This is a genomic window from Halanaerobaculum tunisiense, from assembly GCF_054657635.1.
Genome location: NZ_BAAHYI010000006.1, coordinates 1 through 57671, shown reverse-complemented (window position 1 = coordinate 57671; position 57671 = coordinate 1). Strand labels below are relative to the sequence as shown.

General features: G+C 36.8%; 61 protein-coding genes (1 of these 61 running past the window's edge). 6 read left to right on the top strand and 55 right to left on the bottom strand.

The window, feature by feature from the left end; all coding sequences use genetic code 11:
- From flgN to ACYQ3D_RS06820, 19 genes are all read right to left on the bottom strand, one after another.
- A protein-coding gene (gene flgN, locus ACYQ3D_RS06910; protein ID WP_459837351.1) for a flagellar export chaperone FlgN crosses the window boundary here: on the bottom strand, positions 1–338 show its 5' portion. The gene continues 130 nt to the left of window position 1, outside the view; 338 of the gene's 468 nt are visible here — the first part of the coding sequence; the start codon lies at positions 336–338; the stop codon falls past the left edge of the window.
- Positions 328–789 (bottom strand): flagellar export chaperone FliS, encoded by a 462-nt coding sequence (fliS, locus tag ACYQ3D_RS06905; protein WP_459837349.1) that lies wholly within the window; start codon positions 787–789, stop codon positions 328–330. The genes flgN and fliS overlap by 11 nt, the downstream gene beginning before the upstream one ends.
- A 19-nt stretch (positions 790–808) precedes the next feature.
- Positions 809–2260: a flagellar filament capping protein FliD gene (gene fliD, locus ACYQ3D_RS06900; protein WP_459837348.1), complete on the bottom strand. Its 1452-nt coding sequence runs from the start codon at positions 2258–2260 to the stop codon at positions 809–811.
- A 137-nt stretch (positions 2261–2397) separates the two neighbouring features.
- Positions 2398–3855, bottom strand: coding sequence for a flagellin N-terminal helical domain-containing protein (locus ACYQ3D_RS06895; RefSeq protein ID WP_459837346.1), 1458 nt, complete (start codon positions 3853–3855; stop codon positions 2398–2400).
- Between the two features lie 475 nt (positions 3856–4330).
- On the bottom strand, positions 4331–4564 hold the full coding sequence (gene csrA, locus ACYQ3D_RS06890; RefSeq protein ID WP_459837344.1) for a carbon storage regulator CsrA: 234 nt from the start codon (positions 4562–4564) through the stop codon (positions 4331–4333).
- Between the two features lie 267 nt (positions 4565–4831).
- Positions 4832–5182 carry a four helix bundle protein gene (locus ACYQ3D_RS06885; RefSeq protein WP_459837342.1) on the bottom strand — a complete coding sequence of 117 codons (351 nt, stop codon included), beginning with the start codon at positions 5180–5182 and terminating at the stop codon, positions 4832–4834.
- Between the two features lie 86 nt (positions 5183–5268).
- Entirely contained in the window at positions 5269–5745 is a 477-nt protein-coding gene (gene fliW, locus ACYQ3D_RS06880) for a flagellar assembly protein FliW (RefSeq protein WP_459837341.1), read from the bottom strand.
- A 101-nt stretch (positions 5746–5846) separates the two neighbouring features.
- Complete coding sequence (locus ACYQ3D_RS06875) at positions 5847–6401, bottom strand: DUF6470 family protein (protein ID WP_459837339.1); 555 nt, start codon at positions 6399–6401, stop codon at positions 5847–5849.
- A gap of 131 nt (positions 6402–6532) precedes the next feature.
- Positions 6533–7402 carry a flagellar hook-associated protein FlgL gene (gene flgL / locus ACYQ3D_RS06870; RefSeq protein ID WP_459837337.1) on the bottom strand — a complete coding sequence of 290 codons (870 nt, stop codon included), beginning with the start codon at positions 7400–7402 and terminating at the stop codon, positions 6533–6535.
- Between the two features lie 19 nt (positions 7403–7421).
- Positions 7422–9155, bottom strand: coding sequence for a flagellar hook-associated protein FlgK (gene flgK / locus ACYQ3D_RS06865; protein WP_459837335.1), 1734 nt, complete (start codon positions 9153–9155; stop codon positions 7422–7424).
- Positions 9156–9393: 238 nt separating this feature from the next.
- Complete coding sequence (locus ACYQ3D_RS06860; RefSeq protein ID WP_459837334.1) at positions 9394–9858, bottom strand: flagellar protein FlgN; 465 nt, start codon at positions 9856–9858, stop codon at positions 9394–9396.
- A gap of 12 nt (positions 9859–9870) precedes the next feature.
- Positions 9871–10155, bottom strand: coding sequence for a flagellar biosynthesis anti-sigma factor FlgM (gene flgM, locus ACYQ3D_RS06855; RefSeq protein ID WP_459837332.1), 285 nt, complete (start codon positions 10153–10155; stop codon positions 9871–9873).
- A gap of 176 nt (positions 10156–10331) precedes the next feature.
- Positions 10332–10715: a flagellar protein gene (locus tag ACYQ3D_RS06850; protein ID WP_459837331.1), complete on the bottom strand. Its 384-nt coding sequence runs from the start codon at positions 10713–10715 to the stop codon at positions 10332–10334.
- A gap of 171 nt (positions 10716–10886) precedes the next feature.
- The gene (locus ACYQ3D_RS06845) at positions 10887–11639 is read right to left on the bottom strand and encodes a ComFC family protein (protein ID WP_459837329.1); all 753 of its coding nucleotides are present in this window, start codon (positions 11637–11639) and stop codon (positions 10887–10889) included.
- A gap of 105 nt (positions 11640–11744) precedes the next feature.
- On the bottom strand, positions 11745–13580 hold the full coding sequence (locus tag ACYQ3D_RS06840; RefSeq protein ID WP_459837328.1) for an ATP-dependent helicase ComFA: 1836 nt from the start codon (positions 13578–13580) through the stop codon (positions 11745–11747).
- Positions 13581–13979: 399 nt separating this feature from the next.
- Complete coding sequence (sigH, locus tag ACYQ3D_RS06835; protein WP_459837327.1) at positions 13980–14672, bottom strand: RNA polymerase sporulation sigma factor SigH; 693 nt, start codon at positions 14670–14672, stop codon at positions 13980–13982.
- A gap of 108 nt (positions 14673–14780) precedes the next feature.
- Positions 14781–15926 (bottom strand): DUF362 domain-containing protein, encoded by a 1146-nt coding sequence (locus ACYQ3D_RS06830; RefSeq protein WP_459837325.1) that lies wholly within the window; start codon positions 15924–15926, stop codon positions 14781–14783.
- Positions 15927–15940: 14 nt separating this feature from the next.
- Complete coding sequence (locus ACYQ3D_RS06825; RefSeq protein WP_459837324.1) at positions 15941–16066, bottom strand: hypothetical protein; 126 nt, start codon at positions 16064–16066, stop codon at positions 15941–15943.
- Between the two features lie 250 nt (positions 16067–16316).
- Positions 16317–17954: an FMN-binding glutamate synthase family protein gene (locus ACYQ3D_RS06820; RefSeq protein ID WP_459837323.1), complete on the bottom strand. Its 1638-nt coding sequence runs from the start codon at positions 17952–17954 to the stop codon at positions 16317–16319.
- 216 nt (positions 17955–18170) lie between these two features.
- Between ACYQ3D_RS06820 and ACYQ3D_RS06815 the strand changes: the two genes are divergently transcribed.
- Positions 18171–18605, top strand: a complete 435-nt coding sequence (locus ACYQ3D_RS06815; protein WP_459837322.1) for a hypothetical protein — start codon at positions 18171–18173, stop codon at positions 18603–18605.
- 138 nt (positions 18606–18743) lie between these two features.
- Here ACYQ3D_RS06815 and ACYQ3D_RS06810 read toward each other — a convergent pair whose 3' ends face one another.
- The 13 genes from ACYQ3D_RS06810 to rlmD all read right to left on the bottom strand — a co-directional run bounded on the left by ACYQ3D_RS06810 (position 18744) and on the right by rlmD (position 30042).
- Positions 18744–20471: an NADH-dependent [FeFe] hydrogenase, group A6 gene (locus tag ACYQ3D_RS06810; protein WP_459837321.1), complete on the bottom strand. Its 1728-nt coding sequence runs from the start codon at positions 20469–20471 to the stop codon at positions 18744–18746.
- A 23-nt stretch (positions 20472–20494) separates the two neighbouring features.
- A complete protein-coding gene (gene nuoF / locus ACYQ3D_RS06805; RefSeq protein WP_459837319.1) occupies positions 20495–22297 on the bottom strand; it encodes an NADH-quinone oxidoreductase subunit NuoF in 1803 nt (600 codons plus the stop codon).
- Positions 22298–22322: 25 nt separating this feature from the next.
- Complete coding sequence (locus tag ACYQ3D_RS06800) at positions 22323–22688, bottom strand: (2Fe-2S) ferredoxin domain-containing protein (RefSeq protein WP_459837318.1); 366 nt, start codon at positions 22686–22688, stop codon at positions 22323–22325.
- 4 nt (positions 22689–22692) lie between these two features.
- Positions 22693–23232, bottom strand: a complete 540-nt coding sequence (locus tag ACYQ3D_RS06795; protein ID WP_459837316.1) for an ATP-binding protein — start codon at positions 23230–23232, stop codon at positions 22693–22695.
- Positions 23232–23723, bottom strand: coding sequence for an NADH-quinone oxidoreductase subunit NuoE (gene nuoE, locus ACYQ3D_RS06790; protein WP_459837315.1), 492 nt, complete (start codon positions 23721–23723; stop codon positions 23232–23234). The genes ACYQ3D_RS06795 and nuoE overlap by 1 nt, the downstream gene beginning before the upstream one ends.
- Before the next feature lie 377 nt (positions 23724–24100).
- On the bottom strand, positions 24101–24583 hold the full coding sequence (rfaE2, locus tag ACYQ3D_RS06785; protein ID WP_459837313.1) for a D-glycero-beta-D-manno-heptose 1-phosphate adenylyltransferase: 483 nt from the start codon (positions 24581–24583) through the stop codon (positions 24101–24103).
- Positions 24573–25574 (bottom strand): bifunctional heptose 7-phosphate kinase/heptose 1-phosphate adenyltransferase, encoded by a 1002-nt coding sequence (locus ACYQ3D_RS06780; RefSeq protein ID WP_459837312.1) that lies wholly within the window; start codon positions 25572–25574, stop codon positions 24573–24575. Before ACYQ3D_RS06780 ends, rfaE2 begins: the two co-directional genes overlap by 11 nt.
- 2 nt (positions 25575–25576) lie before the next feature.
- Entirely contained in the window at positions 25577–26167 is a 591-nt protein-coding gene (locus tag ACYQ3D_RS06775) for a D-glycero-alpha-D-manno-heptose-1,7-bisphosphate 7-phosphatase (protein ID WP_459837311.1), read from the bottom strand.
- A gap of 15 nt (positions 26168–26182) precedes the next feature.
- On the bottom strand, positions 26183–26752 hold the full coding sequence (locus ACYQ3D_RS06770) for an outer membrane beta-barrel protein (RefSeq protein ID WP_459837309.1): 570 nt from the start codon (positions 26750–26752) through the stop codon (positions 26183–26185).
- Between the two features lie 60 nt (positions 26753–26812).
- Positions 26813–27082, bottom strand: coding sequence for an HPr family phosphocarrier protein (locus tag ACYQ3D_RS06765; protein WP_459837307.1), 270 nt, complete (start codon positions 27080–27082; stop codon positions 26813–26815).
- 616 nt (positions 27083–27698) lie between these two features.
- Positions 27699–27935, bottom strand: coding sequence for an HPr family phosphocarrier protein (locus ACYQ3D_RS06760; RefSeq protein ID WP_459837305.1), 237 nt, complete (start codon positions 27933–27935; stop codon positions 27699–27701).
- A gap of 197 nt (positions 27936–28132) precedes the next feature.
- Positions 28133–28594 carry a GAF domain-containing protein gene (locus ACYQ3D_RS06755; protein WP_459837303.1) on the bottom strand — a complete coding sequence of 154 codons (462 nt, stop codon included), beginning with the start codon at positions 28592–28594 and terminating at the stop codon, positions 28133–28135.
- An 83-nt stretch (positions 28595–28677) separates the two neighbouring features.
- Positions 28678–30042 (bottom strand): 23S rRNA (uracil(1939)-C(5))-methyltransferase RlmD, encoded by a 1365-nt coding sequence (gene rlmD, locus ACYQ3D_RS06750; protein ID WP_459837301.1) that lies wholly within the window; start codon positions 30040–30042, stop codon positions 28678–28680.
- 213 nt (positions 30043–30255) lie between these two features.
- Between rlmD and ACYQ3D_RS06745 the strand changes: the two genes are divergently transcribed.
- The gene (locus ACYQ3D_RS06745) at positions 30256–30546 is read left to right on the top strand and encodes a hypothetical protein (RefSeq protein ID WP_459837300.1); all 291 of its coding nucleotides are present in this window, start codon (positions 30256–30258) and stop codon (positions 30544–30546) included.
- On the opposite strand, the gene ACYQ3D_RS06740 is transcribed toward ACYQ3D_RS06745, so the two are convergent.
- Complete coding sequence (locus ACYQ3D_RS06740; RefSeq protein ID WP_459837298.1) at positions 30528–31532, bottom strand: isocitrate/isopropylmalate dehydrogenase family protein; 1005 nt, start codon at positions 31530–31532, stop codon at positions 30528–30530. The genes ACYQ3D_RS06745 and ACYQ3D_RS06740 overlap by 19 nt on opposite strands.
- A gap of 202 nt (positions 31533–31734) precedes the next feature.
- Here ACYQ3D_RS06740 and ACYQ3D_RS06735 point away from each other — a divergent pair, with 202 nt between their 5' ends.
- Positions 31735–32967, top strand: coding sequence for a citrate/2-methylcitrate synthase (locus tag ACYQ3D_RS06735; protein ID WP_459837297.1), 1233 nt, complete (start codon positions 31735–31737; stop codon positions 32965–32967).
- A 54-nt stretch (positions 32968–33021) separates the two neighbouring features.
- On the opposite strand, the gene ACYQ3D_RS06730 is transcribed toward ACYQ3D_RS06735, so the two are convergent.
- From ACYQ3D_RS06730 to ligA, 12 genes are all read right to left on the bottom strand, one after another.
- A complete protein-coding gene (locus ACYQ3D_RS06730; protein WP_459837296.1) occupies positions 33022–34578 on the bottom strand; it encodes a proton-conducting transporter transmembrane domain-containing protein in 1557 nt (518 codons plus the stop codon).
- A 16-nt stretch (positions 34579–34594) separates the two neighbouring features.
- A complete protein-coding gene (locus ACYQ3D_RS06725) occupies positions 34595–36052 on the bottom strand; it encodes a complex I subunit 5 family protein (protein WP_459837295.1) in 1458 nt (485 codons plus the stop codon).
- Positions 36052–36387: a sodium:proton antiporter gene (locus tag ACYQ3D_RS06720; protein WP_459837293.1), complete on the bottom strand. Its 336-nt coding sequence runs from the start codon at positions 36385–36387 to the stop codon at positions 36052–36054. Before ACYQ3D_RS06720 ends, ACYQ3D_RS06725 begins: the two co-directional genes overlap by 1 nt.
- Positions 36388–36400: 13 nt before the next feature.
- Positions 36401–37099, bottom strand: coding sequence for a hydrogen gas-evolving membrane-bound hydrogenase subunit E (mbhE, locus tag ACYQ3D_RS06715; RefSeq protein ID WP_459837292.1), 699 nt, complete (start codon positions 37097–37099; stop codon positions 36401–36403).
- Positions 37099–37335, bottom strand: coding sequence for a hydrogenase subunit MbhD domain-containing protein (locus ACYQ3D_RS06710; protein WP_459837291.1), 237 nt, complete (start codon positions 37333–37335; stop codon positions 37099–37101). The genes mbhE and ACYQ3D_RS06710 overlap by 1 nt, the downstream gene beginning before the upstream one ends.
- A complete protein-coding gene (gene mnhG, locus ACYQ3D_RS06705; protein WP_459837289.1) occupies positions 37332–37655 on the bottom strand; it encodes a monovalent cation/H(+) antiporter subunit G in 324 nt (107 codons plus the stop codon). The genes ACYQ3D_RS06710 and mnhG overlap by 4 nt, the downstream gene beginning before the upstream one ends.
- A gap of 34 nt (positions 37656–37689) precedes the next feature.
- Positions 37690–37932 carry an MrpF/PhaF family protein gene (locus ACYQ3D_RS06700; protein WP_459837288.1) on the bottom strand — a complete coding sequence of 81 codons (243 nt, stop codon included), beginning with the start codon at positions 37930–37932 and terminating at the stop codon, positions 37690–37692.
- Positions 37929–38438 carry a Na+/H+ antiporter subunit E gene (locus ACYQ3D_RS06695; RefSeq protein ID WP_459837287.1) on the bottom strand — a complete coding sequence of 170 codons (510 nt, stop codon included), beginning with the start codon at positions 38436–38438 and terminating at the stop codon, positions 37929–37931. The genes ACYQ3D_RS06700 and ACYQ3D_RS06695 overlap by 4 nt, the downstream gene beginning before the upstream one ends.
- A gap of 92 nt (positions 38439–38530) precedes the next feature.
- Positions 38531–39976: an Asp-tRNA(Asn)/Glu-tRNA(Gln) amidotransferase subunit GatB gene (gatB, locus tag ACYQ3D_RS06690; RefSeq protein WP_459837286.1), complete on the bottom strand. Its 1446-nt coding sequence runs from the start codon at positions 39974–39976 to the stop codon at positions 38531–38533.
- Positions 39977–39992: 16 nt separating this feature from the next.
- Positions 39993–41447: an Asp-tRNA(Asn)/Glu-tRNA(Gln) amidotransferase subunit GatA gene (gene gatA / locus ACYQ3D_RS06685; RefSeq protein WP_459837284.1), complete on the bottom strand. Its 1455-nt coding sequence runs from the start codon at positions 41445–41447 to the stop codon at positions 39993–39995.
- Between the two features lie 226 nt (positions 41448–41673).
- A complete protein-coding gene (gene gatC / locus ACYQ3D_RS06680) occupies positions 41674–41970 on the bottom strand; it encodes an Asp-tRNA(Asn)/Glu-tRNA(Gln) amidotransferase subunit GatC (RefSeq protein WP_459837283.1) in 297 nt (98 codons plus the stop codon).
- A 613-nt stretch (positions 41971–42583) separates the two neighbouring features.
- Positions 42584–44566 (bottom strand): NAD-dependent DNA ligase LigA, encoded by a 1983-nt coding sequence (gene ligA / locus ACYQ3D_RS06675; protein WP_459837281.1) that lies wholly within the window; start codon positions 44564–44566, stop codon positions 42584–42586.
- Between the two features lie 295 nt (positions 44567–44861).
- On the opposite strand from ligA, the gene ACYQ3D_RS06670 reads away from it, so the two are divergent.
- Positions 44862–45539: a potassium channel family protein gene (locus tag ACYQ3D_RS06670; RefSeq protein WP_459837279.1), complete on the top strand. Its 678-nt coding sequence runs from the start codon at positions 44862–44864 to the stop codon at positions 45537–45539.
- A 40-nt stretch (positions 45540–45579) separates the two neighbouring features.
- Here the strand turns inward: ACYQ3D_RS06670 and ACYQ3D_RS06665 are convergent, their stop codons facing one another.
- The 5 genes from ACYQ3D_RS06665 to pcrA form a co-directional block, all read right to left on the bottom strand.
- Complete coding sequence (locus tag ACYQ3D_RS06665) at positions 45580–45999, bottom strand: ferritin-like domain-containing protein (RefSeq protein ID WP_459837277.1); 420 nt, start codon at positions 45997–45999, stop codon at positions 45580–45582.
- A gap of 254 nt (positions 46000–46253) precedes the next feature.
- The gene (locus ACYQ3D_RS06660) at positions 46254–47291 is read right to left on the bottom strand and encodes a CsgG/HfaB family protein (protein ID WP_459837276.1); all 1038 of its coding nucleotides are present in this window, start codon (positions 47289–47291) and stop codon (positions 46254–46256) included.
- A 15-nt stretch (positions 47292–47306) separates the two neighbouring features.
- Positions 47307–48170, bottom strand: coding sequence for an LPP20 family lipoprotein (locus tag ACYQ3D_RS06655; protein ID WP_459837275.1), 864 nt, complete (start codon positions 48168–48170; stop codon positions 47307–47309).
- A gap of 194 nt (positions 48171–48364) precedes the next feature.
- Positions 48365–49288, bottom strand: a complete 924-nt coding sequence (locus ACYQ3D_RS06650; protein ID WP_459837274.1) for a manganese-dependent inorganic pyrophosphatase — start codon at positions 49286–49288, stop codon at positions 48365–48367.
- 265 nt (positions 49289–49553) lie between these two features.
- On the bottom strand, positions 49554–51662 hold the full coding sequence (pcrA, locus tag ACYQ3D_RS06645) for a DNA helicase PcrA (RefSeq protein ID WP_459837272.1): 2109 nt from the start codon (positions 51660–51662) through the stop codon (positions 49554–49556).
- 328 nt (positions 51663–51990) lie between these two features.
- On the opposite strand from pcrA, the gene ACYQ3D_RS06640 reads away from it, so the two are divergent.
- On the top strand, positions 51991–52530 hold the full coding sequence (locus tag ACYQ3D_RS06640) for a TlpA family protein disulfide reductase (RefSeq protein ID WP_459837271.1): 540 nt from the start codon (positions 51991–51993) through the stop codon (positions 52528–52530).
- Between the two features lie 53 nt (positions 52531–52583).
- Here the strand turns inward: ACYQ3D_RS06640 and ACYQ3D_RS06635 are convergent, their stop codons facing one another.
- The gene (locus ACYQ3D_RS06635; RefSeq protein ID WP_459837269.1) at positions 52584–52838 is read right to left on the bottom strand and encodes an AbrB/MazE/SpoVT family DNA-binding domain-containing protein; all 255 of its coding nucleotides are present in this window, start codon (positions 52836–52838) and stop codon (positions 52584–52586) included.
- Between the two features lie 151 nt (positions 52839–52989).
- Entirely contained in the window at positions 52990–53142 is a 153-nt protein-coding gene (locus tag ACYQ3D_RS06630) for an aspartyl-phosphate phosphatase Spo0E family protein (protein ID WP_459837267.1), read from the bottom strand.
- 330 nt (positions 53143–53472) lie between these two features.
- On the opposite strand from ACYQ3D_RS06630, the gene ACYQ3D_RS06625 reads away from it, so the two are divergent.
- Positions 53473–54030, top strand: coding sequence for an MEDS domain-containing protein (locus ACYQ3D_RS06625; protein ID WP_459837266.1), 558 nt, complete (start codon positions 53473–53475; stop codon positions 54028–54030).
- A gap of 263 nt (positions 54031–54293) precedes the next feature.
- On the opposite strand, the gene ACYQ3D_RS06620 is transcribed toward ACYQ3D_RS06625, so the two are convergent.
- The 3 genes from ACYQ3D_RS06620 to ACYQ3D_RS06610 form a co-directional block, all read right to left on the bottom strand.
- Positions 54294–55667 (bottom strand): NAD(P)/FAD-dependent oxidoreductase, encoded by a 1374-nt coding sequence (locus ACYQ3D_RS06620; RefSeq protein ID WP_459837265.1) that lies wholly within the window; start codon positions 55665–55667, stop codon positions 54294–54296.
- A gap of 127 nt (positions 55668–55794) precedes the next feature.
- A complete protein-coding gene (locus ACYQ3D_RS06615; protein WP_459837264.1) occupies positions 55795–56457 on the bottom strand; it encodes a PrsW family intramembrane metalloprotease in 663 nt (220 codons plus the stop codon).
- A 171-nt stretch (positions 56458–56628) separates the two neighbouring features.
- The gene (locus ACYQ3D_RS06610; protein ID WP_459837262.1) at positions 56629–57591 is read right to left on the bottom strand and encodes a hypothetical protein; all 963 of its coding nucleotides are present in this window, start codon (positions 57589–57591) and stop codon (positions 56629–56631) included.
- Between the last annotated feature and the right edge of the window lie 80 nt (positions 57592–57671).

Here is a 57671-nt window from a genome sequence, read left to right as displayed (position 1 = left end):
TCTTGATTAAACTGTTCTAGCTTACTTATCTCCTGCATAACTTCATAAGCTTTATCAACTATTATTTTCAAGTTTTTTATCTTTGCTTTTGCTTTTAAATCAGATTTTTGAGCTAATTTTTCTTTACCCTGTTCTAGTTCAGTATCTAATCCTTTAACTTTATTTATTATTTCTTCTTTATCAGCAGTTAATTGGCTTAAGTCTTGCCATTCTTCATCTTCAATCACCTTCTGCTGTTTTTCGGTTAAGCTCAAAATCTGTCTATAATGCAGTAACTTCTTTTTATAATTGGTTATTAAATTTTCAATTAATCCATCTCCAGTTAAGTTAACCTTCAATACTGATTCCTCCAGCCGATCTAGAACTCTGATCAGTCTGCTTTGGAATAGATTGAGACTTATTTTCTGCTTTCTGCTGTTTAAACTTCTTCATAGCTTCCTTCCAAGTATCACGCAGTTCTTTGAACATATCGAGCACCTCATCCATCGGTTCTGCTTTTTTATTAACATTAGCTTCTATCAACCGCCGGTTCATATAATCATACAGCACCTCTAAATTCTCGGCTATTTCACCGCCAGCTTCCATATCTAAAGTAGTCATTAATTCCTGAACAATAGCCTGGGTTCGATTCAGGCGATTATTTACAGTTTCATAATCATTATCTTCTAACCCCAGTTTAGCCTGATTAATAAACTTAATTGCTCCTTTATATAACATCAACACTAAGTCCTCCTGAGCTGCTGTCTCAATTTGAGTATTCTTATACTTTTCATAGGGATTATTAGCCATAGTTAGCCTCCTTACTAAACTACATCATAGAACTTAACATATTACTTGCTCCACCCATACTACCCAGTTGACTCTGCATCCAACTCTGTTGGCTATTCATTTTTGAAATAGCTTTTTCCATAGCTGTAAACTGACTTTGTAATCTACTCTTTTCCTGTTCCAGACGGTCATTTGTAGATTCAATTCTATCATCAATATTCTCCATCATAGTATCATAAGAATCTACCTTTTCAGGAATTACTCCTGTATTAGTCTGAACTAACATATCCGCATAACTATCTAATTTAGTGGCTACTCCATCAAATGAAGCTCCATCATCAGTATCAGCTTTAAATAACTGCTTTACTTCTTCAGGCTTATCTGCTAATGCATCCGTAAACTTACCAGAATCAAAGCTCATTACTCCCTCGCGGTCAATATCAATTCCTACCATAGATAATTGATCATAACTACTATCAGTATCTACTCTATCAGTAACCATCTGTCTTAATCTAGACTGCAGCCGCATTAAAGTTCCGTCCCCCTGCAGAGCCCCGGCATCTTCAGTTTCTTGGTCGTAATTAAGCTTGCCACTAATAAAATCCTGAACACTATTATACTGATCAACAAATTTCTGAATAGCCGAAGTAGCCTTCTCTGTATCTTTACTAACATCAATAGTAGTCGTTCCTGTAGTCTCTAAGTTAAAGGTTACATTATCTACTACATCATCAATCCCCTGATTGCTAGAGCGAGTAACATCCAGACCATTAACACTAAATTGAGCATCCTGAGTAGATTGCAATTCACTAGCAGTATTAACATTGCCATTAATATCTAAATCAAAACCTAAATCATCTGTTCCACCATTATCTAAAATATTATCAGGATCTTGAAATGATATTGTATTATCAACTCCAGTGTCAGTACTTTCAATAATCAAAGTATTATCAACAATTGATGCTTTCGTTAATTTATTACCATTTCCATCATCATTTCCACTAGCATTATTAATTTTATCTCGAACATCATTTAAAGATTCAGTCCCATCTATAGAAACACTAAAACTTTCACTGATATTATCTAATTCAATAGTAAAACTACCACTAGAACCTCCATTTAACCCAAGATCACTAGTAGAATCAGTCTGTTGAGCAGAAGAAATCCGATGTTCTTTAGCTAGCTGACTAACATTTAAATCATAACTTCCCTGAGCAGCATCATTAGTAGCTGTTGCAATAGCTACGCCTTCACTAGAACTGGTTGTTTTGTTGGATTCAAAAGTAGAAGTTAATTTCAAATCAGTTAACTTATTTTCTAATTTATCTATCCGAGAGTTTACATCCCGCCAGGCACCTTTCTGCTGTTCTAAAGTACTCTTCTCCTGCTTTAAGTTCTTCAGTCTTGGACCGTATTGTGCATTTAATATCTGCTGAATAGTGTCTTTAGTCGGCATTCCGCTGGCTAAGCCGTCCATCTGTAATCCATCCACTATAATCTGTCACCTCCAATTAATGAAAAAAGACCAGCCGGAAGAACCGGCCGGCCTTGATTTCATTCTATCTAGTATCTAAATCTAAATCAGTTCCTTTTACTGACAACTGAAACTGATCCCTGATAACTAATTAATTATCCAAGTAACTGCATTACTCCCTGTGACTTCTGGTTAGCCTGAGCTAACATAGCAGTACCAGCCTGCTTTAAGATTCTATTCTTACTCATACTCATCATTTCTTTCGCCATGTCTACATCGCTAATTCGAGAGTTAGCAGAAGTTAAGTTTTGTTCTGCTGTACTTAAGTTATTGATAGTATGATCTAAACGATTCTGCTGAGCTCCTAACTTAGAACGCTCCTGTGATACTTTATTAAGAGCATTATCGACTGTTGAAATAGCATCATTAGCAGCGGATTGAGTCGATATGTCTACTCCTCCGTCCCCACTAACACTAATTGAATCTCCAGCTGCTAGCTCATTACCAGCATCTCCTTCTATCGTAAATACAGTTGAAGTAGAATCCTCATAAGCGGACCAAGTCTGAGTAGTGGATGTATCAGTAGTAGTTGCTACTACATCCCCCTCGTTATTTGTTAAGCCAAGCCCAGAACTTATTTCTCCATGTTCAGTTCCTACTACTGAATATTCACCAGATTTTAATTCAGTATCTTCAAAGCTAATACTAGTAGTCCCAGTTAAGGTTATATCATGAGAACTAGTAAGAGCAGTATCTGCTACATCAAGTTCAGCAGTGCCTGAAGTCATTGGATCATTCATATTTACTGCTACAGCATTACTTGAACTATCTTCAGCTGTTGTTGCATTGCTGATATCATCAACAGCACTGTCAAGCATAGTATAGTCTTTCCCATCACTACTTACAGCAACATGTTGACCTGAATCATTTTTCAAGGAATAGTTAGCTTCTATATCACCAGTATTAGTACTAGTAACAGTAGTTTTTTCATCAAGAGAAGTCACATCCAAATTATAGGTGGTGTTTTGTGAATAAAATGCATCACCAGTACCAGATAAAGTTTGGGTAGAAGTATTAGACACTTCATGGTCAATACCTTCAGCACTTGCAACACCAAGTGCATCTGCTCGCATATCATTAATTTTAGTAGTCATATTCTGTCCTTCATTAGCACCGATCTGGAACTTACCTTCAAAACCACCGTCCAATAAGTTCTGAGTGTTGAATTCAGTAGTTTCACCAATTCTAGTTAATTCCTGAGATAGCTGGTCAACCTCTTTTTGAATTTCTGCTCGGTCTTCATTAGTATTACTATCATTTGCTGACTGTACGGATAATTCACGCATTCTCTGTAAGATAGACTGGCTTTCGTTTAAAGCTCCCTCAGCAGTCTGCATCATAGAGATACCATCCTGAGCATTTCGTTGAGCCTGAGCTAAACCATTCATCTGCCCCTTCATCTTTTCACTGATAGCCAATCCAGCCGCATCATCAGCAGCACGATTAATCCGCTTACCTGATGATAATCTCTCTAAAGACTTATTCATGTTGTTTTCTGTATTCTTCAATTGATTATAAGAATTCAATGCAGCAGTATTCGTATTAATTCTCATTATTTATTCCTCCTTGAGTTTTGTTTTTCTTTCTTCAGCCTCCCTGCTGAAGAAAGTTGATAGTTGACAGTGTACAGTTTACAGTTAAATTCAAGCAATCAAATTCAAAAGCTTATAAACTATACACTGTGAGTGGTACTAACTTATAAGTTGACTGATTTAAGTTAGTAACCATTGCTACCCTAAATTATTTTAGAGCACCAACCGTTACTAATTTACAATTGACAATTGAGAATTGACAATTAAAATTCAAAATCATAAAACAAAATACATACAATCAATCAATAATTTAAAAAATTAATCTTTAGCTTTCTTTCAATACTCTTATCGGAAATAAATTTTATTTTTTAATACTGTTATAAGACTATTAAACTTTATTTAAGCCATTTAAAGAAGAATAACTCTCTTTTTCTAACTCATTTACCTTGATTTATATTTCTTAATTATTAATTATCAATTTTCAATTCTCAATTTATTACTCTTCGCTAGCTTGCTCTATTAATTTTTGTAAGCTATCCACTTTAACTACAGAGGCTGCTTGTTTGTTTTCCTCTTCTATCTGTTCATATATTTCCTTCCGATGAATTTCTATATCTTGGGGAGCATCTATCCCTAGGCGAACTTGTCCTCCGCCAGCCTCTACTACTGTGATTTCTATGTCATCGCCGATTATGATTTTTTCGTCTTCTTTGCGAGTCAATACTAGCATGTCGTCGTAAAACCTCCTATTAGTTGTCGGGAGTCGGTTGTCAGGAATCTGCATTTCCTGGTTCCTGGTTCCTGGTTCCTGGTTCCTGGTTCCTGGTTCCTGGTTCCTGGTTCCTGGTTCCTGGTTCCTGGTTCCTGGTTCCTGGTTCCTGGTTCCTGGTTCCTGGTTCCTGGTTCCTGGTTCCTGGTTCCTGGTTCCTGGTTCCTGGTTCCTGGTTCCTGATTCCTGGTTCCTACTTCCTACTTCCTGGTTCCTACTTCCTACTTCCTACTCAATAGCCTTCAACATTCCAGTTAACATTTTACTTATTGATTCTATTCTGGATTTAAAACTTAAATACTTATCATTAGTTATATATCCTAAGTCCTTTGCTAATAAAAGCTGATACTTTAATTCACCGATAGAACCTCTAGCTATTCCAATAAAACGTTTATAATCTGGATTCGTTCTTCTATGACTACCTTCCATCAAATTAGAATTAATAGAAGAAACTGCTCTTCTAATCTGTGAAACAAGACCAAATTTTTCTTCTTTGGGAAAGGAAGAAGTCACTTCATACAGATCAATCGTTAAATCGTGAGATTTTTTAAATACATCTAGATCTTCAACACATTTCATCAGTTATTCAACCCCTTAATAATCATTTTGGGGTATTATACCATTAAACAATTGAATATATACTTCATTTCAATTAATATATATTATTATCCTGTCTTCCGATTCCTAGTTCCAGACTCCTGATTCCTGACTCCCGATTCCTCATCACCAAACAACCTATACTTGATTGGATAATCTGTATCATTCAATATGATTTGCTTACCTAATCTTTCCTGTTCATTGATCACCAATGGTGCTTTAAGATTCATTGTCATCTGTTGTGGGTCGTCAGGAACAGTTATAGTATTGATTACCAGTACATCTTCAGGGGATTCTAATTTTAGTTCTTTTTTAGTTTTTTCTCCTAGATCAAACTCATAATCCTGGCAAAAAATCCAGGGCTGACTAACTAAAAAAGCTAAGTCCGGATTAACTACCGACTGTAGCCAAAAGAAATCTGTCTCAGCATCTTCTAATAAAATAAATTCCTGTTGTTCTCTAAAACCATATAAGCCTTGCGCAAAATTAATTATTTCTTCTTGTTCAATATCTATTTCTCCAAACCGAGTTGTTTCTAACTTCATACTATCAACTCCTTTTAGTTTTCAGGAATCTGTATTCAGTTGTCTGGAATCTGTTGTCTGTATGGGTTACCGATTCCCAGTTCCTGATTCCTAATTCCTAATTATCTTTTTACGTCCACTGCTCTAATCTCTAACTTAGGTTTTTGTTGCTGATAAGCCTTCACTCTTCCCCAATCTAAATCCACCTTAACTTGATCTGGCGTAGATTCTAGTTTAACCCCATCACTATCTTGAGGTTTAAATTTAATATTTTGATTGCCAGATTTAACATTAACCTCAGCGCCTCGTTTCCACTTTAAGCCTATCTTTTGTTTTTTTTCCTGTAAACTCTTTTTAGCTTGTTGGACTATAGGCTTGCCTTCTTTTTCAATAGCAGCTAATTGGTCTCCTTCTCGAGCTCTACGAGCAATTCCTTGTAGAGCAGTTCGGTTACCTTCTTGAGCTATCTCTTTACTATATAGCTTATGATCTTTATAATTCAAATCGGCTCGGGCCTTACTCAGATCAATCTCTACTTGAACAGGTTTAGAATTTATCTTTAGTTTACCTGGAATCTGCTCTAACTTAAACTGGCCAGACTTCTGGTTCACTTTTGCTTGCGGATCTTTAATTTGAAGACCAAGTTTAGCAAACTGTTGGTTAATTTTTAAAGGCAAGATTAACAACCTCCATATTAGTTATCTGGAATCTGGAATCTGTTTTCAGGGGTCTGTTATCTGGAATCTACATTTCCTGATTCCTAATTCCCGGTTTCTGACTACTGATTCTTAACTACTGACCACGCACACTATTTCAGAAAATCAGCTAAACTCGGTTGAATAATCCGGGAACCAGAAGATAAAGCCGCCTTATACACATTCTCACTAGTCTTTAAGTTCATAATTGTTTTAGCAATATCTACATCTTCATTTTCTGATCGTAACTTCTTAAATTTAATCTGATCTTCTTCTAGTCGACCTTTAGTCATCTCTAATCTCTTCTGTCGGGCCCCATTTTCTGCTCTCTTTTGTAATAAATTATCAATAGATTTATCTAATTTACCAAGTTGAGTATTAGATATTTCATCGGTATTACCATTTTTTAAATCCTGGGAGATATCCTTTAGTTTATCTAAAGCTCCCTTAAAGAATTGACCACTCATATTGATCTGCATCTCTACCCCAGCAGAGATTTCTCGTTTGATGGCCCCTTGATTACCCTGATAATCAGAATCAGCATCTTCATAAGGTTTAACCTTAGTCTTAGTTCCCCCAAATAAATAACGATCATTATGCTTAGTATTAGCTATCTCGGTTAAACTTTTTCTTAATTCATCTATCTCTTTTGCAGTTGCTTTCCTATCTGATTCACTAAGAGAATCATTAGCTCCTCGGACTGCTAATTCTCTAGATCTCTGGAGCACTTTACCAGCTTGATTAAAAGCTGAATCAGTTGCCTGCGACCAAGCTATTGCCTGATCAACATTCTTAACATATTGTTCATTATTTTCTATTGTATTATTTAAGTCCATACTCCGGGCTACACCAGTTGGATCCTGGGAGGGACGACTAAACTTTTTTCCTGTTGATAACTGACGATTAAACTTGTCCAATCGTTCCCGATTATTATTTAGATTCTGCATTAAATTACTAGTCATCATTCCATTAGTTACTCGCATTCTTAATCACCTCTTTTCCTTATCGTTTAACTCCATTAACCAATGTCTGTAACATCTGGTCCATAGTCGAGATCACTTTTGACGCAGCTGTATAAGAGTGTTGGTACTTAACCATCTTACTCATCTCTTCATCCAAGGAAACTCCTGCTACTTCCTGTTGCTGTTGATTTAGTTCCTTTACTAGTGTTTCTTGGTTGCTAACCATCCGATTAGATCGCTGGGTATCAACACCTAACTGTGAAATATTAGAATTATAATAGTCATCTAAAGTAGCAGTCCCAGAATTCATTATCTCTTGACTACTTAAATCATTTAACTCTAGAGCATTAGCTCCATCACCAGCATAATCATTGACAGTATCTCCATTACTATCAGCTGCTTGAGTAGCTGCCGCTATATTATTTAATCCAGTATCTCCTTTAATATCACTAGCTATATCAATATCTTGGGCTCCACTTCCTTGAAAGAAGTTATGTCCAGCACCAGTTCCTTGAATCCCTAATTCTTTTATCACATTTGCTTCTCCAGTACTAGTATCACTTGTATTAATTAAATTTATTGTATCACTATTAGTAGCTCCACTAATTTCTAATGTATCATTAGTTCCATCTGCATTACTATCTGTAGTAGTAGCATTAACATTAGCTACACCATTTATTTCACTAGCAATAGCACTGAGATTATCTCCACTACTAATTGTAATTGAGGAAGACGTTCCATTGACTACTACATCAAGGGTTCCTTCCTTCCCGTCTAGCGGATTAGTGGGCTTAGATTGAACTTCTGACTTCATTTTGTTCATTCCAGTATCACTCAAACCATATCCCTTTTGGTGTTGTTTATTGAATTCAGTAATCAAACTATTGGCCAAATTGTCTAATTGTTTCCTATATTTATTAATATCTCCATCTCTAGATTCTAACAAACCTTTAATTTCACCATCTTTAAAATTAACGTCATTGCCAGTTTCCCACTTTATCTGGTTCATATCATTAGAATCCTTTTTAGTCTCTAATTTAGTAACTTGTGTATTGGAGACTAGTTTAGTACCCCCAATACCAACTCTCAGTGCTCCTCTACTGTCTTCTTCAACCTGTATATTAGTTACTTTAGATAAATCACTAACCAATTTATTCCGCTTATCCCGCAAGTCATTGGCATCTTGGCCAGTACTCTCGGCCTTAACAATTTGCCCATTCAAGTCGGCAATCCGGTCAGCATAAGAATTGACTTCTTCTACTTTAGTATTAATCCGCTCATTTAAAGAAGCCTGATAATCATTTAATTGAGTATTCAAATGATTGAAAGTATCTGTTACTGCTAGAGCCCGTTGTCTAACAGTAGATCGAACTGCTTTACTGGCTGGTTTATTATTTAACTCTTGCATGGAATTCCAGAAATCACTCATTGACTTACGCAATCCTTTATCTGACGGTTCATTAAAGATTAACTCTATTTCTTTTAGTGCTTCACTCTTCATCTCCCATCTACCTTGAGTACTAGATTCTTTTCTGATCTGACCATCAATAAATTTATCTCTAACCCGTTTGATTTGGCTAGTCTTGACCCCAGTTCCTATTTGTCCAGCTTCCACCCCTGCTGCATTGCGAGGGTGCGTAGCTGATTGAACTACTTCCTGTCGACTATAGCCTTCTGTATTAGCATTAGATATATTATGCCCGGTTACTTCTAATGACTTCTTTTGAGCTTGCAAAGCCCGTTTTCCGATTTCTATCCCACCAAAGGTTGACATCTTATTCACCCCAAACTATTTTAGTTTACAGTTTACAATTTATAGTGTACAGTTAAGTTCAAATATAAGTTATAAAATCAAACTTTCATTAATTGATAATTGACAATTTAGAATTTACAATTAAAATCAAATAATAAACAATAGTGAATTTAAAAATTGTCCGTTCTTTATTATTTGTTATTTATTAATTATTCTTTACTAACTGTCAATTATCAATTATCAATTTTCAATTGCTTGTCTATGCTTTATGATTAATCATTGAACTTCCACTTTGCTCTTGGTTTACTGTTCCTTGTTTACCATAGGTACTACCTTGTTGATTAGCACCTAAAATATTTAAGCTGATGTTGGTCAACTGTAAGGCATCATCCAATAATTTTCCATTTAACTGGTTAATATCCTGTAGTTTTCTCGTCAACTGTAATAAGTTATCCTGTAGTTGCTCTAATCTATCACTAGTTGGTTGGTCAGCCTCTGCTATTAGCTGGGAGAGATCTTTTTCTCCTACTAATTGCTGGCGTGTATTCTCTAACTTTTGGATTGTCTCTAGTTGTTCTTCCTCCTGCTGGACAATCTCTTCTAACTTGTCTACTTCCTGGTCCATAATTAACTCTTGCTTTTGCTCAGCCAAATCATATACCTTCTGGTATAATTCATATTCAGCTGCTAATACATCAGCTAACTTAGCCAGATTATCTGTCATCTAGATCCTCCTCTAGGCACGTTTGTCTACTACTTGGTTTAAGATGTCCTTAGCTACTTCTTCCCCGCTGACATTATAAGTTCCTTCTTTAACTTGTTGTTTTATCTGATCCACTTTCTCCTGTCTGATCTGCGGACTATAATCAATCTGTTCCTTAATATTTTGTAACTGCTGAGCTTCGTCAGATAATGACACTTGATCCTTCTGTTTATTTTTATTAGTTTCTTTGCTTTTATTTTCTTGCCGTTGGTTATAGTGCTTAGCTATCTTAGATAGTCTGCTACCATTAATCTTCATCTTTCCATCACCTACCCTTTTTTAAGTTACCGGATTTCATCACTTCTATTTCCATTATCGAAGGTAAGTAGTTATTCATTAAATCGGTTTAACAATAATAAATAGGGTTTAAAGTAGATTAAAACCTCTAACCTCAGTCATTCTACCTTAAACCCTTAGATTCAGATTATTATTTTTTAATCATCTCTAGTAAACATCAGATCTTTATTAGACTTACCTTGTTTCTTTTTTGATGAACTACTAAATCCGGATTGTAATTCTCGGCTACAATCATCACAGAAACGGCCTTGACTGATTTCTTGGCCACATCTTTCGCAAGATACCTTTAAATTCACACCATCTAGTTGCACAAAGCGTCCTTCTTTAACAAACTTAGTAATTAGTTCTTCAGAGACTCCAATTTCCGCACTGATTTCATCAATTTTAGCCCCCGGGTGATCCCATAAATAATCCTTGACTGTTTTATACTTTTCTTCTTCTTGCTTACATTGGGGACAGATCTTAGCTCCACCTACCGGTGAAAATATCTGCTTACACCTTTTGCACTTTTTTATGCCCATATTATTCTCCCTTCTTTTATTAGTCATCAGCTGTCTGCTATCAGCTATCAGCTAATTCAAAACCTTTAAATTCAGCATCTAATCCTTTAAGATTACTATGTTTTCAGAGGTTGAAATAGGTTTATAGTTTTGAATTGAAGAAGCTGATAGCTGGTATAAAATTTCGACAAACTAAGCTTGATTCCTTCTAATTTTGTTACTTCTTCCCGTTGCTAAAGTCATTACCTGTACCTTATCTGCCTCCGCCTTTAGTAAAATTCGACTAGCTTCATTAACTGTAGCACCAGTAGTCAAGATATCATCGACTAGTAATATCTGTTTGTCTGTTACTAAATAAGGTTGAGCAATACTAAATTTCCCCTTAACATTCTGTAGTCTTTCTTGCCGCGATAATTTACTTTGTTTTACTGTATCTTGCTGTCTAACTAACAGTGAATTAACAGCTAAATCCAAGTTCTGCCCTAACTCCCGGGCCAACAGGTAAGCCTGATTAAAACCACGCTCCTTCAGCCTCTCTTGGTGAACGGGAATATATGTAATCAGGTCCACTTCAGAAGGCTGATAAAACCGTCTGGTATAAATAGCTAACAGCCCTCCCAAAGGCCGGGCCAACTCCCGACACTTATCATACTTAAATTCTTTAATATACTCTTCCAGCCCTGCATCATAGACTCCTACCGCTCGGGCCTTGCTAAATAACCGCTTCTGCTCTTGACAATCAAGACATAACTCTTCTTCGGGCCTAGTCAACTTCCCACACTGAGGGCAGAACTCCTCTTTGATAAACTCTATCTGCGAGATACAACTAGTACATAAATCAATCTCTTCCGGCTGAAATCCTTGGCCACAGCTGGGACACTTAGGAAATTCAGGATACAATAAACCAGCTAATCCTGCTAGTAATCGAGCAAGAATCAAACTCACTCCTTTCAACCAATAATAATTTACAGTTTACAATTAACAATTGACAGTTAAGTTCAAGACCATTCTTATGTTTTGGATTTTAAACTGTAAATTGTAAACTGTACACTATACACTATCCTTGAGATACCCTTTCTCCCTAGCTTCTTGATTCAACTGACAGATCATCTCTCGGGCCAACTCCATCTCCTCTGATATTTCCTGGCCAATGAACCAGACTTGACCTTCAGGATGCTCTAGTGACCGACCAGAGCGACCGGCCATCTGGATTAAGCTAGCCTCACTAAAGACAAAATCCCAGTCCGCAAAGAGGACTAGCACATTAGCCTTGTCTACTGTTACTCCCCGCTCCATAATTGTAGTCGAGACAAGAATCGGATACTCCCCAGCTAAGAAGTCTTCTCTTTTTTCCTCCCGCAAGGGATCTTCCGAGTGACTACCCTGGACCCAGCTATTACCTGCAATCTCGGGGAAAGAATCTCTTAAACTAGCTGTTACTAACTTAACTAATTGTTTACTAGGCACAAAGACAAATACCTGGGCCAACTCTCCTTCTACCGACAATTTCAACTTATCTCTCACCACCGGTGGTAACTCAACTAGGTTAGCTTCCTTATTGTAGACTAGATCTGCTGTAATCAATTCTGGTTCCGGCAAGGGATGTCCATGATAGCGAGCGGCTAATTTGATTAATTTACTATTCTTATCTCTTTGGATCTTAGTTAACTGCTCTTGACTCGGAGTTGCTGTCATAGAGACTAATTTCCCTTCTGGCTTAATAGCTTGGCTGACTGCTCGCTGTAACATAGCACTACCAGAATAAGGAAAAGCATCTATCTCATCTAAGATCACTAAATCAAAGGCCTGATGATATCTTAATAATTGATGAGTAGTAGCTAGCACTAAATCAGCCTGCTGATAACGATCATTAGTCCCCCCATATAAAGCCTTGATCTTTACTTGGGGAAAGGAATCCAGTAACCTCTCTTTTAACTCAACTACTACATCCTTCCGTGGAATAGCAAATAAAACCTGACGCCCCTGGCTTAATGCTTCAGCCAAGAGATCAAAAGTCACTTCTGTCTTACCAGCACCACAAACAGCCCAGACAAAGGCTTGATCATACTGCTGATACCACAGATCAACTAATTCTTGGGCTATATCCTGTTGTAAAGTCGTCAATTCAAACTCTAGATTAGGTTGGATAGGCTTAAATTGTAAACTAGTTGTCTCGTTAGGAATTAAATATAGAGGCCGACAAGTTCTAGCCTCACCTAGTAACAGACACTGAGAACAATAATAATCCTGCTGGTAACAATAGTTACATTCTATCTCCACTAACTCTTGACTACCACACCGTTGGCAACTTAACTGCCCAGCCTGATAGCTAACACTTGGCACCACCTCTAGTTTAGCTGCTACTTTAAGATAGACTAAGCTACTAGCTAACTTAGAAACAGCTACTTGATTCTCTCTCAATAATTGCCTAAGCTCACTATAATATAGTTTCCGCCCCTGGAGTAACTGGTAAACAGTCTGGGCTTGTTCTCTAGAGGGCAACTGAGTAGTAGTGATTTCAGCTGGGGCTATTTCTGTCTGCTGCACCTCTAGCTTTAACTCTAAATCTTTTCTTATCTGCTTTAGCTTTTTTACTTTCTCCTCTAGCACCAACTGGAAATCAGCCACTTGCCAAAAAAAATTAAACAAGCTCCCTAAATCTCGCTGATAAGCTTGTCCGGCTCGCTCTGCTTGATCACTAATCTGGCGATAGAGATAATCAGCTACGCCCCAGGGTAACCGTTCAGTTAGAAAATAAAGCTGAACTGTCTTTTCCTCTATAACTTCCTCAACCAGATAAAACTTAGCTTCTATAAGGGGCTTAGTTGATAAACCAACTAAATATTCTTTATCATCTGCTAACAGATAAATCAGAGGTTGTTTCACACTTGACCTCCTTACTGAGTTTACCTGCTATCATAACATTTATTTATTATTATGTCAAAAAAATACATAAAAGCTATCTGCTGTGTGGCGTCAGCTGTCTGCTATCTGTCGTCTGCTAATTCAAAATCGAACCTTTTCCGAACTATATAGTAAAATTGAATGAGGTAATAGTTAGATACTGGTAAATAGTTTATTTAGCCTATAATTATCTAGAAATTCTAAAGGTATTAACTCCAGATATAGATAGTTGCATAGAAAAAATTATAATTAATGGTTTTCTTAGCCTTAATCTCAAGCTTAACCTTATCCTTAACCTTATCCTTGTCCTTGAACCTAACTGTAAACTGTAAACTGTAAACTACAAAAGAGCCGCCCTCGCAGGCGACTCCAACTTATGTACTATTTAATTGTTAACTTTCCTACCTCTGACTTTAACTTATCTCGTAATTCATTTATTTTCTGTCTAGCCCGCTGTAAGGCATTATCTACTGTCTTGACGCTACCTTTTATCTCAACAGCAATCTCCTTATAAGACTTACCTTGGATGTAACGATCAAAGACACTCCATTCTAGCTCTGTCAACTCATCCTTAAGTTGTCCAGTTACTTCCCCAACCAATTCACGGTTGACATAATCTTTTTCGGGATCATTCTGTTGATCAGGTAGAATATCCAATAAAGTACGTCCTCTACCGCCATCATCCTTAGAGTAATTCAACTTCTTATTAATTGAAGTAGAATTATTCAACGGCATATGTTTTTGGCGGTTAGCAGTCTTAATAGCTGATATAAGTTGTCTACTAACACATAGATGGGCAAACCCTCTAAATGATGCTTCGCGTTTGATCTTATAGTCTCTAATTGCCTTATACAATCCTACTAGTCCTTCCTGAATTACATCATCATTGTCAAGCCCCTTAATATAAAACAGCTTTGACTTAGAATAAACAATATCAATGTTATTATCGATCAAATACTCTTCTGCTTCCCGATCCCCATTTTGGGCCAACCATACTACATCGTTCTCTGGCATTTCCTCATAATTATTACCATTGCTGTCACATCTAGGGGTTTGGTTAAAATTGCCAGTCATTATTATATCCCCACCTTATATATATTTTTTGGATTATCTAATTGCCATCTGAATCTCCATTATAATAATCAATTTTAATTGTACCATAATTTCCCCAAACAATCAAAGCTATCTCCAAATTCCTTGTAATGTTCTGATTGCCTTAACTAGGGCATGTTCAGTAACTGTAATTGCTTCCTCAGGACATAGCTCCTGACAACAAAGACACTTAATACAATCTTCTTCCTTAATCTTCACCTGGGATCCATCTTCTACAATCACCTCTTGGGGACAACTCTGGAGACATAACTGACAACCAACACAGTCCTCCTGGTTGACTTCAGGGCGAGAAAGTAAAGAGTTAAAGACCGAACCAACTAACCACTCGGGCAAGATGCTCAATAAGGCATTAGAAGGTAGATTGAAATCTCTATTCGGAGCAGCAAAATCACCTACTACTTCTATCTGCTCTAGCTGATTAGTGCCTAACTTTTGTTCACTGGCAATTCTAGTAATCGGTACCTGATCTGATTTGTAACCAAGATAAGAGGCTGCTAGTGTATCTAAGGCAACTAAATCAGTGCTGGCTAAAATACTACCTATCCTACACTTAACTCCTGTTGTTCCTGGCCCATTGCCTTCTAGCCCAATCACGCCATCCATAATAGCTAAATCAGGCTGGATCAAGGAGTATAAATCGACTATTAAGCTAGCAAAGTCTTGGGGAGTAGGATATAACTTATGATATTCTGCCTTCTTCATTCCCGGAATACAACCATAGAGATTCTTAATTGCTCCGGTAAATAAAGTCAGACTATGGGTCTTTAGTTTCGGCAAAGAAATAACTACATCAGCTGCTAATAGAACTTGTGGTAGCGGAATTTCCTCACCTTGCGGGGCAGTAACTACTTCAGTAGCCACCCGATCAAAGTTGACTACTTCCACTCCTAACTCTTGACAGACCTGCTGGGTACCTGTCTCCACAAAAGACTTTTTAGTTAAAGATTGATTAACCATCATCCCCCCGGAACTTTCCCCGACTATAACTTGTCCACCCGCCTTATGAACTTGGTGGATAACTGCCCGAACCACCAATGGATGAGTAGTTATCCCTAGTTCAGGATCATGCGGACTCAAGAGATTAGGTTTTACTAAGACTTGATCACCAGCAGTAACATACTCTTCTATCCCTCCGATTAAATCGAGGGCTTCTTTAACTTGCTTAGTTACTAATTCTTGTTGATACTTACTACAGGATACAGAACTTACTTTCAATTTAACACTCCCCTCTAGACAAACTTAGCTAGTAATACCTCTAAGTCACCACCTAACACAGTATAAATAGTAACTACTAAGATTACTACTAAAGCTACCAATAAATCAATCTCTAGTGAACCAAATTTTTTTTGCTCCATATTTACCCCTCCGCTGCATAGTATATTATACCATAAGTCCTTTGTGATTTTCAGGGGTTAGATGGGGAAAAGGTGTGTGCTGTGTGTCGTGTGCCGTCTGCTTTCTGCTGTCTGTCGTGTGCTTTCTGCTGTGTGTCGTCTGCTGATAGCAGATGACTGATAACAGATAGCTAACTGCAGATGACTGATAGCTAACAACACACAAAAAAACAAACCCCGCCCAAGAGAAGGCGAGGTTAGCTCTTATTTACTATTTACGTAAAATCTCTTGAGCTTCTTGATCAAGAGCTTCAGTTAAGTACGGCAGATCTATTTCTTCAGCTGTTTCTCGATTAGCAGCCATTAGATCAGATCGATCTAAGGCATCTAAATTAAACTTACGAGCTCCGGCCATAAACTGTTGGAGACCAGCCTTTAGCTTATCAGCTAAAGTATACAGTGCTACTGCTCCATAAGGAATATTCTCCATTTCTTCCTCACCTACTATCTGAGCTACATCCTCCCAGCCAGCAAAGATGCTGTCGGGAGTCTCGCCTACTTCTTTAACTGTGGCAGGTAACTGCTCCCAATGACCATTAAGTTCTTCTTTTCGGTCAGGATCAAAGACTCCTTCAATATTAGCTCCTACAAAACCAGCTATCATTGGGGCCCGGCCCATACAGACTAACTTAACATAAGGAGAACCTAAGGCTAGGGCCTTAAAGATATGATCCTCACGGGCCAACCCACCGGCTAAAGATAAGTCAGGCACATCATAACCTTCTTCGTCAAGAATCTCGGCGTACTCAATTGCTTTATCATGCAACAGTACAGAAGGGATCCCCCAGTGCTCCATCATATTCCACGGGCTCATCCCAGTACCGCCCCCAGCTCCATCAATTGTAATCAGATCTACACCAGCTTCGGCACCATACTTGAGAGCCATTGCTAAACCGCGCATACCATAAGCACCAGTCTTGAGGGAAATTCTTTTATAACCTAAACTTCTTAAGTAGTCTACTTTCTCCAAGAAGTCTTCCCGCAAAACTTCTGGATCTTCAGCATCTGTACCACCTAATCTACTGTGGCGGGCAAAGCTATCTATAGCTCCTGCTTTAAAGGACTGGATATTTTCTTCCTTGTAGGGATCAGGATCAACTACATAACCTCTATCAGCTAAGAATTGAGCGTATTCTAAACTCTCAACCTGGATTTCACCACCAATGTCTTTAGCTCCTTGACCCCATTTAAGTTCAATAATTACATCATCACCATAGTTCTCTATTACATACTCAGCTACACCATTGCGTGTATCTTCTACATTTAACTGAACAAAGATACCACCATGTTCCCCAGCATATTTCTGATAAGTTTCAATCCGACTATCTAATTCTGGCGCCTCTACTACTTTTCCATTCTTTAATTTAGCATTTTTATCGACCCCTACTACATTCTCGCCAATCACAATTGGAAAACCAGCTAAAGCAGCACCAATAGCAAAAGAATCCCAGTACTTTTCAGCAATAAAAGTAGAACCTAAAGCACCAGTCATCAACGGAATCTTACATTTAGTTTTAATATCATTTCCAAATTCAGTCTCGACATCTACATTAGGAAAAATACAATCATCAGCACTATTGCTGACACCTTCAGGTAAGCCTTTTGCTCCATGAGTATAGCCTTGAATTCGAATCGAATGATAACCTACTCCTTGGGGAGCAAGATTACTACTACCAGATGTTATCTCCCCAAAGTCACGTGGATAAAGTAACTTCCGCCCCTTGAGTGAAGATAACCAAGTTTCACACTTCCCTTTACAATCTGACTGACAGAGAGTACATAACCCCGACTCACAGGGATCACCACGATTAACAGTGCCTAAAGCATCATTTGTCTTTTGCCAATTCATATCTTCTCTCCTCCTCTACTTATTTAAAGAAAATTTAAAAGATTATTTTTCTAGCTACTCAACTTATTAACTTATCCAAAAACAAATTAATTCCTGGAAAGAAATTAGATTATAATCTATTCTATAAAAGTTAAAATTAACAGATTAATAAAAAAATTGATTTATAATACCATCATTGTTATAATTGAGTTGTAATTAATCAGAGGAGGAATTTATATGAAAAAGAATCTATTAGTTATATTTGGTGTTGTAATCTCATTATTTCTAATGACCACAATAGTGGGAGCAGCTGATGTTGACAAGGATAATGTTAAGAACTTTGTTGGAGAAAACACTGGAATGAAGATTGGCATCGGCTTACCTAATGTTGGTTGGGCTCAGCACAATGAAAAAGGACAAATTACTGGTTATAAAGGATTTAATTTAGGATTAGGTTATAGTCAAAAGAATTACTTTGAAGCGGGACTTAAGGAAGGTCAATTTAATAGTTATTGGGGCTGGGGTACTATACTAGTAGCATTACCCTATATAGAAACTGGCACTGATTACGTTTTTGCTGCTCAAAATGATAGTTTTTGGACTGCTGGTGGAGCTATAGGATTATATTCTTTAGTTCCAGGCGCAAGAGTTAGCTTATCCTATAATTTTTAAATTACATAACTATCTATACTGACAAATCTTTAGTCACATTCATTCCTCACACCAACACTTTATCCAATTAACAAGATATAATCCTTTAAAAATAGAAAAAAGACAGGTAGAAAATCTACCTGCCTTAGCTGAAATTATTTAATTTCTTACCCGTTGTTGATAAACAGTATGCAATAACTTATGAGCCTTCTCACTAGCTGGTTCATCTAAAAACTTATTGTATAAAGCTTTGATCTCTGGATTTTCATGTGACTTACGGATCTTATCAGATTGATCTATATTATATAAACCTGCTCCTCGTTTAGCCTTAATCTCTTGCGTTGATGGGTATGGTTGGCCCCCACCACCAACACAACCAGCTGGACAAGCCATAATTTCAATAAAATCGTAATCTACCTTGCCAGCTTCTACTTGCTCAAGTACATGAGCCGCATTACCTAATCCGTGAGCTACTGCTACCTTTACATTATGGTCATTAATTTCTACTTGGGCTTCTTTAACACCATCTAAACCACGTACATCATCTAAATCAAGTTCTGGCAATTCTTCACCAGTTAACTTTTCATAGACAGTTCGTAATGCTGCTTCCATTACACCACCAGTTGTCCCAAAGATAGCTCCGGCTCCTGTAGCTTGGCCCATAATTCTATCGTATTCTTCTTCTTCAAGGTTGACAAAGTTAATTCCTACTTCTTTGATCATTCGAGCCAAAGTCCGAGTCGTTAATACTGCATCTGTATCCTGGAAACTACTATCCTGAAGCTCATCTCTTTCTTTTTCAAACTTCTTAGCTGTACAAGGCATGACTCCTACTGTATAAATCTTTTTCGGATCAACATCCATTTCTTGAGCATAATAAGTCTTCGCCAAAGCAGAAAACATAGACATTGGCGACTTAGCTGTTGATAAATTATCCAGTAACTCTGGATAATTATGCTCACAGAACTTAACCCAACCCGGGCAACAAGAAGTAATCTGGGGCATTTCCGCCTTTTCATCATCTAAACGCCGTAATAATTCATGTCCTTCTTCCATAATAGTTAAATCAGCTGCAAAGTCAGTAGAGAATACCTGGTCAAAACCTAATTGTCTTAACGAAGCTGCTAACTTACCAGTAACTACTGTACCTGGCTCCATCCCAAATTCTTCTCCTAAAGTAGCCTGAATAGTAGGAGCAGTCTGAACTATAACATGTTTATCCTCATCCTCTAGAGCCTGCCAGACTTCCTCTGCTTCATCAACCTCAGTTAAAGCACCTACTGGACAAGCTGTTACACACTGACCACAGTTGGCACAATTAATCTCAGCTTGAGGCAGATCATAAGCCGTAGTAACTATTGAATCAAAGCCTCGTTCTGTAAAATCAAGGGCAGACACACCTTGGATTTCTTCACAAGTTCTCACACACCGACCACATAAAATACATTTATTAGGATCTCTTTTAATAGCAGGGCCAGCTTCATCGATTGGATGTTCAGTCTGTTCACCAGAAAATCTTACTTCTGTAATCCCTAAATCTTCTGTTAGATCTTGTAGTTCACAAGTACCACTTCGTTCACAAGTCAAACACTCATTAGGGTGATTAGCTAATAGTAATTCTACATTCATCTTCCGAGCTCTTCTGACAGCACCACTATTAGTTGTAATCTCCATTCCATCCTGAGCTGGCGCTACACAAGAAGCTAATAAATCACCTGTTTCCTCATTCTCCACTACACAAACTCGACAAGAACCATGCAGACTTAAATCTTCATGATAACATAAAGTAGGAATCTCAATTCCTAACTTCCGGGCTCCATCTAAGACAGTTTGACCTTGTTCAATCTCTACTTCCTGGCCATCTATTGTTAATGTGATAGTAGACACTATTATCACTCCTTCTTAAATTATTATACCTCAGAAATTGCATCAACAGGGCATTTCTCTGCACAAGCACCACAGGCAATACACTCATCAGCATCAATGGTATGTGCTTCTTTAGCCTCGCCCTCAATTGCATCCACTGGACACATCTTAGTACAGGCTGTACAACCAATACAAGCTTCTTCATCTATTACATAACCGGATAATAATTCATCACAAGCTCCTGCTGGACAAGTTTCATCATAAATATGAGCTTCGTACTCATCTCTAAAGTACTGTAGAGTACTCAAGACTGGATTAGGAGCTGTCTGACCTAAGCCACATAAAGAAGTTTGGTTGATATTTTCTCCTAACTCCTCTAGTAACTCAATATCTCCATCCTGTCCTTCACCAGAAGTGATTCTTTCTAGAATTTCTAACATACGTTTAGTACCTTCTCGACAAGGAGTACACTTCCCACAGGATTCACTCTGGGTAAAGTCTAAGAAGAAACGCGCTACATCCACCATACAAGTATCTTCATCCATAACTACTAATCCACCAGAGCCCATCATTGCTCCCACATCAATTAAGGAATCATAATCAATTGATAGGTCTAAATGTTCTTGGGTTAAGCAACCACCAGATGGTCCCCCAATCTGGACTGCTTTAAATCCTTTATCATTAGTAATTCCGCCCCCAATATCATAGATGATCTCTTCAATTGTAATTCCCATTGGTACTTCAGCTAAGCCTGTATTATTAATGTTACCTGTTAAAGCAAAAACTTTAGTTCCTTTACTTCCTTCAGTACCAACTGTAGTAAATTCTTTAGCACCTTCGTTAATAATAGTTGGTACATTAGCAAAAGTCTCTACATTATTAATATTGGAAGGTTGGCCCCATAAACCTTTCTGGGCTGGGAATGGTGGTCTCGGCCGCGGCATACCTCGCTTACCTTCAATAGAATTCATTAAAGCTGTTTCTTCTCCACAAACAAAAGCACCAGCACCTTCTTTGATATGTAACTCAAAGTTGAAATCAGTGCCAAATAGATTCTCACCTAATAGGCCATACTCTTCTGCTTCTTGGATAGCATTCTGTAATCTATCAACTGCTAGTGGATACTCAGCTCGAACATAAACATATCCTTCATCAGCACCCATAGCATAACCACCAATGATCATACCTTCAATTAATCGATGCGGATCCCCCTCTAACACACTTCGATCCATAAATGCCCCTGGATCTCCTTCATCGGCATTACAGATGATATACTTTTTATCGCTTTCTTCATCATGAGCAAACTGCCACTTAACACCTGTTGGGAATCCACCTCCACCTCGACCACGTAGGCCGGCATCTTTAACTTCATCGACTACATCTTGGGGAGTCAGCTCAGTTAAAGCCTTACCTGCTGCTTCATAGCCACCTTGTGCAATATATTCTGTAATATCTTCGGGATCAATCCGACCACAGTTTTCTAAAACCACTCGCTGCTGTTTTTCATAAAAATCTATATCATAATAAGAAGGAATATTCTCTTCAGTTAATGTTTCTTTATACAATAATCTTTCCACTGTTCTACCCTTTAAGAGATGTTCTTCTACTACTTCTTCTACATCCTCAGGCTGGACTTCACAATAAAATACTCCTTCAGGATAGACTATCATAATTGGCCCCTTCTCACAGAAACCATGACAACCTGTCTCTACTATCTTAATCTCATCCGCTAAATCATTAGTTGCTAGCTCTTCTGCTAAAGCTTCCTGAACATCTTTACACCCGGAAGAAACACAACCTGTTCCGCCACAAACTAAAATATGAGATCTATATAGGGAATTTTCCATTACTTATTACCTCCTTTAGAATCAATTAGTCTTCTAATCTAGCTACTACTAAATCTTCTACTAAATTACCATTAACGAGATGATTAACAACAATTCTTTCTACATCCTCTGTTTCCACTGGCCCATAAGTAATCCTATCTTTACCAGGTAACCTAACATCTACTAGCGGTTCCTTTTCGCACATCCCAATACAACCTGTCTGGGTTACAGTAACATCTAAATCTCGTTTATTTACTTCTGCTACAATAGCCTTCATTACTTCTCTAGCTCCAGCTGCAATCCCACAAGTACCCATCCCGACAATTACCTTCGGTTTATCTTCTGTCTTTCTAGCCTGTAGATTTTTCTGAGCTTCTTCTCTTAACTCTTGTAATTCCTCTAATGATTCCATCCTGTCACCCCCGCAATTGGTTTAAATTATTAGTTAAATACTTTTCCATCCAAGCTACCACTTGTCGATTATCAAGTGCTACTTCTGAACCTAGCTCTGCTCTTATCTCTCGGGTATCAAACTCAAAACTAGTTTCATCCACCTGATGGTGATAAACAAAATCAACTTCGGGATTAGAAGTAATACAAGTTATTACTGTCCCTGCTATATCACCTAAGGGTGCTCTATCTATATGACTTAACTGGAAGATAGCCTCAACTTTAGTCCCTTGCTGGGGAGTCGATTTTAAGTTAAAATCTCCTCCACACCTCTCTGCTGCAGCCTGAAATAAAGGTAGTCCTAAACCTACTTCTCGAGTATTACGAGAAGTCCAGAAAGGATCTAAAGCATTAGTAGTTGCTTCTAGTCCACAACCATTATCAGTAATCTCAATAGCTAATCTATCCTGACTAGTATCTTCACTAATTACTAACTTAATCAAACTAGCCTCAGCCGAGATTGAATTCTGAATAATATCTAAAATATGCAGTGATAACTCCCGCATTATTTATACTGCTCTAAAACTCCGGCTACTTTATCAGGAGTCATCCGACCATGAGTATCATCATTAACCATAATTACTGGTGCTAAACCACAAGCTCCAATACAAGCTACTGATTCAATAGTAAACTGTAGATCAGCAGTAGTTTCTCCATCGGCAATGCCTAACTCTGATTTAATTTCTTCTAGCACTTCTCCGCCACCTCGGACGTGACAAGCAGTTCCCATACAAACTTTCACTATATTCTCTCCTCTAGGCTCTAAGTGGAACTGAGAATAGAAAGTAGCTACTCCATAGACTTGACTAAAGGATAAATCCAACTGGTTAGCAATCTCTCTTAGTGCTTCCTTAGGTAAGTAACCATATTCTTCTTGAGCATCCTGCAAAACAGGAATCAAATCCTTCTCCTGCTTACTATACTCTGCTAAAATATTTCTTAGCGGTTCTAAATACTGTTCTTTATTTTCCTCTTCGTTTCCACATTGGCAGGCCATTAGACTGATACCTCCTTATTAATTTAAAATGATTATCACTAATGTGAATAACTTCACTTAATCATTTTTTTAAACAAGTTTATCATTACTCTTATTTGATTATAAACCAAGCCCCCCTTTTTTGTCAAAATTGATATTTTAATAACAAAGAAACATTAATCATCCCTCTAATTAATAATTAGTATTCTTTCCTATAAATAATTCCTATCACCTCCAACTTATATAACCATCAAGAATATAACTAAAAACATAAATTATTGTGAGAAGATTCACTATTTTATTTACTCTTATACCTAATCAAACTAATAAATGTCAATATGAATGATAAAAAAATAACAAAGGCTAACTTCAATTTAGAAGTTAGCCTTTATAAAAAACTAGTTAGAATATCTCTGAGAAATTTTATTAATAATCTCTGTAGTAGATGCTCCTTTTATTTCCGGAACTAATTTGATTTGGCCTTGGTAACTATTAACTGCTTCTGCCTCAGGCAAATCCTCCACTTGATAATCGCCACCTTTGGCATAAATATCCGGTTGCAAAGTTGAAATCACCTGATTTGCTGTTGTTTCAGCAAAAATAGTAATGTAATCTACCATCTCTAGGTTAGCTAACATCTCTGCTCTTTCCTGCTCGGGAATCAAAGGACGTTTAGCTCCTTTAAGAGTTTGGACAGATGAATCACTATTTAAACCAACTACTAATAAATCACCATAAGACTTTGCTTCTGCTAAATACCTAGTGTGCCCTACATGTAACAGATCAAAACAACCATTAGTAAAGACTATTTGTTGACCACTTTGTTGCTGCTGGGCTATAATTTCTTGTAGCTGATCTAAAGAGTAAACTTTATTCCTCATCGATATCTTCTCCTTGGATTACATTAGACAATTCATCTTGGGTTGTTGTAGCTACTCCTAACTTTCTAACTACAATCCCAGCAGCATAATTAGCTAATCGCATTGCTTCCTCTAGTGAAGCCCCACTAGCTAAAGCCAAAACTAAAGTACCAATTACTGTATCTCCTGCTCCAGTAACATCAAAAACTTCTGTGTAATTAGAAGCAGGGACATGAACTGTCTGTTGGTCAGTAAACAACTGCATTCCTTGACCACCTAAAGTAATCAACATTGCTTCAGCCTCTAATACCTCTTTTAGCTTCCAACCAGCTTCTTCTATCTTCTCTGCACTATCAAGCTTAAATCCTACAGCTGCTTCTACTTCCTCTTTATTTGGAGTAGCAATGGTAATCCCTGAAAAAGTAGGTAATTCATAGCGAGAGTCGACAGCTATAATCTTATCCTGCCGATTAGCTAACTCAATCACCTGCTCTTTTAAGCTAGCAGTAAAAATACCATTACCGTAATCAGATAATAAAATAGCATCGATCTCTTCTATAATATCTTCTATATAACTAATTAATTCAGACTCAATTTCTGGAGCAATAGGATGAGTCTCTAGATTATCAACGCGAACAACCTGCTGTTTTACTGTTTGGCCCCCACCAGCTAAAATCCTAGTCTTAACCGAAGTAGGACGAGAGTCATCAACTACTAGTCCTTCAGTCTCTAAACCTAAGCCATCTAAAGTAGCAGTTAACCTCTCACCTACTAGATCATCACCAATAATTCCAGCTAGATAAACATTTCCTTCTAGAGCAGCTACATTATTAGCAGCATTACACCCTCCGCCAGGTAGGATTTCTTCTTCGTCCTGTTGGAGGATCAAGACAGGAGCTTCTCTAGAAATTCTTTCTGGTTGGCCAGTAACAAATTCATCAGCAATCATATCACCAACTACTAAAATATCTTGCTCAGCAAACTGTGGTAGATACTGGAGAAGTTGTTTCATGATTACTCTCTCACTCCCAGATCAAATAAGATCCACATTACTGCATCATATAAATCTTCAGCTACATAATCAGGCTCTACTGCCCAATCCTCCCGATCATGTTCATAATTGCCACGACCATAACCTGTTAACACCAAAATCCCTTGCGCTCCTACTTTTTTAGCCAGTTCTACATCACTGATTTTGTCACCAATCATGTAAGATTTAGTTAAATCTAAACCAAAATCTTGTGCTCCTTGTAACAACATACCTGGCTGGGGCTTACGACAGTTACAGTCTTTATTAAACTTACCTGCCCCTACATCAGGATGATGGTGACAATAATAAATTTCATCTAAATAAGCTTCCTGATCAGCCAATAATTCTTCTAACTTACCATGGACTTGTCCAATCATTTCTTCAGCAAAATAACCACGAGCTACCCCAGCTTGATTAGTAGCTAATAAAGCTTTAATTCCAGCTTGATTAAGCTCTCGAATAGCCTTACCAGTGCGAGGTAATAACTCATAACGACTAGGATGATTAACATAACCAATTTCTTTACTTACTGTTCCATCTCGATCCATAAAGACTCCTACTTGATCTAAATCCATTACTTTCCCTCTCCCTTAAAAGTAATATCTCATTCCTACATTTAAACCTTCTGTTTTATCCTGACCAGCAAATCGTCTATGCTCTATCTCCAAATAAGTATGTCTAGTCAACTTATAATCAAACCCCAAACTATAACCTACATAGTTCTCATCTCCACCAGTACCTAATAGAAAATTAAAGCCAGCATTTAAACCCAGATTATCTGTCTCTCTTTTGGATACAACAATTCCTACTCGCGGATAGCCTTGGTGATCATTCTCTAATTTAGTATGATAACCTATTATACCAGATAAATCTAAATCTCTATTATCGATAATACTCAACTTAGCATTTAAATCAACAACATTATTATTATTATTTCCTTCACTATAATGAGTATAAACTCCCTCTAATCCTAAATTAGAGGATAAACCGATATCTCCCTCCAAATTTAGGGCAATCAAGTCTCCATTTAAAGTCTGCACTCCATAAGCCACTGAAGTATCGTGCCGATTAATTTTTGCCTGCTGTAAAGCAAAAGCTGACGTAGTAGTCAGCAGACTAAAACTAATAACTAGAACTAATGTTAGCATCTTCTTGTTCATTCTTCTTCCTCCTTAGTTTATTGACTAGTGCTATCATTATAACATACTAACTCGAATAAATTAATCTTGGAGACTAAAATCCTGTTCAATAATAGAAACAATCTTATTTACTGCTTCTTCTTCATCTGCTCCTGAGCCTTTAATCACTACTTCTTCTCCAGAACCTATCGCCAACGACATAAGACTAATAATACTTTTTAAATTAGCTTCTTGATTTCCATAACTAATTTTTAACTGGGCTTCAAACTTATTAGCCACATCAACTAATAACGCTGCTGGTCGAGCATGTAATCCGGTTTCATTATTGAGTTTTACTTTTTTGTGTACCATATAGTATAGTCACCTCCCAGACATATCTTAGTTACTAATTAGATAGCTAGTCCACTAATTCCTGCTTAAAAAGATAAATATAACGTTATTATATAACTTTCATAGTTTACTAGGCAAGAGTTTTCTCACTCTCTGAATTTTTTCAAACTCATCTAGAGCTCACTGATTAAAAATAAGGCTAATCTAATTTAATTTCCTGCAAATTAGATAATCCAAGCCTTATTTTTACTCCAGTTCGCTAAGATTCGTTACTAAAAAATTCAAATATCGTTGTGAAACTCTTACCTAGTAATTAATAAAAATTGTGTTGGTTTAATTTAAGTAGAACAATCCGTGCCCTGAATAAAATGAAGAAATACTCTTGGGGTGCGACTTGTGGTTAAAATAAAAGTGATATATATTCTAGTATTTTTTAATATTTCTAGTAACTTTTTAACCGTAGGAAGCATTGATTGTTCTACTCTTGAAATCTTTTGGTAACTTTTATATTTCAATAAAAGTTACTCGGAAAAAAGCTACTTTGTAGCTTTTCCGAACTAGCTTCAATAATGATTTAAGACCAAAATCAAATCACCGGAAAAGAAAAAAGAGCTGTTCAGTGACAGCTCTTTCTAACTTACAATATATTCTGTAATTCCTCTATAGCATACTCCTCATCTGCCCCATCAGCAATAATAGTTAAATTAGTTCCACAATCTGCCTGGAAAGTAGTCAAACCCATAATATTCTTACCATCTACTTTTTGTTCCTGATTAGCCAGTTCAATCTGGGCCTCAAACTGCTGGGCTGTTTGGTAAATGTTCGTCATTGGTAACCCGTGCCAGTTATCGATTCTAACTTGTTGTTCAATCATCTATTCAGCCCCCCCCTTTTTTTATTATCACACAATTACATATTACCATAAAAATAAATTAATGTAAATAAATATAAACTTACTAGTGACTAATAATTTTCAGCTTGACTAATAATAATTATATGATTAATAAAGATTAATTATGCTTAGAGAGCAAAAAAATAAAACAGATTCCTCAAGTGAGGAACCTGTTTTCTCTACCACTGACACTGATCTATTAAAATAGCAACTACTTCTTCTAGATACTCTTGGTCACAAGCACTAAATTGCTTCTGAATAGGACTATCTAGATCCAAAACTCCTTGTATTTCTCCAGCAACAATAATAGGGACTACTATCTCTGACTGGGAATCAGAGTCACAGGCGATATGGCCCGGGAACTGATCTACATCGGGCACTACTAGCGTCTCTTCTGTAGCTATAGCAGTTCCACAAACACCATCTCCTTTAGGAATTCTAATACAGGCTGATTTGCCTTGAAAAGGACCTAGTACTAGTTCATCTTCCTGCCAGAGATAAAATCCAGCCCAGTTTATTTGCTCTAAATTATGGTATACAACAGCAGCAGTATTAGCTAAATTAGCGATTAGATTATCCTCATCTGCTGTTAAACCTTCTACCTGCTGGATAATCCGCTGGTAAATCTTATCTTTTCCCACATCTGTCACTCCTTTATTAAGGTTAAGGTTAAGTTTGAGTTTAAGTATAGTCTATAATATTTTTAATTATAAATTATCGATTATTAATTATCAATTTTTTTGATCAAAGCTACATTCTCAATATGATAAGTCTGGGGAAACATATCCACTGGTTGAATCTCTTCTACTTGATAACCTAACTCCTGTAACCGTTTAAGATCTCTAGCTAAACTAGTGGGTTTACAGGAAACATAAACAATCCGCTCTGGTTGGATCTCAGCAAAAGCTGCTAGCACCTCTTCGTGGCAACCTTTACGAGGAGGATCAACTACAATTACCTCAGGACTAAATTCCTCTTTTAGTTCTGGTAGAACATCTCTTACTTTTCCTACCTTAAACTGACAGTTATTAATTCCATTTAACTGAGCATTCTCCTGAGCTTGTTCAATTGCTTCGGGAATAACCTCAATCCCTAACACCTCTTGAGCTTGCTCAGCGAGATAAAGTGCAATAGACCCTAAACCACAGTAAGCATCAAGCACTTTTTCAACACCAGTTAACTCGGCATACTCCACTACTTGATCATAGAGTGTTTTAGTCTGTAAAGTATTCACCTGGAAGAAAGATCGAGGAGAAATCTGATACTTAACCTGTCCAATATAATCAATGATTTGCTCCTGACCTGCTAATTCAACCATCTGCTCTCCTAATACTACATTAGTATCTTCAGAATTAACATTCTGATAAACACTAACTAATTCAGGCACTTCTGCTAACAACTTATTGGCTATTTCCTCTCCCCCAGGGAACTCCTCTGTGTTAGTTACGATTATTAACATAGCCTGATTGGTACAGACTCCTACTCTAATTACTACATGCCGTAATAAACCTTTATGTTCTGCTTCATCATAAACTGCTAAATCATACTCAGTCAATAAATCAGTAGTCCGCTCAGCAATTCGATTAATAACTGGATGTTGAATCTGACAGTTATCCACTGCTACTAAATCATGACTTCCAGAAGCATAAAAGCCAGCTACTAGCTCTTCTTCCTCCACTCCTAGCGGAAACTGAGCTTTATTGCGGTAGAGATAAGGATTCTCCATTCCTAAAACAGGATTGATCTCCACCTCTAATTTGCCAATTCGCTCCATAGCATCCTCAACCATCTGATGTTTATACTCCAGCTGAGATTGATAGTCAATATGCTGTAGCTGACAACCACCACAGGTATTATACTTGTTACACTCTGCTGTAGCTCTTTCTGGAACAGGAGAAATCACCTCTAGTAACTGTCCCCGACCATAATTACGCTTGACTTCTGTAATCTCTACTTTAACTAATTCTCCTGGAATTCCAGCGGCTACAAAAATAGCAAAACCTTCTTTGCGACCTACTACATCTCCCCCATAGGCTATATTCTCTAATTGAATAGTTATAATATCTCCTACTTCTACTGGTTTACTCATGCTAATCGCTCCTTTGTTACTAGTATTGAGTCGTGTGTCATGTGCTATGTGTCGTCTGCCTTCTGCGTCTGCTGTCCGCTTTCTGTATTCTGCTTTATGGCACATAGCAGACAGCAGATAGCAGACAACTAAATAAAGAAAAACGACCTCTTCAGGCCGTCTAAAAAAGGAATTTACTACTCAATAGCTAATATATTTATAGGAGGTTATAAGATGAAACAAGCTATACTACCTACTATTTACTGGTTAATCACTACTACTCTATCCTATATTAGCTACTGGTGGCTAGGATTTAACCACCAATTAGATGCTTTCTTTCAAAGTAGCAAGCTGATCAAAGTTCCTTTATTTTATAATAACTCTTTAGTTAAATTATATCTGATTAGTTTATTAATTGTTCTAGCTATTGGAGCAGTTGATAGCTATCTTAGCTCCCAGCAACAGCAAGCTATCCAACAACAACAACAGCAAGAACACAGAAGATATTATTCTGCGTCTAACTGAGCAATAATCTCTGCTGTCAGCTCTGTAGTTGTTGCCTGGCCGCCTAGATCTGCTGTCAATACTTCTCCTGCCGTTAAAACTTCTTCAATAGCAGTCTCAATTCGATTAGCTGCCTCTTCTTCTCCTAAATGATCTAACATGAGACAGGCTGATAATAATAAAGCAATTGGATTAGCTTTATTCTCGCCAGCAATATCCGGGGCTGAACCATGGACTGCTTCAAAAACTGCTAATTCATCATTTAAATTAGCTCCTGGCGTCACACCTAATCCTCCGATTAAGCCAGCACATAAATCAGAGACAATATCCCCGTATAAGTTAGGAAGAACTAAAACATCATATTCAGCTGGATACTGAACTAACTGCATACACATATTATCAACTATCTTATTATTAAATTCAATCTCTGGATAATCAGTTGCTACTTCTTCAGCTACTGACTTAAATAAACCATCACTTAACTTTAAGATATTTGCTTTATGAACAGCAGTTACTTGTTGTCTATCATTTTCTTTAGCATACTCAAAAGCAGCTCTAACGATTCTTTCTGAAGCATCTCTAGTAGTTATCTTAATACTTTCTGCAGCGTCTGCTCCTACCTTATGTTCAATTCCAGCGTATAATCCTTCTGTATTCTCTCTAAAAATAACTACATCCAGATCACTAAAATCAGTTGGCGCACCATTTAATATCCTAGCTGGGCGTAGATTAATATACAAGTCTAATTGTTGTCTAATAGCTACATTAACACTTCTAAAACCACTACCTACTGGCGTGGTAATTGGCCCTTTGAGTGCTACTTCATTCTCTTTAATTGAATCTAAAACTTCAGCGGGCAAGGGAGTACCATACTCCTCCATAACGTTGGCCCCGGCATTAACCTGCTCCCACTCAATATCTACACCTGCTGCTGCAATTATCTCTTGAACAGCTGTAGTAATTTCTGGTCCAATTCCATCACCAGGAATTAAAGTTACCTGATACATCTTCTCACTCCTTATCTACTAGTTGTTGTGTGCCGTGTGTCATGTGCTGTCTGTCATCTGCTATCTGTTACTGCAAGGCACAACAATAATTTAGTTTCTATTATACCGTCTTGTACCTGAGATGTCAATTAAAGCTAAATTGTAATTTGAAGAAATATATGATAACATATTTAATTAACTACAGGTTAAAGGGGTGCTTAAAATGTTTACCAATATTAAAAAAGCTTTATCGAATCTAAAAGATGAAGATATAAAAGAACAATACTATCAAATAATAACTATGCTACTAGAAAAAGGTTACTTCCCCGGACTGGAGAATATACCAGTTACTAAATCCGGGATTAGTAATATCAAAGGCGAAGAAGGAATCTTAACTTTTAGAGGTTATCCCATCCAGGAGTTAGCTGATAACTGCTGTTATGAAGATATCTCTTTTCTATTACTCAAAGGTGACTTACCTTTGCCCGAGGAAAGAACAAATTTCCGCAACAAACTACTAAAGAATAAAGAAATCAGCTCTCAAATCGGCTCTACTGTAGCTTCTATGCCTGATAATCTACATCCAATGCATATGTTAAGCTCCAGTGTCTTACAGTTACAAAGTACTAACCAAAAAGCCTTTACAATCGACCAGTACACACTAAATTTACACCATGCTACCCAATTGATAGCTAAACTACCTACTTTAATTGGGACCTATAGAACTGGTGATCCTAACTTTGCTGCTGATAAAGAGTTTACTTCTTTTGCTCAGTATGTCCTTTATTGCTTTAATCCTGAGTTGGCCCAGCAAGAAAGATGGGTTGATCTCTTTGATAAACTACTCATCCTCCATGCGGATCATACTATGAATAATAGTACCTTTTCTGTTCGAGCAGTAGGCTCCTCTAAAGCAAGCATTTATGCTTCGGTCTCCTCAGCTATTAATTCTTTATCCGGTCCACTACACGGCGGGGCTAATGAAAAAGTAATCAAAATGCTACAGGAAATTGAAGATCCAGCCAATGTAGCTGACTATATAACAAATAAAATAGAGCAAGGCGAAAAGATAATGGGAATTGGCCACCGAGTCTATAAAACATATGACCCGCGAGCTTTATACATCAAAGACGAGATACTACCACAGATCTTTGCTTCCGACTTAGACCATGTAGATTGTGACCTAGAAAACTTATATAATATAGCTCAAGAAATAGAAGCAATAGCCTTGGATAAATTCGCCGACAAAGGCATCTATCCTAATGTTGACTTTTGGTCTGGCTTAGTACTGCGAGCAATCGGGATTCCACCAGAATACTTCACTACTATCTTTGCCTTAGGTAGAATCATGGGCTGGTGTGCTCACTGGGTAGAAAACCTAGAAGTCAAAAACAAAATATTTAGACCTAATCAGCTTTATGATGGCTTTAGTACTCGACATATCTTAAGAGACTAGACAAACTCCCTGCCCCTAGCAGGGGATTTTCTTTTTTTGTTACTCGTCACTACCCTAGTACAGCTTAACCCATAACGCTACCAAAGTAGTAACTAACCACAATAAATATCTACTCAGATCCCCATTATGTAACCTACTTAACTGAGCTCCTAAATAATCAACTCCCTGACCCAAATAAGGATAGAGATCAAACTCAGTTGTAGCATGCGGATGAGGTTCTATCAAGTCTGAAGCTAGCTTAAAGATAAGCAAAGCTAATAAGGTAGGTTGGAGTGACTTCTGGAGGTAGTAAAAACTAAAGTAATCGACCTTAACCTTTGTTGTTACTAAACTAGTTATCAACTCTGGTTGAGTACCAATTAAGACAATCAAACTGGTCAATAAACCCATCCCCCACAACATTGCTTTACTTGGCTTTCGCTGGAGAGTAATCTCTTCCTCTGGCGATCTGATAAAACCATAATAGACCACCTTTAAAAAAGATAAAGAAGTTCCTATCCCAGCTAGATAAAGTCCCCAATTTAAAACAGGGTCCTTAATCCCTTTCTTGATTAACAGCTTACTGATATGTCCACTAAACAAAGGAATACCTGCAATTGATAAGGCAGCTACTACAGCAAAACAAGTAGTTACTGGCAACTTTTTAGCTAAGCCACCTAGTTCAACTAAATCCTCTTGCTCAGTAGTATAAATCACTACTCCAATCACCATAAATAATAAACCCTTATAGAGTACATTATTCACTAAATGGAGTAGCCCTCCTAACTGGCCGAGGGAAGTCCCGACTCCAATTCCGACAATCATATACCCTATCTGACTGATAATGTGATAGGATAATAACCTTCGCACCTGGGTCTGTTTTAAGGCCAACAAGACTCCTAAGATAGCTGTAACCACTCCAGCATATCCTAATAACTCAACTCCACTTAATAAACGGTATAAGGTATAAACTCCTACCTTAGTTGTATAAGCAGATAACAAAACACTAATCTGGAAAGGGACAACAGCATAATTTTTAGGTAACCAAGTATGTAAGCCAATAAAGGCTAACTTGATCCCTACAGCTAACAAGAAGAAAGGTAACCCATACTCTACAGCAGTCAGGGCCAAACTACCAGTAGCAGTATACTGGATTAATATCCCCCATAATAGACTCAAGGCTCCAACTAACTGCATCACAAAATAATAGTAACTAGTCTGTCTAGTAATCGGTTGTTGATTAGTAAAGATTAAAAAGTAAGAACTGATAGTCATTAATTCCCAGAGGACATAAAAAGAAAATAAATCACCTACAAACAAAATAGCTACTGAACTCCCAATATAAATCTGACTGAGTAGATAATATTTCTTATCTGCTACCGGAAAAGAATAAATAGTACTCCCTAGCCCAAATAAAGCAAAAACTAACCCAATCAACTTACTAACTGGAGTAACCTTTAATAAAACTAACTCAAAGTCCAAAAAAGGCACTACTAGCTGCTGAGCAGTTGATAAGTTATAAATTAGTCCTACAGCTAATACAGAAATCAAGACAGCTAAATAATACCTTACTTTATCTGTAATAAAGTATAAGATTCCTACACCACATAAGTATACTACACCTGGATTCAACTATAGCACCTCTTTCCTAGTATAATAAGCTATAATTACTTGGTTGGAAAAGAAATTTAGGAATTTCTTGGATAATAGCTAACGGTAACTTAGGTACTAACGCCACTACCAAACAAACAGCTGTTAAAGCTACTGTAGGCAACAATAGCTTATAAGAAACAGCTCTAGCCTCCACTTCAGTCTGCGAGGTAGTATATAACTGCCTAATTACCTGCAGATAATAGACTAAAGATAACAGACTCCCTACTAGAATACAAGCAGCAGGAATCATAAATCCAGCTTCAATAGCCGCCTGGGCCAACAACCACTTACTAATAAAAATATTAAAGGGCGGAAGGCCCACTATATTTAAAGTAGAAATAGTAAATAATAAACAAGTTATGGGCAACTGATAAGCTACTCCTTGGAGCTTCTCTAACTGACTAGTTCCTAGCTTAACAATAAAGATCCCGGCCAATAAAAACAAACTTCCTTTTACCAAAGCATGGTTAATCAGATGATAGATACTAGCCTCTAGCCCAGCTGTACTAAACAAACCAATCCCAATTAGTAAATAACCAATCTGCGAAATACTAGAATAAGCTAACAATCGTTTCAGCTCCTGCTGTTGATAGGCTAATAGATGACCAGTTAACAGAGTAACCACTCCACTAGCTACCAGAATCTGATCCAGATCCCAAGCTATTAACTCCGAAACAGTAAATAGAATAAATAACAAGCGCAAGAAAGCATACAGATAAGCCTTAATCACCACTCCTGATAATAAAGCACTAATTGGCGAAGGGGCTGCTGGATGAGCATCAGGTAACCAAGTATGTAGCGGTACTAGAGCAAATTTAGTCCCTAACCCAACTACCAGTAGGACTAACACTAACCGTTTACTGACTAAGGACATAGTCTGACTAGCTGTCACTAACTGAGCTAAATGGAGACTTCCTGTCTCCTGATAGATTACGATTATAGCTAATAATAATAAAATACCACTGATAGAACCTAATACTAGATACTTAAATCCAGCCTCAATAGAAATATCCTTTTGAGCAAAGACTACTAAAGCATAAGAAGTAACTGCTGTCAATTCTATAAAAACATATAAATTAAACAAGTCACCTGTAATGACTAATCCCAACAATCCAGTTACTAATAGGAATAATAACATATAATAATTCCTCTGGTCTTGTTGAATATAAGCTAAAGAATAATAAATAACCAACCAAGTCATAAAAGTAATCACAACTGCTAACAAGCCACTTAAGGGATCAACAACTAAATTAATACCTAACAGTCCCCAACCACTTAACTGATACACCTGAGGTTGCTCCAGCACCTGAACTAAAGTCTTAATTGCTAACCATAAATTAAAGCCCCCACTAATAACTGCTATAATCTTAACCAATCTAGTCGAATATAAAGCAAAAATAACTAAACTAAAAGCAGTTATTAAAGGCACTAACAATAACCAAATAGGTTCCATTATCCCCGCAACCTCCTAATTTCTCTCACGTCTAATGTATTATACCTAGTATACAACTTAACAATTAAAAACAACATTAAAGCAGTAATACTAGCCCCGATTACAATTGCTGTCAGTGCTAAAGCTTGGGGAACAGGATCTACTACCACTTCATAATCCTGGTTCATAATTGGAGCAGTGCCCTCTGGCTGGTAACCGAGATTAATCAATAATAAGATAACAGAACTCTCTAGAATATTAATCCCAATCACTATTTTAATTAAGTTTTTATAAGTTAGGATTGTATAAATTCCTAAACAAAATAGTAAAATTACTGCCCAATAAATAGCATCCACTTTAACTCCTCCTTTATTCTTTGACTAACCGAATAAATATTACCGATAAGCCAGAACCTACTTTAAGACCTATCAATAAATTTAAGATAGGAATTACTCCGGCACTAATTAAGTTACCAGGAGTACCCAAATTAAGATTTAGTTGACCATTAGCTAAGAATCCGCTTCCAGTTACAACACCTATTAAGCCAACTAAAACAAAGCCTAAAGCACTATACTTTTCTAATAAAGACTTTTTCTTCAAAGTTTTCTCTTCTGGATCATGTCGTAGACCATAAGTAACTGTCAACAGAATAAAGATAGTAGCAATCACCACTCCGCCGGCAAAACCACCACCTGGCGATAAATGACCATATAAGATTAAATAAAAACCTAAGACATATAAAAAGGGAACAATCAGACTAATACCCTGGTGTACTAGCGCAGAAAAGCTATTATAAGCTGCAATTGGTCGGCCTGGATTAGCTAACAGAGAGATAGTAGATACAACAACCAAAATAACAGTCGCCTCACCTAAAGTATCAAAGCCTCGATAATCAAATAAAATAGCAGTTACTAGATTAATAGCCCCTGTATCTGCCACACCTTGGTCAATATAATACTGACTAATTTCTCCTGGCTTAGCTACTTGGTCAATAAAGACATCACCAAAAGTAGTAGCTAATAAACTAGCCAACACAATAATTAATCCTGCTATATAAATCCGCTTCATTATCTCCCTCCTGTCTTATCAATAGTAACTATAAATAAACCAGTAGTAATCCCGCTAGCAATTACTACTTCTGCTAACGCCACATCAGGAGCTTGTAAAATAACAAATAAGATGACTAGACTAGAGCTAAAAATCGATAAACTAATTACTGAATTAACTAAATCAGGAGTTACCACTGCAAATAAAGCAGCAACTAAAATAAATAATAATAGGATATAAACTATTACTTCAATCATTCTAAATCACCAAGTCTTCGTTCCTTTAAATCATCCCTTACTAACCGCCAAGCATTCTCTTCTGGCTGCTGGGCATAATAACCGGCTCGAGCAATTGCATGAGTGGTAATTGGATTGGTAATCAATAAAAAGATAATTATCAAAGCTAATTTTAAAGAATACAACGACCATCCGTGCAATAAAATAATCCCTAACAGAATAGAAACCCCACCACCAGTCAAGCACTTCGAACCAATATGTAACTTAATATAAAAGTCTTCAAAGCGAATCATCCCAATCGCAGTAATTACAAAGAAAAAAGTCCCATTTAAGACAAGCAAGTAACCAATTGTCGAGATAATTGGAAATCACTCCCTACTTACTAAAGTATTTAGCCATAATTAGAACATCCATAAATAACAATAAAGCATACACAATAGCTACATCAATAAAAATCTCCCGCTTAAAGTATAAACTCAATAAGACTAAGACTAATAAAAACATAATTCCAATTGAATCAGCAGCTACAATCCGATCAAAGACAGTTGGCCCCTTAAGCATTCGATAAAAGGTTGCTAAAGCTGCCACTAAGATAGTTATAATAATTACTTCTATCATGTAAAGATCCTCCTAATAAACCTTTCAAAATTACCTACTATCAGCTCTTTGATTTCTTGGTCAGATTCAGATTTAATATTTAAACAATGGACATATAACTCCTTATCCTGAGTATCTACATCCATAGTTACTGTCCCTGGCGTTAAAGTAATTGTATTAGCTAAAAGAGTTAACTGCATTAATTTATTATTTTTCCCTGTCTCAATCGGAATTTTCACAATTCCAGATCGAAATGAGGAACGTGGATTAATCACATAATAAGCTACTTTATAACTAGCTATAAATACTTCTAAAGCCAAAAATATACTATAAACTAGAAAAAATAAAGCCTTGGTAATAAACTTTTGGGCCAATATCTGAGCAAAAGAGCTATGAACAATAATCAAATCTATAGTACCGGCCACAATAGCTCCTAAAACTAGTGAAGCAAGAGATAAATCTCCAGCTAGAATAATCCAGACAGCATATAGGATAATAAAAGCAAATAAATCCCGCTTATCCACCATACTAACTCCCCCTCTCTCATTACTTGTCACTTGTATAAAAAAGCTCTTAACCATACTTGGCTAAGAGCTTAGTTCCTACTACTTCTTTTCTATTATTCCTCTAACTTTTCCTGCAATAATTCTCTAACCTTTTGCGGATTAGCTTTCCCACCACTTGCTTGCATAGTCTGACCGATTAAAAAGCCAATCACATTTTTGTTACCATCATGATAATCCTGAACAGCAGATTCATTATCTGCTAGGACATCTTCTACAATACTATCTAGTTCACCTTCATCGCTAATCTGTTTGAGACCTTCTTCTTCTACAATAGTAGCTGGCTGTTGACCAGTAGCAAACATCTTCTCTAAAACTTCTTTTCCCGCATCGCGAGAGATAGTATCATCAGCAACCATTGTTAATAAATCGGCTAGATCCTGCGGGCCAAATTCAATCTCAGCAATAGTCTGCTCTTCTTCTTTAAGCAACCGAGACATCTCCCCCATCATCCAGTTACTGACCTCTTTAGCATCATCATACTCAGCTACTACTGCTTCAAAGAAATTAGCCATCTCTCTATCAGCAGTAATCACTTGAGCATCATACTCAGGAATTCCTAACTCCTGAACATATCTTTCTTGTCTTTGCGCCGGCAACTCAGGAATATCAGCTTCAATCTCAGCCACCCAATCCTGATCTACAACTACTGGCACTAAATCAGGTTCTGGGAAGTAACGATAATCATGGGCTTCCTCTTTTTCGCGTAAAGCTAGAGTCTGGCCTGCATCTTCATCCCAAGTCCGAGTTCCTTGGACTATTTCTCCTCCTTCGTCTAAAACTTTAGCTTGCCGTTTAGCTTCATAAGTTAATGCTTTCTCAATTGCCTTAAAGGAGTTCATATTCTTAAGTTCTGTCTTAGTACCTAACTTCTCGGCACCTTTAGGTGCTAAAGATAGATTAGCATCGGCTCTAAGAGAACCTTCAGCCATCTCACAATCTGAAACGCCAATATACTCTAAAATAGTCTTTAGTTTCTTTAGGTAAGCTACAGCTTGTTGCGGAGAAGTAATATCCGGCTCACTAACAATCTCAATTAACGGAGTCCCGACTCGATTATAGTCAACTAAGCTGCTATCTGCCTCAGAAATACTACCAGCATGAGTCAACTTACCTGCATCTTCCTCTAAGTGGATCCGCGTAATTCCTATTTCATAAGCACTATCATCTACCTCAATTGTTATCTGCCCCTCCTGACAGAATGGTAAATCATACTGCGAAATCTGATATGCTTTTGGTAAATCAGCATAGAAATAATTCTTCCGATCAAATTTACTAAAAGTAGCAATCTCACAATCTAAAGCTACTCCAGCTTCAATAATATAATCAACTGCCTTTTTATTCAACACAGGCAAAGTCCCAGGTAGTCCTAAACAAATAGGACAAGTATGGGTATTAGGTTGAGCCCCAAATTCATTCTTACAACCACAGAAAATCTTAGTCTCTGTATCTAATTGGGCGTGTACTTCTAACCCAATTGTAATCTCATAATCTTCTAACATTGCTTCCACCTCCTGATTACAGACTTGGTTCTTGCTTAATATCTACTGCTGTCTCTAAAGCATAAGCAGTTTGTAAGATTGTCTCTTCTGCAAAAGCTGGACCAATAATATGTAAACCTATTGGTAGTCCTTCGCTATCATAACCGCAAGGCATAGATAAAGCTGGTAGACCAGCTAAATTAGCCGGGATTGTACAGATATCAGACATATACATTGCTAATGGATCATCTGACTTATCCCCAATATCAAAAGCTGTTGTTGGAGAAGTTGGAGATACTAAAATATCATATTCCTCAAAAGCCTTCTCAAAATCTTCTTTAACTAACGTTCTTACTTGTTGTGCTTTCTGATAATATTCATCATAATAACCAGAACTTAAAGCATACGTTCCTAACATAATTCTCCGCTTTACTTCATCGCCAAAACCATCTTCACGAGTCTGTTTAAACATCTCAATTAAGTCCTGACTCTGACTACGTAAACCATATCTAACTCCATCATACCGGGCCAAATTAGAACTAGCCTCCGCCGGAGCTATCAAATAATAAGTTGATAAAGCATATTCTGTATGAGGTAGAGAAACCTCTTCGTACTCTGCTCCTAACTCTTCTAGCTGCTCAATTGCTTGCCAGACAGAATCTTTAACTTCCTGGTCAATTCCTTCGCCAAAGTATTCCTGAGGTACACCAATCTTTAGTCCTGCAATATCTTCATCCAGCTCTGCTGTATAATCAGGAATCTCTCGCTCAACTGAAGTAGAATCATACTCATCATGGCCAGCAATCTGATTTAAAGCTAGCGCACAGTCAGTTACATCTCTAGCAAGCGGGCCAATCTGATCCAAAGATGAAGCAAAAGCTACTAAACCAAACCGAGATACTAACCCATAAGTTGGCTTCAGACCTACAACACCACAGAATGAAGCAGGTTGTCTAATTGATCCACCTGTATCAGATCCTAAAGCAATTGTTGCTTCTCCAGCAGCAACTGCAGCAGCAGAACCACCACTAGATCCACCAGGTACCTTAGTAGTATCCCAAGGATTCTTAGTCACCTGGAGACTGGAATTTTCTGTAGAAGATCCCATAGCAAACTCATCCATATTAGTCTTACCGGTCATCACTGCATCCTCAGCAGATAACTTGTCCACTACTGTAGCATCATAAGGTGGCTGATAGCCCTCTAAAATATCAGAACCACAAGTGGTCTCTACTCCAGTTGTAGACATATTATCCTTAAAAGCAACTGGAATTCCTGCTAAAGGACTAATTTCCTCTCCCTGAGCTAACTTCTCATCAACTTCCTGGGCTTGCTCTAAAGCCTCTTCTTTAGTCACAGTTACATAGGACTGGACCTCGGACTCAACATCGTCAATCCGATTATAAATTGATTCCACAATCTCTTGCGCACTTACTTCACCAGCTGTCAACTTATCATGTAGTTTATGAGCTGGTAGCTTATAAAGTTCCATTCCTCTAATCCCTCCTTGTTATTCAGTTAGATAGTCGTGTGCTGTGTGCTATCTGCATCTGCTGTCTGCTATCTGCATCTGCTGTCTGCTAGTTCAAAACATTCAACCTTAAAATCTAGATTTAACCTTATGACTCATAGCTCACAGCTAATAGCTATGACACTTTGATGTCACTCAAACTCAAGCTTAGACTTAAACTCACACTCATTCCTCACACCCACACGAATTATTCCTCATCTTCTACAATTTGCGGTACCTTAAACATACCTCGTTCCTTCTCTGGAGCATTAGCTAATGCTTCGTCTTGCGGTAGTGATTCTCTAACTTCATCTTCCCGAAAGACATTCTTAACAGGCAGTACATGGGCCATTGGTTCTACATCTTCGGTATCAAGTTCATTTAACTTCTCCGCATGGCCTAAAATATCACTTAACTGTTCAGTAAATTCCTCTATTTCTTCTTCTGTTAACTCTAAACGAGCCAAATGAGCTACTCGCTCAACTGTCTCCTGGTCTAATTTCATCTTGTCACCACCCTTTCTCAGTAGTTTACAGTCTCCAATTTACAGTTTACAATCTCTAATTAATTTGATTATCACTAACTGTTGATTATATCATAAGGTTAGCTAGACCTCAATCTAGTTTACAGTTTAGAATTTACAATTTACAATGTTTTGTAAACTTAAACTTTAATCTCTACAACCTTAAAATTCATTCCGGAAAGCTTGCAAGCAAGCTTTTTTCCGTGATACTTTTTTCACGACAAAAAAGTATCCAAAAAGTCTTAGGAAAGAGAAAATGCTTCTTACCATTAAAAAAATTATTCAGCTATTAAATAGCATCAAAGCCTAAATTAACTTCTAGTTTTTAATCTTAAGGCGCTTCTCTTTCCTGGTTAAAATTCAAAAAACTTAAAAAATATTAAGTTGATTTGGATTTTTTATCGGAGAACAATCAGTGCCCTATAGTTAAAATCAGCAAGTAATATATGAACTACGAATGCCTAAATATTATAGCAATTTTTTACTGGCAGAAAACATTGATTGTTCTCCCCTTGAAATCTTTTGGTAACTTTTATATTTTGATAAAAGTTACTCGGAAAAAAGCTACTTTGTAGCTTTTCCGAACTAGCTGTTATTAATAACTAATCATCCTTTTGAATTCTTCTTCATTCAAGATAGTAGTTCCTTCTTCCTGGGCCTGATCATACTTAGAGCCTGGATTCTCTCCTACTACTAGATAATCAGTAGCCCCGCTGACTGAACTAGTAACTCGTCCACCTAAATCAGTAATTGCTTCTGTAGCCTCTTGTCTAGTAAAGTCCTCTAACTTGCCTGTCAAAACAAACTTCTCGCCCTCTAAAGTCTGGGCTGATTTTTCTACTTGGGAAGTAAAGTTAACTCCAGCTTGTTTAAGTTGCTCAAGCATCTCTAAATTTTGTTCTTGCGCAAAATAAGTAGTAATACTTTGCGCAATCTGCGGGCCAATCTCCGGAATCTGTTCTAGTTCTTCCTTGCTAGCTGCTATAATCTGATCTAAATCAGCAAACTCTTCTGCTAAAATCTGGGCTACTCTACTACCGACATACCTAATACCTAAACCATACAGGACCTGTTGGAGACTGTTATCCTTACTATTCTCTAGGGCAGTCAGTACATTCTGGCTCGACTTAGCTCCCATTCTATCTAAGTCAACTAAGTCCTCTTGGTCTAGATAATATAAATCTGCTAAATTAGTTACTAACTCCTGATCTAGTAACTGTTCTACTAAGGCCGGGCCAACTCCTTCTATATTCATTGCATCACGTTGCACAAAATGGAGGATTCCTTCTCGTAATTTAGCTGGGCAAGCCCCTCCTGTACACCGAGTTACTGCCTCATCTGCTAAGCGAACTGCTTCGGCGCCACAAACAGGACAGTGGTCCGGTAGATTAAAGTCCTCTTCCTGACCTGTTCTCTGCTCAGGCAAGACCTCGACTACTTCGGGGATAATATCGCCTGCCTTCTGGACTATAGCCTGATCACCAATCTTAATATCTTTTCTCTCTAGTTCATCCTGGTTATGTAAGTTGGCCCGGCTGACTAATGATCCATCTAAAAATACTGGCTCTAAAATAGCAGTAGGAGTTAACGCACCTGTTCTCCCCACTGTTACTTCTATATCCTTAATTGTAGTCTCCTTCTTTTGCGCTGGGAATTTATAAGCTATAGCCCAGCGAGGGTGTTTGGCAGTAGCTCCTAACTCCTGTTGGAAAGCAAGTTGATTAACCTTAATTACTAATCCATCAATGCCATAATTTAAGTCCTCTCTTTGAGCAGTCCATCTTTCACAATAAGCAATTACTTCCTCGATAGTACTACATACTTTCCGCTGGGGATTAACCTTAAATCCTAACTGGGCCAAATAATCCAACTTTTCCTGATGGGTCGCAAACTCCTCGCCCTCTACATAAGCACTATCATAGACAAAGATATCTAGTGGTCTATCAGCCACAACTGAAGGATCTAATTGCCGTAATGAACCTGCTGCAGCATTCCGAGGATTAGCAAAGGATTTCTCACCTGCTTCCTCTTGGCGCTTATTTAAGTCTAAAAAAGCATCTTGCGGCATAAAAACCTCACCGCGAACCTCTAAATCCAACTGCTGATCTAACTTAAGGGGAATACTCTTAATCGTCTTTAAATTATGAGTTACATCTTCTCCTACATCGCCATTCCCTCGGGTAGCTCCTTGGACAAACTGTCCTGCTTCATAAGTTAAAGAAGCTGATAAACCATCAATCTTGAGCTCTACTATATACTCTAACTCCGCTGCCCAATCCTCTCTAACTCGCCTAGCAAATTCTCTTAATTCAGCTGCAGAAAAGGCCTTATCTAAACTCAATAAGGGAACCTCATGCTCTACCTTAGAAAACTCATCAATTGGTTTACCACCTACTCGTTGGGTAGGCGAATCAGGAGTTACTAACTCAGGATGCTCTGCTTCTAGCTCCTTTAAGTCTTGCATTAACTGGTCATACTCTTGGTCACTGATCTGGGGCTCATCTAACACAAAATAGTAATAATTATGCTGCCGAATCCGATCTCGTAAATCCTCTATCTGTTGTTTAATATCTGTCATTAACTTCACCTCAGAAGTATCTGCTGTTTAGTATACCTTAATTCTGGCTCTAACATACAACTCTATATATTACTTCGACTTAACTGACCAAAATCCTGGCCGATTTCAAAAATCAGCTACAGATTCTGAACCCTTCCCATGTAAAAATATGGATAGAATATTGCATATTGCTTATTTATTTAGTATAATAATTAAGTGTGGGTTATGAGCTATATACTACCAACCATAAATAACTCATAATCCAAAGCATAATTATCACTATAACCCTTTAGTTGACTAAAGGAGGCATTAGTAGATGAAGATTATTATTGTTGGGGGCGGCAAACAAGGATTCCAATTAGCTAAGTACTGCCATAAGTTTGGACACCAAGTAACTGTCGTAGAATCTAAAGAAGAAAAAGTTAATCACTTACAAAATAAACTGGAAGTTAATGTCGTATTAGGCAATGGTACCAAACGAGACTCACTAAAACGGGCAGAAGCTGAAGAAACAGATATCATTGTAGCAGCAACAAATAATGACCAGGATAATCTAGTTATCTGTCAACTAGGAGAAAGAAAGTTTGATATCGATAGAACTATAGCTTTAGTCAATAATCCTGGTAACGAAAAATTATTTGAGTGGTTAGGAGTCAATCAAGTAGTTAGTTCTACCTCCTTGACCTTGAGTTTAATCGAAGAGGAAATAGACTGGAACAAAACTTCTAATTTGTGGGCTGATAGCATTAACCAACTAAAGATGCATTATATCCAAGTAGTTGAAGGATCTCTTAGTCACGATAAACGGATTAAAGATATCAATATTCCTGATGAAGCAATTTTAATTACTATTTTAAGAGGGGATCAAGCAATTGTTCCTCGCGGGGATACTACTATTAAAGCTAAAGATACAGTCATTGCCCTAGCTGACCCAGAAGTTAAAGATAAACTGCTGGCTTTAATGCAAGAAAAACAAGAAGATCAAGCTATCTAATTAATTAAGGTGTGGGGAATATTCCCCACACCTTAGTAGTTTAACCAAAGTATCTATCTAGTAATCCTTGTAACATAGCAGCATGTCGTGCTTCATCTTTAGCTGACTCATCAAAGAAGTCATGAGCTGGATCAAGGTCAGCCTCTTTAGCATCAACAGCAGCTTGTCTTTTTGTCTTATTAGCTCCTTGTTCTCCCTGGAGCATCTTCTCAATATCATCTTGAACAGAAGCACTGATCTTACCATTTAGCTCAGCAAATCTAGCAGCATGGGCTGCTTCTTCCCAGGCAATCCTCTTTAGTACCTCAGCTACTTCAGGATAACCTTCTCGTTGGGCTTGGCGAGCCATTGCTAAGTACTGGCCTACTTCATTAATCTCACCTTGAAACTGGCCTTTAACTGTCTTTTCTAAATCAGTTCCTTTAGTAACTCCTAATTTATTCTCTACTGCAAAATCCATCATTAACTCCTCCTTTATTATTCTACAGAATCAAATCCATTTCAGGGGATTAGATCCCACCCAGTGGTGACAACAGTCATGACTACATTATATATTTCCTCTAATTGCTCCTGCTTATACACTCTATCATCCTCACTAAAGATACCTTTCCCAAACTCCTTATCAGTAATCATTAGTAATAATTACTATTAAAAGTAAAAGTTTGTTTTCTTAAACTTAATCTTAAACTCGACCTTGGCCTTGACCTCACCCTCTTATAATTCATACTCCTGATAAACTTTCTCGGCAAATACTTTCACTGCTTTATTCATCGCTTCATCAATTAGTTCCTGATCAGAAGGCACAACCACTGAATCTCCTTCATAGTAAGTTTCTTTATAGGTTTCTTTCTTCTTAACTCGTTGGCTTAAGACTACTGCCCCATTAGTTACATCTAATAATTTAAAAAATACTTGGGTATAAGCTACCTTATGTACTGTATACCTTTTTACCTTTTGATCTTTATAGTGGACTTCTACTCTTTGATAGTCTTTAGTTTGGGAAACATCACCACTGATTACCTCACCTACTACTAGATAATCAACTCCTAAAATATTACCTATATCCTGAGCAGTACTCGAATCTATTATTCCACTAGCCCCTAACTTCTGTTCAGCTAATATTTCATTTAATTCTTCTCGTTCAATTACCTCGATAAACTTTGGTTTTTTCTCTAATAACTGAGCCGTAAATAGGCTAGTAGCCCGGCTCCCTAAATTATAATGATAGGAGTTACTATCAAACTTAACAGTTGCTATCCGCTTAAGTTTTAGTTGTTTTAACTTACTATAAGCTTGCTGATACTTTTGTTTGGTATCTAAATAAGTACCATACTGGTTAACTTTCTCAAATTCTTGGTAAGCTAACTCCCACTCTTCCTCGGCTAGATACTCTGTTCCTAATTGGTAGTGTTTCTGTTGGTACTTCCCTTTAGCCTGATGCAATAACTCTTCTACCTCTAAATCATCTTTAATATTGGAAGCTTGCTTAAAATTTTTAACTGCTAGTTTATAATCTTCTTCTTCTAAATACATCTTACCCCGTTTTAAATAGCGTTGATAATTTTGTTGTCTGTGATTACTAATCCACTTAGTAATTCCCCAGACTCCTAAAATTACTAAACCTCCTACTCCTACCTTCTTTAGGGTTTGCTCATTATCAGCACTAAATTCTTGGGCTACAGCATAATCAGAGCCTACAAAACTAACAGTTAAAATTAATAATAAACCAATAATTAATAATTTTTTCCGCATCTAATTAGCGCCCCCTTAATTTAAAAAAATAATTACCTTGCAGGCAGTAAAGATATTATTAGTTTGACCAACTTGCCTAACCTGTCTAGCTTGGTCAGCAGCTAAAACTATATCTGTTTTGTAATCCCCTTTCATCCGCTGAGCATTAACAACCAAGGGATTATTTCCTATTCTAGAATTAGCTTTAGCACTAGCTAAACTTCTACTATATCCTACAATTCCATCAGTAATTACTCCTTCGGAGTTGATAACATCCATCCCATAAACTAAATTACCATTTCCACTATAAACCTTAGGGGCTAAAGCTGCTTCAACATCTAAATTCAAAGTGTTAATAATAATTCCGGTATAATCTTGGGCCAAATTACCAGTTGAATTATTAACTTGTTGCTGCTTAGACTGGTTATTTGCTCCTTCTAGCTCAGGAAAAATAGCTTTCAGCACGCCATTTGGCCCATAAAATTTAACTTCCATTACTACCTTATAAACTTCCTGCTTAGGATTTTCTTCTTTAATAATGCTAGCATCTTTAATTACCCCAGACAACTTCTTGTTTACTACATTAGATTCTATTTGAGCGTTTTTGATTGTTTGGCTAGAATCAATTTGGACTCCATTAATAGTTTCTAACAACCGTCGTTGAGCTAAAGTAATAGCAGCTTCTCTAGCCATTAGTTTAGCTTGGGCATCATTATTAATATAATCAGGTGCTACACCATAACCTTGAGCTTTAACTACTGATTTCTCCCAATTAACTTCTGCCTTCTTATTTTCATTACTAAATAAATCATCAGCTTGACTAACCTCAGCCCCTACACCTAAAACTAGACTCAGGATCAATAAAAATGTTACAGAATAGATACCTAATCTCTTAAACACTCTAATCACCTCTCTATTATTTAATCTTTAGCAATAACTTTGCTACCTCCAGAATATTACTTCTTCTTATAAATTTACTAGTTCTCCGTTACCATGTAAATTCCTCTTTTAAAAGAAAAATAAAGTAAGCAGGAGTAATAACTACCCCTCATTAAAAAAGAGCCTAGCCAATAGGCTAGACTCTAATTGCTTAATTATTCAGTTAAATAATCTGATAAAACAGGAATTACCTGCTTTTTCCGAGATAAGACTCCCTCTAAATAAACTTCAGTCTCCTCTGTCTCAACTTCAAAGGCCTCAGCAATAATATCTTGCGTATCGGCTGGGAATAATAATAGACTTCCCTCAGCTAAGATATCCGTTACCATTAATACTAAAAATTTATATCCTCGTTCAGCAATTAAGTTATTAATTTCAGCTAAGATATCTTCTTTAATATCAGCAACTTCATTAACATCCATAATCTCAATCTGGCCAACGCCAATAGTCTCGCCAGCAAACTCATATTCTTTATAATCATTAGTAATTAACTCTTTTGGTTCTAACTGACTAACAACTGAACCAGCTTTAAACATTTCTTTACCATACTCTTCAATATTTACACCTAGTTGAGTAGCTAACTTATTAGCAATCTTTTTATCAGTCTCCGTACAAGTAGGAGACCGGAAAATAACTGTATCAGATAAGATAGCTGATAATAATAAGCCAGCCATCTGATCAGCAATTTCTACTCCCTGCTCTTGATAAAGTTTAGTTACAATCGTAGCAGTGGAACCTACTGGCTCATTCCGGAAATAAATAGGATTACCAGTCTCAATATCACCAATCCGGTGATGATCAATAATTTCTTGAATTGCTGCCTCTTTTACACCAGCAATTGCTTGGCTCTGTTCATTATGATCAACTAAAATAACTTCTGCTCCTTGCTCAAGTTCTTCCACTAACTGAGGAGCCTCCACCCCAAACTTGTCCAGAATAAACTCCGTCTCAGCATTTACCTTACCAGCTCTAATTGGTTCTACATCTGCTCCTAACTCCTGTTTTAAATTAGCATAAGCAATAGCAGCACAAATAGAATCAGTATCTGGATTCTGATGTCCTACAACATATGTACTCATTTTTTCCTCCCCTTTCTTTCTTTTAATTTACAGTTTACAGTTTACAGTTTATAATTGATAATTAAAAACATTTATATCAGCTATCTGTCGTCTGCTGTGTGCTATCAGCCAATTCAAAACTTTTAAATTCAAAATATAAACCTTTATAATTCCTGTTTTCTAAGGGATTATAAACTATATCTGTGATTTTGAATTGAAGGGTTTGAATTAGCACACGGCACATAGCAGACAGCTGATAGCTGTGGCACGAAAGTGCCACTTTATATCACTTAACTTTCTCTAATTGCGCATACTCCACTGCTAGTGCCTTAATTCCCTCCTGAGGAAAGGAAACTTTGATCCGTTCTAAACCATCACTAGTAGTTACATTAATGACTGTACCTTGGCCCCAGCGTTGATGGGCTACTTTATCTCCAGCAGAAAAGGTAGTTGCTTCTGCTGTCTCCTGCTTAGTTTCTTCCTGATCATCAGGAGTAAATAGGTGTTCTGGAATATCACCAATAAACCGGGAAGGATCCTTAAACTTAGTCCTCCCATACATCTTCCGCCGCTGAGCATGGGTTAAATACAATCTTTCTTCAGCGCGAGTAATTCCTACATAACAGAGTCTTCTTTCCTCAGCTAACTCCTGCTCATTATCTAAAGATCTATTATGGGGTAGAAGACCTTCTTCCAGGCCGGATAAAAAGATAACTGGAAACTCCAATCCTTTAGCACTATGTAAAGTCATCAAGACTACAGATTCTTGGTCTTCATCTAAATTATCAATATCTGATAATAAAGCTACTTCCTCTAAAAACTCACTTAATCCACTAGCAGGATTTTCTTCACCAAATTGCTCCATATGAGTTAGTAATTCCCGAATATTATTAATTCTATCCTGGGCTTTATCTGTATTCTTAGCTTGTAGTTCAGCTAAATAACCTGTCTCGGTCAATAACTCCTCGGTTAAAGTCAAGACGGAGACTTCTTCGCTTCGGTCTCTAAAGTAAGTAATTAATTCTCTAAATTGGGCCAAATTATTGCTAAACCGAGTACTAATACTATCTATCTGATCTAAATCCTGCATTGCTTCTAACAAACTACTAGCTTGACTACGCGCATAATCCTGTAACCGCTCAAAGGTAGTAGCTCCAATCCCCCGCCGCGGTACATTAATTATCCTAGCTAGACTAACATCATCAGTTGGATTATAGATTACCCTTAGATAAGCTAGAATATCCTTAATCTCTTTACGTTCATAAAACTTAACCCCACCAACTATCCGATAGGGAATATCCCGGCGAAGTAAAACCTGCTCTAGAATTCTAGATTGCGCATTAGTTCGGTACAAGATAGCACAATCAGAATAGGATTTATCCTGGTTAGTTAACTGTTGAATTTGCTTTGCTATATAACTAGCTTCCTGTTGCGCATCCTGAGCTCGATATAACTCTAAAGGTGCTCCAGCTTCATTTTCGGTCCATAACTTTTTTTCTTTTCGGTAAGAATTTTGCGCTACCACCTGATAGGCAGCCTCTAAAATCTTCTTAGTAGACCTGTAATTCTGTTCTAGTTTAACTATCTTAGTAGTAGGATAATCCTCTTCAAAGCTTAAGATGTTACTAATATCTGCTCCTCTAAACCCATAAATCCCCTGGTCATCGTCACCAACTACACAAATATTATTGTACTTGGCTGATAATAAATGAAGGAATTTATACTGGGCCTGATTAACATCCTGATACTCATCAACTAAAATATATTTAAATTCTTCTTGGTAATAATCCAAAACTTTAGGATGCTCCTGGAATAATTCTACTGTCTTCATAATTAAATCGCCAAAGTCTAAGGCATTATTAGCTAGTAACCGCTTTTGATAGACAGGATAAACTCTATCTACTATCTGAGTAAATTGATCATCCGGCTGATAATTCTTAGGGCCAACTAGTTCATTTTTGAGACTAGAGATCTTTCTCATAACTGAAGTAGTATACTTTTGCGTATCAATATCTAAATCTCGTAAGATATCTTTGAGCAGACTCCGCTGGTCTGTAGTATCAAAGATAACAAAATTAGAATCATAACCTAACTTAGCAATCTCTCGGCGTAAAATCCGGACACAAATCGAATGAAAGGTCCCCATCCACGGAAGACTTTTCTCTCGATGTAATAACTCCTTAGCTCGCTCTTTCATCTCGGTAGCTGCTTTATTGGTAAAAGTAACTGTCAGAATATTAGTCGGATCAACATCATAATGATGAATTAGATAGGCAATCCGATGGGTCAAGACTCGTGTCTTTCCACTGCCTGCTCCTGCTAAAATCAATAACGGTCCTTGATTATGTTCTACTGCCTCTTGTTGGGCAGAATTTAATCCAGTTAAAATATCCATCCTATTCCTCCTAAATCTAGTTTCTCTAATATTATAACTTAGAATGAGCTTTTTGTCTAACATTCAGTAGTACAATTTTACAAGCAGGTTTCAAGGGCTTTCTTCCTTCAGATACTTTCTTTGTTCGTTTCATTCCAGGTGAAATGAGATTAACCAAATAGTAAATTTGCTTGATTCAATCTCATTTCACCTTCCATTTCACACCCGTGAACAAAGAATTTATAAGCTCAGTGCGAAAGTCACTCGAAACCTTTAAAAATCAGGCACTAAAAAGTTTAAATGTCGTTGCGAAACTCTTAGCTAGTAATTTGAAAAGAAAGGAGGAAAAATGAAAAAATTAATTATTTTCTTCGTTATCTGTTTGTTGATCATTAGTCTAGTAATTGGAGGAGTAATTAGCTTGTTTATTAAATTCAAGGAAGGCGGCATAGCTAACTCGGAGGAAAAATACCAACTACCTGAGGTTACCCTAGAGAGTATTGGAGGCCACCAAATTGCTTTTGATCAGCTAGAAGAGCCGACTATCTTATTCTTTTGGTTACCCAAATCAAAGAGTTGCCAGCTCCAATTAGAGAAGTTGGCCCAATTAAAAAAGGAAACTAACCACCAAGTCCAGATTATAGCTGTCGGAATCGGTGCTTTATCGGCTACAAAAATTAAAGATATTGCCCAACGAAAAAGAGTTGACTTCCCGCTAGTAATTGATACTAAAACTGAATTAACTAAACAACTGGAAATTACTGCTATTCCTGCTTTAGTCTTTTATCAACCCTATAACGAACCTTATACAGAAGTAGGACTCCAGGATAAACAGGAATTAACAAACTTAATCGAGGAACATCTTGGGGGAGGAGAAACTGCTAATTAAAAATAAAAAGGTAGTAAGACTCTAATTAGAGTCTTACTACCTTAGGTTAAGTATTACGCTGATTCTGCTTGGCCTGTTACTTCTTCTATACAATCAGAACAAATAAGCTTGTCTTTAAATTCAGTAACATCTCCTGCTTCACCACAGAAAACGCAAGCAGGTTCATACTTTTTAAAGATCACTTTATCTCCATCAACATAAATCTCCAATGGATCTTTAGTATCTATTCCTAATGTTCTTCTTAACTCAATAGGAATTACCATTCGACCTAAACCATCTACTTTTCTAACTATTCCAGTTGACTTCATTATTTTCACCCCTTATTACATATTTCGACATATTGCAACAAGGATTATATCAGTTATACCAACTTATGTCAAAAAAATTTCATCTTCCAGCTATATTTTTTCATTATTAAACAGCTATTATCATAATTAACAGAAAAGCAAAATTTAGTTTTTAAGTTGTTTTTTGGTTTTCCTTTATATATTTAATTATTAATTCATCTAATTCTTTGCTTGTTTTTTGTACTTCTAAATTAAGAAAATTACCATCTTTTCTACGAACTTTTTTAATTAATTCTTTTTTTTTACTCTCAATTTCATCATTCAATATTAATTACCTCCAAATGTCAATAACTAATCATAGTGATTAATACCATAATAACAATTATACTAAATATTTAAATTTATTCCAAACAAAAACTAAAATTTTTCAGTTAGAATAATTTGTTATTTAAGTTATGGGCAGCAGTAAAAGAGGTAAAAGATAGGAAAATTAAAGGATAAGAAATAATTAAAATTATAAGGAAATTTTTGCAGGAATTAAAAAAGTAGTTAAGAAATATTCAATTAAAAATTAATTATTTTATATTTAGTGAAAAAAATAACATTATTATCTGAATGAGTATAATATCATTTTAAAATAATTGGAGGGATAAAAATGAGTAGATCAATGAATGAATCATCTGGATTACATTCTTCTTTTTACTATTTGAATAAGGAACATCTTTTTGTAAATATATATAATTATATAATAGATGCAATTAAAAATAAGAAGTTAATATATATATCAATGAAGCCTGAATTATACCATGAACTGATAAATAAAACAACATTATCTCCAAAATTTAGGACAAAAATCGAATTTCACTCTGTTAAAAAATTAATTACAGATTATAAAAAGGGTCAAAACTCAATAAAAGAAAATATTAAAAAACAAGAAAGTCTAAATAATAACTATACTGGTATCAGATGGATTGGTCAACCTTCATATATAATCCAAAAAACCTCAAAAAAAGATTTTTTGGACTGGGAGCAACAGTTGACAAAATCATTTAAAGAAACAAATTCTTCAATGCTTTGTATTTACAATTTTAATGATTATCTTGAAAATGAAGATATTATAGATGAAAAAATAATTAATGAGTCTTTAAAAACTCATTCTCATATATTAAATCAGTTCAGATTTAAAAAAAGAGAGAATCTATTCCAAAATTAAAACCTTAAATATAATTATAGATTAGGTTGTTGAATAAAAGATTTTTCCAGTAATAAACTGTTTTATTTTCACAATATATTTCAGCCGTTTGCCATTCAGTCAGCCTCATGCTTTCTTCATTCTCGAAACTTAACCCTTACATCATCCTGATACGGGTTAAGTTTAAGAGTCACTCTCTAAAATATATTGTTTATAACAACTCCAAATTAATTATTCAACAAGGTATATAGATAAAAAAAAGCTCCAGCCCTGAGACTGGAAGCTTAAGCTAAGATATTTCGAGCAATAACTACTCCGGAAGCAGAAGCTTGCATTAAACCACGAGTTACTCCAGCTCCATCACCACCGGCGTATAAATTAGAGATTTTAGTTTCTAAATTATCTTTAAGCTGTAACCGCGAAGAATAAAACTTGACTTCTACTCCGTACAATAAAGTATGTCGCGAATAGACTCCCGGACAGACTTCATCTAGTGCTTGTAACATCTCATCTATAGCAGTTAAATGACGATACGGCAAGACTAAACTTAAATCTCCTGGCGTAGCATCCTTTAAAGTTGGTTCTACAATACTCCGCTTAATTCTTTCTGACGTAGAACGTCGCCCATCTAAAAAGTCACCTAATCTCTGGACTAAGACTCTACCACCTAATAAATTAGCCAGTTTAGCTATATCCTGACCATAAGTAATTGGTTCCTTAAAAGGTTCAGTAAAGGTTTTACTAACTAATAAAGCAAAGTTAGTATTTTCTGTCTTCCGAGTAGCATGACTATGGCCATTGACAGTAATCAAACCATTATTATTTTCATTGACCACTTCCCCATTAGGACACATACAAAAAGTTCTGACTCGATCATCAAAAGTAGGAGAGTGGTAGATAAATTTGGATTCATAGACTGCATCAGTTAAATCTTCCATTACTGCTGCTGGCAGTTCCACTCTAACCCCGATATCAACTGGATTAATCTTAGTTGGAATTCCTAATTTGTCTGCTTCAGAAGCTAACCACTCTGAGTTCTCTCGACCAGGAGCTACTACTATATTAGAACCTGTTATTTCCGCTCCTTGGTCTGTTCGAATCCCAGTTGCTGTCTCTTCTTCGGTTAGAATATCAGTTACCCGGACTCCTGTCTTAACTGTTACTCCTTGCTCCAGTAAATAATCCTTCATATTACTTAAGACAGTTTGACTATAGCCAGTTCCTAAATGTCTAATTTCAGACGGAATAAAATCCAGCTCAGCCAAGGTTGCTTGCCGATTAATCTCTTCTTGAACTTCAGCACTAGGTCCATAAATCTTATCTGGGGCCCCAAAGTGACAGTAAGTTTGGTCAGCATAATCAATTAACTCATCTAATTTTTCTGAACCTATATAATTGTCTAAATTACCACCGATATCACTGGAGAGAGTTAATTTCCCATCACTATACGCTCCGGCTCCACCCCAGCCACAGACAACTGAACAATTATTACAGCCAACACAATTAATATTCTGACTCTTCTGAGGACAATCACGTTGGTCAATATCTCTACCTTTTTCGACTATCATAATCTCTAAATCACTGTTGTCAACTAACTCCAAAGCAGTAAAGATACCTGCTGGGCCAGCCCCTACAATTACTACATCATACTCTGCCATCAAATCATCCCTTTCGCAAGCAATAAATAATCCTTAGTTAAAACCCACTAATGATATTACCAAATTCTACTCCCATAGTCAAGCTAAATCTTAATATTTTATTCGTAAATTCAATAATTGTTCGTGTTTATTTAAAAGGAGATGCTTCAACAGCAGAATTAATCAACCGTAATAAATAGATATAGAGGATAGCTACTAGAGCATAGACTACATAACTAGAGATAAATCTACCTAAGACTAAAAAATCATAGACACCATGTAATAAAATCACCTGGACTAGACCAAAATAGATCAAAGAACTATTTTCTTCCATCTTAGCTCGGCCTAAGTAATACCCCATAATCCCGGAAAAAGAAGCATGAAGCAAACTAGTAATCACTGCCCGGGATAAACCAACTTGGTAACCAAAGAGTCCTGTATAGAGTAAATTTTCCACAGCAGCAAAGCCTAAACCTGCTGAAACAGAATAAATAATCCCGTCCATAACTTCATTAAACTGATCGGATTTGTAGATAGTAAACCGAATAACAGCAAACTTAGCTACCTCTTCTACTAGACCAATAACTCCTATTGTTAAAAATAACAAGACTACTAAATTAGGAGGGCGAGACATCAAATCAGAAAAAGGATACTCTACCAATCCTACAGGAATAACTGCTAGTGCTCCATATAAAAAAGCTAGTAAAATCAATCTCACTGGCTCAGGTTCATATTTATCCTTCCGGTAGAAGAAATAAACCCATAATAAACCAGGAACTAGAGATACAGCTAATACCAAAAACGGATTCATACTTATCCTCCTAAAAGTAACATTATTGTTATTATTATATCTCCAGTCTGAAATAATTATTCTCTAAATAAAAAAAGTAGTGACATAGTCGTCAGCTGTCAGCTATCTGTCGTCAGCTAGTTCAAGTTCAAAACAATAGCTCCAACCCATCCTAAAATCTAGGAGTTAATCCTACAAAAAGACAAAAATAAGAATTATAAGCAAGGCAATAATTCCTAAAACACCAAACAGAATAAATACTTCCTGATCAAGATCAAAACCTGAACTAGTATCTTCCTGCTTAGTAACCATATCTTCCTCAGGAATTGCCAATTTAACCTCAGGGTCAACGACTAACTTCCCATAGATATTCTGTTTAAATCTAACTGATATCTTATAACGATCCAATTCCTGGTTATACTCGATACCTTCAAGCACACCTGTTACTTGGCCCCGCTCCTGTTGTAATAAATCAGCAATATCCTGACCTACGCTACGATTATCAACAACCTGGACTACTACTCTATCCTGCAACTGCAGATTAGTAATCTTTTTCCCTCGGACAGCAGAAATAACCGGGGAACACTTTAGTACCAATTTAGCATTCAGCAGCCCATCATCTTCTGGCTCTACTTCTTTTTCTTCTGCCTCTTCTAGCTGCTCTTCCTCTTCGGCTGGTTCCTCGGTTGTAAATAAATCCGGATACTTCTCTTTAACCTCAGATTCAGTAATTGATTCTAACTCCAGATTAATCTTAATTGTTTCCTGGATGATTGTTTCTAACTTTTCTTTAAATATTTCTGTAGCCGCCTCTAATCTCTCCTCCGCAGTTAATAATTGATCTATCTCAGCTGTAGTGAGACTAGAAACTAATTTTTCTTTACTTTTAGAACTTCTATAATCAGTAATTGAATTATTAATCACTTCTATAAACTGATCTAAAGAAACACCTAACTGGATATCTATTCCTTCATCAGTTACTAACAGATCTAATCCTGTCATATTCTCCTCTGTTAAATCAAGAATACAACTAAGTAAACCATAAGTCTTATTCCGCCCGCCATAATTAAACTTACCTTTAATCCACAAGTAATCACTTTCTCGGGCCTTAGTTACCTCTGTAACTTCTTCCTCTGTAACCTCTGAATTCTCCATAAGTTATCACCCTTAGACGCATTTTTAGCTGTTAATTATGTATTTAGATACTTTTCTTCTTTTACCTTGTTTAGGAAGAT

Excerpts from the sequence above, each read along its gene's own strand:
- fliS (WP_459837349.1), bottom strand. The coding sequence starts at position 789 with ATGGCTAATAATCCCTATGAAAAGTATAAGAATACTCAAATTGAGACA.
- ACYQ3D_RS06895 (WP_459837346.1), bottom strand. The coding sequence starts at position 3,855 with ATGAGAATTAATACGAATACTGCTGCATTGAATTCTTATAATCAATTG.
- csrA (WP_459837344.1), bottom strand. The coding sequence starts at position 4,564 with ATGCTAGTATTGACTCGCAAAGAAGACGAAAAAATCATAATCGGCGAT.
- ACYQ3D_RS06885 (WP_459837342.1), bottom strand. The coding sequence starts at position 5,182 with ATGAAATGTGTTGAAGATCTAGATGTATTTAAAAAATCTCACGATTTA.
- fliW (WP_459837341.1), bottom strand. The coding sequence starts at position 5,745 with ATGAAGTTAGAAACAACTCGGTTTGGAGAAATAGATATTGAACAAGAA.
- flgL (WP_459837337.1), bottom strand. The coding sequence starts at position 7,402 with ATGCGAGTAACTAATGGAATGATGACTAGTAATTTAATGCAGAATCTA.
- flgK (WP_459837335.1), bottom strand. The coding sequence starts at position 9,155 with ATGTCAACCTTTGGTGGGATAGAAATCGGAAAACGGGCTTTGCAAGCT.
- ACYQ3D_RS06860 (WP_459837334.1), bottom strand. The coding sequence starts at position 9,858 with ATGACAGATAATCTGGCTAAGTTAGCTGATGTATTAGCAGCTGAATAT.
- flgM (WP_459837332.1), bottom strand. The coding sequence starts at position 10,155 with ATGAAGATTAATGGTAGCAGACTATCTAAGATAGCTAAGCACTATAAC.
- ACYQ3D_RS06850 (WP_459837331.1), bottom strand. The coding sequence starts at position 10,715 with ATGGGCATAAAAAAGTGCAAAAGGTGTAAGCAGATATTTTCACCGGTA.
- sigH (WP_459837327.1), bottom strand. The coding sequence starts at position 14,672 with ATGACTGGCAATTTTAACCAAACCCCTAGATGTGACAGCAATGGTAAT.
- ACYQ3D_RS06825 (WP_459837324.1), bottom strand. The coding sequence starts at position 16,066 with ATGGAGCAAAAAAAATTTGGTTCACTAGAGATTGATTTATTGGTAGCT.
- ACYQ3D_RS06820 (WP_459837323.1), bottom strand. The coding sequence starts at position 17,954 with ATGAATTGGCAAAAGACAAATGATGCTTTAGGCACTGTTAATCGTGGT.
- ACYQ3D_RS06815 (WP_459837322.1), top strand. The coding sequence starts at position 18,171 with ATGAAAAAGAATCTATTAGTTATATTTGGTGTTGTAATCTCATTATTT.
- nuoF (WP_459837319.1), bottom strand. The coding sequence starts at position 22,297 with ATGGAAAATTCCCTATATAGATCTCATATTTTAGTTTGTGGCGGAACA.
- ACYQ3D_RS06800 (WP_459837318.1), bottom strand. The coding sequence starts at position 22,688 with ATGGAATCATTAGAGGAATTACAAGAGTTAAGAGAAGAAGCTCAGAAA.
- ACYQ3D_RS06795 (WP_459837316.1), bottom strand. The coding sequence starts at position 23,232 with ATGCGGGAGTTATCACTGCATATTTTAGATATTATTCAGAATTCAATC.
- nuoE (WP_459837315.1), bottom strand. The coding sequence starts at position 23,723 with ATGGCCTGCCAATGTGGAAACGAAGAGGAAAATAAAGAACAGTATTTA.
- rfaE2 (WP_459837313.1), bottom strand. The coding sequence starts at position 24,583 with ATGAGGAATAAAGTTTACTCTTTAGATCAGCTACAAGAAATTATAGCC.
- ACYQ3D_RS06780 (WP_459837312.1), bottom strand. The coding sequence starts at position 25,574 with ATGAAACAACTTCTCCAGTATCTACCACAGTTTGCTGAGCAAGATATT.
- ACYQ3D_RS06775 (WP_459837311.1), bottom strand. The coding sequence starts at position 26,167 with ATGGATTTAGATCAAGTAGGAGTCTTTATGGATCGAGATGGAACAGTA.
- ACYQ3D_RS06770 (WP_459837309.1), bottom strand. The coding sequence starts at position 26,752 with ATGAACAAGAAGATGCTAACATTAGTTCTAGTTATTAGTTTTAGTCTG.
- ACYQ3D_RS06765 (WP_459837307.1), bottom strand. The coding sequence starts at position 27,082 with ATGGTACACAAAAAAGTAAAACTCAATAATGAAACCGGATTACATGCT.
- ACYQ3D_RS06760 (WP_459837305.1), bottom strand. The coding sequence starts at position 27,935 with ATGATTGAACAACAAGTTAGAATCGATAACTGGCACGGGTTACCAATG.
- rlmD (WP_459837301.1), bottom strand. The coding sequence starts at position 30,042 with ATGAGTAAACCAGTAGAAGTAGGAGATATTATAACTATTCAATTAGAG.
- ACYQ3D_RS06745 (WP_459837300.1), top strand. The coding sequence starts at position 30,256 with ATGAAACAAGCTATACTACCTACTATTTACTGGTTAATCACTACTACT.
- ACYQ3D_RS06740 (WP_459837298.1), bottom strand. The coding sequence starts at position 31,532 with ATGTATCAGGTAACTTTAATTCCTGGTGATGGAATTGGACCAGAAATT.
- ACYQ3D_RS06735 (WP_459837297.1), top strand. The coding sequence starts at position 31,735 with ATGTTTACCAATATTAAAAAAGCTTTATCGAATCTAAAAGATGAAGAT.
- ACYQ3D_RS06725 (WP_459837295.1), bottom strand. The coding sequence starts at position 36,052 with ATGGAACCTATTTGGTTATTGTTAGTGCCTTTAATAACTGCTTTTAGT.
- mbhE (WP_459837292.1), bottom strand. The coding sequence starts at position 37,099 with ATGAAGCGGATTTATATAGCAGGATTAATTATTGTGTTGGCTAGTTTA.
- ACYQ3D_RS06710 (WP_459837291.1), bottom strand. The coding sequence starts at position 37,335 with ATGATTGAAGTAATAGTTTATATCCTATTATTATTTATTTTAGTTGCT.
- ACYQ3D_RS06700 (WP_459837288.1), bottom strand. The coding sequence starts at position 37,932 with ATGATAGAAGTAATTATTATAACTATCTTAGTGGCAGCTTTAGCAACC.
- ACYQ3D_RS06695 (WP_459837287.1), bottom strand. The coding sequence starts at position 38,438 with ATGGTGGATAAGCGGGATTTATTTGCTTTTATTATCCTATATGCTGTC.
- gatB (WP_459837286.1), bottom strand. The coding sequence starts at position 39,976 with ATGTTAGAAGATTATGAGATTACAATTGGGTTAGAAGTACACGCCCAA.
- gatA (WP_459837284.1), bottom strand. The coding sequence starts at position 41,447 with ATGGAACTTTATAAGCTACCAGCTCATAAACTACATGATAAGTTGACA.
- gatC (WP_459837283.1), bottom strand. The coding sequence starts at position 41,970 with ATGAAATTAGACCAGGAGACAGTTGAGCGAGTAGCTCATTTGGCTCGT.
- ligA (WP_459837281.1), bottom strand. The coding sequence starts at position 44,566 with ATGACAGATATTAAACAACAGATAGAGGATTTACGAGATCGGATTCGG.
- ACYQ3D_RS06670 (WP_459837279.1), top strand. The coding sequence starts at position 44,862 with ATGAAGATTATTATTGTTGGGGGCGGCAAACAAGGATTCCAATTAGCT.
- ACYQ3D_RS06665 (WP_459837277.1), bottom strand. The coding sequence starts at position 45,999 with ATGGATTTTGCAGTAGAGAATAAATTAGGAGTTACTAAAGGAACTGAT.
- ACYQ3D_RS06660 (WP_459837276.1), bottom strand. The coding sequence starts at position 47,291 with ATGCGGAAAAAATTATTAATTATTGGTTTATTATTAATTTTAACTGTT.
- ACYQ3D_RS06650 (WP_459837274.1), bottom strand. The coding sequence starts at position 49,288 with ATGAGTACATATGTTGTAGGACATCAGAATCCAGATACTGATTCTATT.
- pcrA (WP_459837272.1), bottom strand. The coding sequence starts at position 51,662 with ATGGATATTTTAACTGGATTAAATTCTGCCCAACAAGAGGCAGTAGAA.
- ACYQ3D_RS06640 (WP_459837271.1), top strand. The coding sequence starts at position 51,991 with ATGAAAAAATTAATTATTTTCTTCGTTATCTGTTTGTTGATCATTAGT.
- ACYQ3D_RS06635 (WP_459837269.1), bottom strand. The coding sequence starts at position 52,838 with ATGAAGTCAACTGGAATAGTTAGAAAAGTAGATGGTTTAGGTCGAATG.
- ACYQ3D_RS06625 (WP_459837266.1), top strand. The coding sequence starts at position 53,473 with ATGAGTAGATCAATGAATGAATCATCTGGATTACATTCTTCTTTTTAC.
- ACYQ3D_RS06620 (WP_459837265.1), bottom strand. The coding sequence starts at position 55,667 with ATGGCAGAGTATGATGTAGTAATTGTAGGGGCTGGCCCAGCAGGTATC.
- ACYQ3D_RS06615 (WP_459837264.1), bottom strand. The coding sequence starts at position 56,457 with ATGAATCCGTTTTTGGTATTAGCTGTATCTCTAGTTCCTGGTTTATTA.
- ACYQ3D_RS06610 (WP_459837262.1), bottom strand. The coding sequence starts at position 57,591 with ATGGAGAATTCAGAGGTTACAGAGGAAGAAGTTACAGAGGTAACTAAG.